45 protein-coding genes are annotated in these 48,907 nt (G+C 68.5%); 16 read left to right on the forward strand and 29 right to left on the reverse strand.

The annotated features are described in order from the left end of the window. Positions 1-228 precede the first annotated feature (228 nt). Positions 229-1,350: an FAD-dependent monooxygenase gene (locus tag ACSVDM_RS28155; protein WP_439268832.1), complete on the reverse strand. Its 1,122-nt coding sequence runs from the start codon at positions 1,348-1,350 to the stop codon at positions 229-231. A 160-nt stretch (positions 1,351-1,510) separates the two neighbouring features. Between ACSVDM_RS28155 and ACSVDM_RS28160 the strand changes: the two genes are divergently transcribed. Then, positions 1,511-2,077, forward strand: coding sequence for a TetR/AcrR family transcriptional regulator (locus tag ACSVDM_RS28160; RefSeq protein WP_439268803.1), 567 nt, complete (start codon positions 1,511-1,513; stop codon positions 2,075-2,077). A gap of 17 nt (positions 2,078-2,094) precedes the next feature. Here ACSVDM_RS28160 and ACSVDM_RS28165 read toward each other — a convergent pair whose 3' ends face one another. Then, a complete protein-coding gene (locus tag ACSVDM_RS28165) occupies positions 2,095-2,517 on the reverse strand; it encodes a MerR family transcriptional regulator (RefSeq protein WP_439268804.1) in 423 nt (140 codons plus the stop codon). Positions 2,518-2,563: 46 nt separating this feature from the next. Between ACSVDM_RS28165 and ACSVDM_RS28170 the strand changes: the two genes are divergently transcribed. Next, positions 2,564-3,616: an MBL fold metallo-hydrolase gene (locus ACSVDM_RS28170; RefSeq protein WP_439268805.1), complete on the forward strand. Its 1,053-nt coding sequence runs from the start codon at positions 2,564-2,566 to the stop codon at positions 3,614-3,616. Here ACSVDM_RS28170 and ACSVDM_RS28175 read toward each other — a convergent pair. The 4 genes from ACSVDM_RS28175 to ACSVDM_RS28190 are packed head-to-tail and all read right to left on the reverse strand — an operon-like array spanning position 3,569 to position 8,585. Next, positions 3,569-4,999, reverse strand: a complete 1,431-nt coding sequence (locus ACSVDM_RS28175) for a GntP family permease (protein ID WP_439268806.1) — start codon at positions 4,997-4,999, stop codon at positions 3,569-3,571. The genes ACSVDM_RS28170 and ACSVDM_RS28175 overlap by 48 nt on opposite strands. An 11-nt stretch (positions 5,000-5,010) precedes the next feature. Next, positions 5,011-5,652 (reverse strand): bifunctional 4-hydroxy-2-oxoglutarate aldolase/2-dehydro-3-deoxy-phosphogluconate aldolase, encoded by a 642-nt coding sequence (locus ACSVDM_RS28180; RefSeq protein ID WP_067644484.1) that lies wholly within the window; start codon positions 5,650-5,652, stop codon positions 5,011-5,013. Continuing rightward, the gene (locus ACSVDM_RS28185; protein WP_439268807.1) at positions 5,649-7,280 is read right to left on the reverse strand and encodes an N-acyl-D-amino-acid deacylase family protein; all 1,632 of its coding nucleotides are present in this window, start codon (positions 7,278-7,280) and stop codon (positions 5,649-5,651) included. Before ACSVDM_RS28185 ends, ACSVDM_RS28180 begins: the two co-directional genes overlap by 4 nt. Positions 7,281-7,289: 9 nt before the next feature. Next, positions 7,290-8,585, reverse strand: a complete 1,296-nt coding sequence (locus ACSVDM_RS28190; RefSeq protein ID WP_439268808.1) for an amino acid deaminase — start codon at positions 8,583-8,585, stop codon at positions 7,290-7,292. Positions 8,586-8,730: 145 nt separating this feature from the next. On the opposite strand from ACSVDM_RS28190, the gene ACSVDM_RS28195 reads away from it, so the two are divergent. The 4 genes from ACSVDM_RS28195 to ACSVDM_RS28210 all read left to right on the forward strand — a co-directional run bounded on the left by ACSVDM_RS28195 (position 8,731) and on the right by ACSVDM_RS28210 (position 11,215). Then, positions 8,731-9,762, forward strand: coding sequence for a sugar kinase (locus ACSVDM_RS28195; RefSeq protein WP_439268809.1), 1,032 nt, complete (start codon positions 8,731-8,733; stop codon positions 9,760-9,762). Continuing rightward, positions 9,759-10,529, forward strand: a complete 771-nt coding sequence (locus ACSVDM_RS28200; RefSeq protein ID WP_439268810.1) for an IclR family transcriptional regulator — start codon at positions 9,759-9,761, stop codon at positions 10,527-10,529. The genes ACSVDM_RS28195 and ACSVDM_RS28200 overlap by 4 nt, the downstream gene beginning before the upstream one ends. A 3-nt stretch (positions 10,530-10,532) precedes the next feature. Next, entirely contained in the window at positions 10,533-10,940 is a 408-nt protein-coding gene (locus ACSVDM_RS28205) for a RidA family protein (protein WP_439268811.1), read from the forward strand. A gap of 107 nt (positions 10,941-11,047) precedes the next feature. Then, positions 11,048-11,215, forward strand: coding sequence for a hypothetical protein (locus ACSVDM_RS28210; protein ID WP_166655834.1), 168 nt, complete (start codon positions 11,048-11,050; stop codon positions 11,213-11,215). 68 nt (positions 11,216-11,283) lie between these two features. Here the strand turns inward: ACSVDM_RS28210 and ACSVDM_RS28215 are convergent, their stop codons facing one another. Together ACSVDM_RS28215 and ACSVDM_RS28220 are read right to left on the reverse strand one after the other, a co-directional pair. Then, complete coding sequence (locus tag ACSVDM_RS28215) at positions 11,284-11,961, reverse strand: response regulator (protein WP_439268812.1); 678 nt, start codon at positions 11,959-11,961, stop codon at positions 11,284-11,286. Next, entirely contained in the window at positions 11,962-13,146 is a 1,185-nt protein-coding gene (locus tag ACSVDM_RS28220; RefSeq protein WP_439268813.1) for a sensor histidine kinase, read from the reverse strand. 226 nt (positions 13,147-13,372) lie between these two features. On the opposite strand from ACSVDM_RS28220, the gene ACSVDM_RS28225 reads away from it, so the two are divergent. Then, on the forward strand, positions 13,373-14,875 hold the full coding sequence (locus ACSVDM_RS28225; RefSeq protein ID WP_439268814.1) for an alpha/beta hydrolase: 1,503 nt from the start codon (positions 13,373-13,375) through the stop codon (positions 14,873-14,875). Between the two features lie 3 nt (positions 14,876-14,878). Here ACSVDM_RS28225 and ppc read toward each other — a convergent pair whose 3' ends face one another. Genes ppc through ACSVDM_RS28240 form a run of 3 tightly spaced genes read right to left on the reverse strand, consistent with a single transcriptional unit; the run spans position 14,879 to position 19,374 of the window. Beyond that, a complete protein-coding gene (ppc, locus tag ACSVDM_RS28230; RefSeq protein ID WP_439268815.1) occupies positions 14,879-17,650 on the reverse strand; it encodes a phosphoenolpyruvate carboxylase in 2,772 nt (923 codons plus the stop codon). Positions 17,651-17,708: 58 nt separating this feature from the next. Then, positions 17,709-18,266, reverse strand: a complete 558-nt coding sequence (locus ACSVDM_RS28235; RefSeq protein ID WP_439268816.1) for a sugar O-acetyltransferase — start codon at positions 18,264-18,266, stop codon at positions 17,709-17,711. A 40-nt stretch (positions 18,267-18,306) separates the two neighbouring features. Further along, entirely contained in the window at positions 18,307-19,374 is a 1,068-nt protein-coding gene (locus ACSVDM_RS28240) for an ABC transporter substrate-binding protein (protein WP_439268817.1), read from the reverse strand. Between the two features lie 83 nt (positions 19,375-19,457). Between ACSVDM_RS28240 and ACSVDM_RS28245 the strand changes: the two genes are divergently transcribed. From ACSVDM_RS28245 to ACSVDM_RS28265, 5 genes are all read left to right on the forward strand, one after another. After that, on the forward strand, positions 19,458-20,489 hold the full coding sequence (locus ACSVDM_RS28245; protein ID WP_439268818.1) for a FecCD family ABC transporter permease: 1,032 nt from the start codon (positions 19,458-19,460) through the stop codon (positions 20,487-20,489). Further along, a complete protein-coding gene (locus ACSVDM_RS28250) occupies positions 20,486-21,568 on the forward strand; it encodes a FecCD family ABC transporter permease (protein WP_439268819.1) in 1,083 nt (360 codons plus the stop codon). Before ACSVDM_RS28245 ends, ACSVDM_RS28250 begins: the two co-directional genes overlap by 4 nt. Next, positions 21,568-22,368 carry an ABC transporter ATP-binding protein gene (locus ACSVDM_RS28255; protein WP_067498488.1) on the forward strand — a complete coding sequence of 267 codons (801 nt, stop codon included), beginning with the start codon at positions 21,568-21,570 and terminating at the stop codon, positions 22,366-22,368. Before ACSVDM_RS28250 ends, ACSVDM_RS28255 begins: the two co-directional genes overlap by 1 nt. A gap of 9 nt (positions 22,369-22,377) precedes the next feature. Next, positions 22,378-23,007, forward strand: coding sequence for a TetR/AcrR family transcriptional regulator (locus tag ACSVDM_RS28260; RefSeq protein ID WP_439268820.1), 630 nt, complete (start codon positions 22,378-22,380; stop codon positions 23,005-23,007). A 90-nt stretch (positions 23,008-23,097) separates the two neighbouring features. Then, positions 23,098-24,483 (forward strand): lipase family protein, encoded by a 1,386-nt coding sequence (locus ACSVDM_RS28265; protein WP_439268821.1) that lies wholly within the window; start codon positions 23,098-23,100, stop codon positions 24,481-24,483. A 74-nt stretch (positions 24,484-24,557) separates the two neighbouring features. Here ACSVDM_RS28265 and ACSVDM_RS28270 read toward each other — a convergent pair whose 3' ends face one another. The 9 genes from ACSVDM_RS28270 to ACSVDM_RS28310 form a co-directional block, all read right to left on the reverse strand. Then, on the reverse strand, positions 24,558-25,163 hold the full coding sequence (locus ACSVDM_RS28270) for a GTP-binding protein (protein ID WP_439268833.1): 606 nt from the start codon (positions 25,161-25,163) through the stop codon (positions 24,558-24,560). Beyond that, positions 25,144-25,575 carry a DUF742 domain-containing protein gene (locus ACSVDM_RS28275; RefSeq protein ID WP_439268822.1) on the reverse strand — a complete coding sequence of 144 codons (432 nt, stop codon included), beginning with the start codon at positions 25,573-25,575 and terminating at the stop codon, positions 25,144-25,146. Before ACSVDM_RS28275 ends, ACSVDM_RS28270 begins: the two co-directional genes overlap by 20 nt. Next, a complete protein-coding gene (locus ACSVDM_RS28280) occupies positions 25,572-26,000 on the reverse strand; it encodes a roadblock/LC7 domain-containing protein (RefSeq protein ID WP_181697719.1) in 429 nt (142 codons plus the stop codon). Before ACSVDM_RS28280 ends, ACSVDM_RS28275 begins: the two co-directional genes overlap by 4 nt. 15 nt (positions 26,001-26,015) lie before the next feature. Continuing rightward, positions 26,016-28,598, reverse strand: a complete 2,583-nt coding sequence (locus ACSVDM_RS28285; RefSeq protein WP_439268823.1) for a sensor histidine kinase — start codon at positions 28,596-28,598, stop codon at positions 26,016-26,018. Between the two features lie 559 nt (positions 28,599-29,157). Continuing rightward, positions 29,158-30,183, reverse strand: a complete 1,026-nt coding sequence (locus tag ACSVDM_RS28290) for a hypothetical protein (RefSeq protein ID WP_067644546.1) — start codon at positions 30,181-30,183, stop codon at positions 29,158-29,160. Positions 30,184-30,230: 47 nt separating this feature from the next. Then, positions 30,231-30,728: a hypothetical protein gene (locus ACSVDM_RS28295; protein WP_439268824.1), complete on the reverse strand. Its 498-nt coding sequence runs from the start codon at positions 30,726-30,728 to the stop codon at positions 30,231-30,233. Between the two features lie 23 nt (positions 30,729-30,751). Beyond that, complete coding sequence (locus tag ACSVDM_RS28300) at positions 30,752-31,516, reverse strand: alpha/beta hydrolase (protein ID WP_067644549.1); 765 nt, start codon at positions 31,514-31,516, stop codon at positions 30,752-30,754. Next, a complete protein-coding gene (locus ACSVDM_RS28305) occupies positions 31,516-32,826 on the reverse strand; it encodes a TerD family protein (protein WP_439268834.1) in 1,311 nt (436 codons plus the stop codon). Before ACSVDM_RS28305 ends, ACSVDM_RS28300 begins: the two co-directional genes overlap by 1 nt. 51 nt (positions 32,827-32,877) lie before the next feature. Next, positions 32,878-33,744, reverse strand: coding sequence for an NAD(P)-dependent oxidoreductase (locus tag ACSVDM_RS28310; protein WP_439268825.1), 867 nt, complete (start codon positions 33,742-33,744; stop codon positions 32,878-32,880). Between the two features lie 64 nt (positions 33,745-33,808). On the opposite strand from ACSVDM_RS28310, the gene ACSVDM_RS28315 reads away from it, so the two are divergent. After that, a complete protein-coding gene (locus ACSVDM_RS28315) occupies positions 33,809-34,195 on the forward strand; it encodes a MerR family transcriptional regulator (protein ID WP_210740878.1) in 387 nt (128 codons plus the stop codon). Positions 34,196-34,366: 171 nt separating this feature from the next. Here ACSVDM_RS28315 and pheT read toward each other — a convergent pair whose 3' ends face one another. The 3 genes from pheT to ACSVDM_RS28330 form a co-directional block, all read right to left on the reverse strand. Then, positions 34,367-36,868, reverse strand: coding sequence for a phenylalanine--tRNA ligase subunit beta (gene pheT, locus ACSVDM_RS28320; RefSeq protein WP_439268826.1), 2,502 nt, complete (start codon positions 36,866-36,868; stop codon positions 34,367-34,369). Positions 36,869-36,883: 15 nt separating this feature from the next. Beyond that, a complete protein-coding gene (gene pheS / locus ACSVDM_RS28325) occupies positions 36,884-37,960 on the reverse strand; it encodes a phenylalanine--tRNA ligase subunit alpha (protein WP_067498526.1) in 1,077 nt (358 codons plus the stop codon). 551 nt (positions 37,961-38,511) lie between these two features. Continuing rightward, a complete protein-coding gene (locus tag ACSVDM_RS28330) occupies positions 38,512-39,039 on the reverse strand; it encodes a sugar O-acetyltransferase (RefSeq protein ID WP_439268827.1) in 528 nt (175 codons plus the stop codon). Positions 39,040-39,149: 110 nt separating this feature from the next. Between ACSVDM_RS28330 and ACSVDM_RS28335 the strand changes: the two genes are divergently transcribed. Continuing rightward, entirely contained in the window at positions 39,150-40,079 is a 930-nt protein-coding gene (locus ACSVDM_RS28335) for a LysR family transcriptional regulator (RefSeq protein WP_439268828.1), read from the forward strand. A 60-nt stretch (positions 40,080-40,139) separates the two neighbouring features. Here ACSVDM_RS28335 and ACSVDM_RS28340 read toward each other — a convergent pair whose 3' ends face one another. Beyond that, complete coding sequence (locus ACSVDM_RS28340; RefSeq protein WP_439268829.1) at positions 40,140-41,573, reverse strand: MFS transporter; 1,434 nt, start codon at positions 41,571-41,573, stop codon at positions 40,140-40,142. A 101-nt stretch (positions 41,574-41,674) separates the two neighbouring features. Here ACSVDM_RS28340 and ACSVDM_RS28345 point away from each other — a divergent pair, with 101 nt between their 5' ends. Continuing rightward, positions 41,675-42,250, forward strand: a complete 576-nt coding sequence (locus tag ACSVDM_RS28345) for a TetR/AcrR family transcriptional regulator (RefSeq protein ID WP_439268830.1) — start codon at positions 41,675-41,677, stop codon at positions 42,248-42,250. Positions 42,251-42,296: 46 nt separating this feature from the next. Here ACSVDM_RS28345 and ACSVDM_RS28350 read toward each other — a convergent pair whose 3' ends face one another. The 4 genes from ACSVDM_RS28350 to infC form a co-directional block, all read right to left on the reverse strand. Beyond that, positions 42,297-43,094 (reverse strand): TrmH family RNA methyltransferase, encoded by a 798-nt coding sequence (locus ACSVDM_RS28350; RefSeq protein ID WP_067644845.1) that lies wholly within the window; start codon positions 43,092-43,094, stop codon positions 42,297-42,299. 35 nt (positions 43,095-43,129) lie between these two features. After that, positions 43,130-43,516, reverse strand: coding sequence for a 50S ribosomal protein L20 (gene rplT, locus ACSVDM_RS28355; protein WP_067498536.1), 387 nt, complete (start codon positions 43,514-43,516; stop codon positions 43,130-43,132). A 108-nt stretch (positions 43,517-43,624) separates the two neighbouring features. Then, positions 43,625-43,822 carry a 50S ribosomal protein L35 gene (gene rpmI, locus ACSVDM_RS28360; protein ID WP_067498539.1) on the reverse strand — a complete coding sequence of 66 codons (198 nt, stop codon included), beginning with the start codon at positions 43,820-43,822 and terminating at the stop codon, positions 43,625-43,627. A gap of 31 nt (positions 43,823-43,853) precedes the next feature. Beyond that, positions 43,854-44,564, reverse strand: a complete 711-nt coding sequence (infC, locus tag ACSVDM_RS28365) for a translation initiation factor IF-3 (RefSeq protein ID WP_174550374.1) — start codon at positions 44,562-44,564, stop codon at positions 43,854-43,856. A gap of 331 nt (positions 44,565-44,895) precedes the next feature. On the opposite strand from infC, the gene ACSVDM_RS28370 reads away from it, so the two are divergent. Continuing rightward, positions 44,896-45,237, forward strand: coding sequence for a DUF1844 domain-containing protein (locus ACSVDM_RS28370; protein ID WP_067498543.1), 342 nt, complete (start codon positions 44,896-44,898; stop codon positions 45,235-45,237). A 513-nt stretch (positions 45,238-45,750) separates the two neighbouring features. Here the strand turns inward: ACSVDM_RS28370 and uvrA are convergent. Continuing rightward, positions 45,751-48,717, reverse strand: a complete 2,967-nt coding sequence (gene uvrA / locus ACSVDM_RS28375) for an excinuclease ABC subunit UvrA (protein WP_439268831.1) — start codon at positions 48,715-48,717, stop codon at positions 45,751-45,753. Positions 48,718-48,907: the final 190 nt, after the last annotated feature.

A 48,907-nucleotide genomic window follows, 5' to 3' on the forward strand; every position in this document is an offset into this window, starting at 1 on the left:
AGTCCGCCATGACCGCACTCCCAACCCCGCACGACCCGACCTCGAGGAGGGTCCGCCGCGAAGCGGCGCAGCGGCCCTCCAGGGGCCGCGCTCGAGCGCGCCAGCGCTCCAAAAACACAGCCCAATACCTTCGTGGTGCACAAAACACCGCAGTGGTCCCGTCCGGGCGAAAGTGCGGCAGGCACACCTACCAGCACCGCCCGAAACAACAACCACTCCCCCCCAACCTCACGGCTCCCAATCCAAAACCTTTCCCAGCGAACGAAACTGAGCACCGGCCGGAGTCATCCGCAAAGCCGCATCACGAACCGCGACCAACGGCCGCGCGGACAGTTGAGCGACAACCCCGATCGCCCCCGACCGCCGAGCGATCATCTGCGTACGAGGCCGCCGCTCGCAGTCATAGCGCCTCAACCCATCAGTCGTACCGGCCAACCGCGAAAGAACAACCGCATCCTCGAGCGCCTGACACCCACCCTGCCCGAGATTCGGCGTCATAGCGTGAGCGGCATCCCCGAGCAGCGCGAGACGACCTGCGGTGAACGTCGACAGCGCGGGAAGTTCATAGATGTCGTTGTGTAACACCCTATTCGGATCGGCAGCCGCGAGCAGCGCCGGAATGGGATGGTGCCACGCGGCGAAGCGGGCACGCACGTCGGCGAAACTACCGCCGGCACCTTCCTCCGCGTCGTAGACCGCGAAGCAGTAGATGCGCCCATCGGGCAGCGGCGCCATGCCGAAACGCGCTCCCCGACCCCATGTTTCGCCGAACTCGGTCAACGGCTCGGCGATACCGACCACCGCGCGCCACACCGTGTACCCGGCATATCGCGGCGCGACCTCCCCACAGACGGCCCGCCGGACAACGCTGCGGATACCGTCTGCGCCGACGACCAAGTCGGCAGTAGAGCTGACCTGGCCGACGTCTCGCCCCGAACCGGCCGAATGCACGACCGTCCCGTCCGGGTCGACCCGCTCCACCGAAACCCCGGTTTCGACAACCCCTTCCGACAGAGCACCCCGGAGGATATCCAGCAACGCAGCCCGATGGATCATCACCGGCGCCCCGAACCGACGCCGCATGGTCGCCACATCGGTCCGCGACAACCATCGCCCCCGCTCGTCCCGAATCCCCGCCGACACATCGTCCAACCCCTGCGCCCGCACCGCCTCGCCGACACCGAGCGCGTCCAGCGCCCGCAAAGCATTGGGCCACAGCGAGATTCCCGCCCCGACCTCGGTGTACCGCGCCGCTCGTTCGAGCACCCGCACCGACCATCCCCGTTCGATCAACCCGAGGGCGACCGCCGTCCCCCCGATTCCGCCGCCGACAACAATCGCTGTAGCCATTCCGAACCCTTCGTATCGAGTGACGATTCCTGTCCGGGTACCACTTGCGGACCGGAGAGGCTCGCGCACGAAGCCTTCCCGGTGCGATGCCACCGTACTACAGCTGTAGTGAACCACACTACGGATGTAGTAACCATCACTACGCCCGTAGTATCGATCTGTGGCAACCAAACGCGAACAGATCCTCGACGCGGCCATCGAGGTATTGGGCACGCGCGGCTCACGTGGCCTTACCCACCGCGCCGTGGACCAAGCCGCCGAACTACCCGCCGGCTCCACGTCCAACTACTTCCGTACCAGGGAAGCGCTGCTGTGCGGGGTGGCCGAGCGCCTCGAGCAGCGCGATCACGCCGACTGGACCGCCCTGCACCGCGTCCTCGGTCCGCCCACCGTCGACCACCTCGTCGACGCGCTCGCCCGATTCATCACCCGCGCGACGACCACCGACCGCGTCCGCACCCAGGCCCGCCTCGCGCTCTTCGGCGAATCCCAAGCGATGCCGACCGTCGCCGAATCGCTGCGACGCGGGCACGGCCGACTGAGGGAGCAGGCGGTCGAGCTCGCCGCTCAGGCGGGCATCGACCCGATCGATGCCGGAATCCTGGTCGACTACATGGACGGCGCGGTCATCCACCGCCTCACCGGCGCGGAGCACGGCAAAGACCCCCGCGACGCGCTCGAACGGCTGACTCGAACACTCTCGCCGCCTGCCCGAAAGGCACGCTGACCGCACCTCGCGATCGACTACCCGAACAACGCGCCGATGCGTTCTGCCGCATCCTCGCGACTGAACCCCACGCACTCCGGACATTCATCGACGATCGGGTGTACACAGCGCAGGACGTGGGCCAGGAAATCGATGGTGCGCGTGAGATCACGCACGCGCGCACCGAGTTCGGCCTGCTTGCCCGCGAAGAGTTCGACCCGCTCCGCACGGGACCGCGCCGCGAACAGGTCCTTGATCTCGGCCAGCGAGAGCCCAGCGCGCTGACAGAGCAGCACGAGACGCGCCCGCACCACCAGGTCGTCGCTGTAGACCCGATGACCGCCCGGCGCCCGGGGCGGGACGAGCACCCCGACGTCCTCCCAATGACGCAGAACATGGGCGGCGACACCCAGTTCGACGGCGACATCACCGATTCGGCGCGGTCCGGCGGTATTGGTCACGTTCGCCTCTTTACTTCAGGTCGACCTGAAGTTTTAGCGTAGCTCCATGACAACCGAACACAACCTCGCACAGGTGGGCGAGCGAGTAGCGACGCCGGATGTGTGGCAATGCTGCCGCGCCGTGTCCACGGCGATCACCGGTGCTGTGCTGCCGCGCCGACCCGATCGCCGATTCCTTTCCGCACTGCGCGACAACGGATTACCGCGTGGCTCGACAACGGTCGAGCTGGTCGCCTTGGCGCAGAACGCCCGCAGCGTGCCGACCGCCGCCGTCGTCGAAGGTGTGTTCACTCCGCGCCGGATCGAATCCGCGATGACGGCCTTCGTTGTGCGGCACCCCCGGGCGACCTTCCTCGTCGACCCGGGCATCTGCGTCGACGTGCGGCGCCGGGCGGTAGCCGAACTACCGCCGATACTGCGGCTCGCGGTGAACCCGCCGAGCGATGTGCTCGATATCCGAGAGTCCTTGCAGCGCAGCGGCATCGATGCCAGTGACGTCGACTTCGCGCTGCCGACTCACCTGCACTGGGATCATGTCGCCGGACTGCTCGATCTGCCGGACCTGCCGCTGCGGCTGCATCGACCCGAACACCGGTGGGCGATGACCGGCCCGGTCGCCCCCGTCGGCGGCGTGCGGCAAGCCGTCCGGGATCGCCCGCTCGACTGCTACGAACTCGACGGCCCGCCCGTCCTCACCTTCGCCGCGAGCCACGATGTGTTCGGCGACGGCGCGGTGGTGCTGGTCGATCTGTCCGGCCACACACCGGGCAGCATCGGAATTCTGCTCCGCACCGCACGCGGACCCGTCCTGCTGGCGGGCGACGCCGTCTGGCACAACCTCCAGACCACCGAGCTGCGCCAGAAGTCGGGCTACCCCGGTGCGCTGGCCGACGACGACCGCACCCGGGCCTGGCGAACGATCCATCGCCTGCACGCCGTTCGCGATGCGGTCCGCATCGTGCCCAGCCACGACCACCGGGCCGCGTGCGCGTGGACCGAAGACAGCGCGACCGGGCTGCCCACGCAGGACAGCCCGGTTTCCGCCGAACCGCTACACGATCGAGAACAGCAGCGCCGCGACCGCGAAACTCACCACTGACAACACGGTTTCGAGCACCGTCCACGTCTGCAGTGTCTGTTTCACCGTCATGTTGAAGTACTTCGCGATGATCCAGAAACCGCCGTCGTTCACGTGGCTGAGGATGATCGAGCCCGCGGCGATCGCCATGGCGATCAGAGCGATCGACATCTGCGAGTAGTTCTGCTCGGCCACCAGCGGGGCGACGATGCCGCCGGTGGTGACGATGGCGACCGTGGCCGAACCCTGGGCGATACGCAGGCCGCAGCTGATGAGGTAGGCGAGCACGATGACGGGCAGGCCGGCCGCCGACATCGTGTCGGCCAGGGCGGTGCCGATACCGGTGGCCGAGATGACCTTGCCGAAGAACGCGCCCGCACCGACCACCAGCAGCACCATGCCGACCGGCTTGAGCGATTCGGCCGTGATGACGCTGAGTTCCTGCACGGTGGAACCACGCCGGATACCGAGCAGGTAGAACGCGACGAGCACGGTGATGAGCAGCGCCACGGCGGGCGTACCGAAGAAGGTGAGCACCTGCAGCAGGGCCGAATCCTTGTCCAGCAGTTGGTATCCGAAGGTGGCGCCGAGGATCAGTACCAGCGGGATGGCGATGATGGCGCCGATCAACGCCACCGAGGGTGGGGCCTTGGTGACCACACCGGTGGCGACGATGCCGCCCTCCTCGTCGTCGGTGTCGGGTTCGAGCGGCACGAATTCCTCCGGCACCGAGACGATGACCCGCTTGCCGATGTAGGTGCCCCACAGGATGCCGGAGGCGATGAAACCCGGTATGCCGCAGACGAATCCCATCACGATCAGCCAGCCGAGACTCACCCCGAGCAGTCCGCCGAGCGCGACCGGTCCCGGATGCGGCGGCAGGAACGCGTGCGTCATGGACAGACCGGCCAGCATGGGCATGGCGTAGAGCACCAGCGAACGTCCACCGCGCTTGGCCGCGACGTAGATCAGGGGTGCCAGGACGAAGATGCCGATGTCGAAGAACACCGGGATGCCGAAGATGAGGCCGAGGATGCCCATCGCGACGGGCGCGCCCTTCTCACCGAACACCCGCAGCAGCTTGTCGGTGAGAACATCGGCGCCACCGGATCTTTCGAGGATCGCACCGAGCACGGTACCGAGCCCGATGATCACCGCGATGTGTCCGAGAATATTGCCGAAGCCGGTCTCGAGCAGCGATTCACCCGCCTTGAGCGGGGTGCCGACGATCTCGGAGACCGGAAGTCCGGCGGCCAGTGCCAGCAGCAGACCGGTGAGCAGCAGCGCGACGAACGGCTCCAGTTTGATCTTGATAATGGCGATGAGCAGTACGGCGATCGCGAGACCGCACAGCACCAGCAACCCGGGGGTGGTGGTGCGCAACCAGTCGACTGTGGCGCCCATGGACAAACCTCTCAATCCAGCGAATGAACGAAACGTGCGGCCCGCGAGCCGATCTCGGACCAGCGCGAGCTCGCGACGTCCAGGGGCGCGACCACCTCGGTGCCCGCGGTGACGGCGATGGCGCCCGCCTGCAGGTATTCCCGCGCGTTGTGCGCGTTGACGCCGCCGGACGGAATCAGGAACACATGCGGGAACGGACCGAGCAGGTCTTTGAGATAGGCGGGGCCGAGCGAGCGGGCGGGAAAGATCTTCACCGCTGCCGCACCCAGGTCGACCGCCGCCAGTACCTCGGTGGGCGTGAAGGCACCCATGATGACCGGGATCTGGTTCGCCACAGCGACTTCGGCGACCTCCGGGCGCACCGCGGGGGTGACGAGGAACTGCGCGCCGACGTCGACGGCCGCCGCCGCCTGGTCGCGGGTGGTGACGGTGCCGACGCCGATCACCGCGTCGGCGGCGCGGCGCGCCTTCGCGATCGCGTCGAGCACACCGAGGGTGGTGAAGGTGAATTCGACCGCACGCAACCCCGCACCGGCCAGTGCCTCGGCCAGTGCGACGGGATCGGGGACGGCGGGTGCGCGGACGACGGTGAGCGCCCGGTCGGCCCGGATCACCTCCATCGCCCGTGACGACGAGCTCAGCAGTGGATTCATCGGGTCTCCTCTCGCGTGGCGTCCATGCGCAGGGCACGACCGGCGCGGACTCCGGTCGCGGTGCCGTTCTCCACGGCGAATTCGCCGTTGACCAGCACGTGCTGGATACCACGCGCCTGCTGACGTGGCTGCTCGAACGTGGCCGTGTCGTGGACCGTCGCCGGATCGAACACCACCAGATCGGCGGCGAAACCGGGCCGGATCAGGCCGCGCTCGGCCAGCCGCAACCGGGCGGCGGGACGGCCGGTGAGGTGGTGCACGCAGTCCTCGAGACCGAGGACGCCGAGCTCACGGACATAGCGTGACAGGTAGCGCGGGAAGGTGCCCCACGCGCGCGGATGCGGGCGGGCGCCGACGAGCAAACCGTCGCTGCCGCCCATGTGCCCGGCGTCGACCATGATCGCGCGCACGTTCTCCTCGTGGCCGACGTGCTGCAGGATCGTGGTGGCCAGCTGGTCGCGTTCCAGCAGCTCGAAGAACACCTCGACGGGCGCGGTGCCGCGCTCGGCGGCGATCTCGGCGACGGTGCGGCCGACGTGCTCGGCGACGGTGCGGCCGACGTGCTCGGCGAGTTCGTCGTTGCCGACACCGCTGATCTGGATGGTCTCCCACTCGACGGTGACACCGTGACACCCGTCGGAACCGTGCACGTCCACATCGGCGGCGATGCGGCTGCGCGCGGCCGGGACACCGAGCCGGTCCAGCGCGGCGTCGGGACCGCCCGACATCGCCCAGCTGGGCAGCAATGCCGACAGCGTCGTCGAGCCCGGCAGGTACGGATAGGTGTCGAGGGTGATGTCGCAGCCGTCGGCACGCGCCTGGGCGATCATGGCGAGCAATTCCGGTGCGCGACCGCGATTCACACCGAAGTTCATGGTGGCGTGGGTCAGGTGCAGGGCGCAGCCGGTGGCCTTCGCCAGACCGATCATCTCGGCGTAGGCCTCCAGCGCGCCCGCACCGTAGGAGCGGGTGTGCGGAGCGTAGAAGCCACCGTAGGAGGCGACGACGGCGCACAGGGCGGCGAGTTCACCGGTGTCGGCATACATTCCGGGCGTATAGGTGAGCCCGCTCGACATGCCGACCGCGCCCTCGTCGAGCCCCTGTGCGAGCAGCGCGCACATCCGGTCGATCTCAGAGGTGGTCGCCGCACGCTGATCGGCGCCGACGACGAGCAGACGCAGCGTCCCCTGCGGCACCAGATAGGCGGCGTTGGGAGTGATGCCCTGGTCGAGCCGGTCCAGGTACTGACCGACGGTGCGCCAGGAGAAGTCGAAGTCGGCGGGGTTGCCGTTCCAGCCCGCGATCTGCTTGCGCACCAGCGCGAGTGCGGCGTCGTCGATCGGTGCGTAGGACAGCCCGTCCTGGCCGATCACCTCGGTGGTGACGCCCTGGGTGATCTTGGGGATGTGCTCGGGGTGGGTGAGCAGGTACAGATCGGAATGGGCGTGCATATCGATGAAGCCAGGCGCGAGTACGGAACCCGGCTGCACACCGACCACGCGGGCATCGGTGTGGATCGAGTCGGCGATCTCGGCGATGCGGCCGTCGCGGACGAGGACGTCGCCGTGGGTGCGTGGTCCGCCGGTGCCGTCGACGATATCGATGTCGCGAAAGAGCAAGGAGGTCATGGTCGTCCGTCAGAAGTAGGTGCGAATGAGGTCGACCACGCGCGGGTGCGCCGTCTCGGCGGAGTCGATCACGGGAATCAGCCGCCATTTGTCGAAGGCGGTACAGGGGTGGGAAAGGCCCAACCGCACAACACTTCCCACGGAAAGATCCGCGACCGTGGCGCCGGGCAGACGCAGGAAGGTGTGCTGGTCGTTGAGCGCGCTCACATGCGCGCCCGACGGGAGTGCCGACCCGCCGACCACGAGTTGCGGTGTCGGCAGGCCCTCGTCGAAGGGGAAGTCGCGTTTGCCGCCGTCGAGCAGGGCGAGTTCCGGCTCCGGACGGGAGACGACCCGAGCCCAGCCGTGCATCGCCGAACGCAGGCCGGGGTCGGCGGCGGGGGCGCTGAGCGGGGAGATGCCCGCGTAGAAGCCGTCGTCGTGCACGAGGTACGCGCCGCTGCGCAACACAACGGTGGTCGATCCCGGCGCGGTCGGCAGCTGATCCGAGGCGAGACCTGCCAGTTCTTCGACGACCAGTTCGGGATAGGCACTGCCGCCCGCCGAGACGATAGCGGGCCCGGAGTACAGCTCGCCGAGTTCGCGGTGCAGGGCGGCGAGTTCGCGCAGGTAGTCACGAACAGCGGTCAGCGCCGCGGGGGTGCGATCGTGGGCCAGCGCGCCTTCGTATCCCCCCACGCCTGCCAGCACGAGGCGTTCGCTGCCGACCAGGGCGTGCGCGACCGCGAGCGCCTCGGCACGGGTCCGTGCCCCGGTACGACCGTGCGCGCCACCCAGTTCGACGAGCACGCGGACCCGCGGACCGGGCGCGGTGTCGCGCAGGATCTTGTCCATCAGCTCGACGGTGGCGACGCTGTCGGCCCAGCAGTAGAACTCGAAATTCTCGTCGCGCGCCGACTCCTCGGCCACCCAGGCCAGCCCGATCGGGTCGACCAGTGCATTGGCCAGCAGGATCCGGCCGACCCCGAAGGAGCGGGCGAGCTGTGCCTGCCAGGCGGTGGCCAGGGTGATCCCCCAGGCACCTGCCCGCAGCTGTTCGCGCCACAGCTGCGGCGCCATGGTGGTCTTGCCGTGCGGGGCGAGCGCGACACCACCGGCACTGCTCCAGTCGGCCATCAGCGCCCGGTTGGCGTCGAGGGCCGCGCGGTCGAGGGTGAGCAGCGGCGTCTGCCAGTGCGTGAGTTGCGGTGTGCCCGTGAGGTATTCGCGGACCGTGTGTCCCCACGCGGCGGGTGGGGCGCTCTTGATGTGCGGACCGAGCAGCTCGGCGGCCAGCGCGTCGACGACATCGTTGTCGATGGTCACAGCATCCCTTTCCCGGCGGGTACACAGCCGGATCGGACATGTCCGGCGGCTATTGCACTATATGCAACGTGAGTTGCACTGAATGTTTCTGCTCGTTATTGTGCATGCAGACAGCAGTGACCGCAACCACGAAAGGTCCGACGAGGTGACCCACGCAACAAAGGCACAGCCCAGGGCGGTCACCGTCGGCGAGGGATTGGCGGTGCTCGTCGCCGAGCCCGGCCCGCTCGAACGCTCCGGGATGTTCGAACGTTGCGCCGGTGGCGCCGAGGCGAACGTGGCCTCGGTGCTGGCCCAGCTCGGGATATCGGCGGCGTGGCTGTCGCGGGTCGGTGACGACGGGTTCGGGCGCTACCTGACGGCCGAGCTGGCCAGTGCGGGAGTGGACGTGGCAGCGGTCGCGGTCGACCCGATGCGGCCGACCGGCATCTACATCAAGGAACGCGGCGGCGGCTCGGACGCGGCACACGACCTACCCCGGGGTGAGAGCCGCATGCACTACTACCGGTCCGGGTCGGCCGCCAGCGCCCTCTCGCCCGTCGACCTCGACGCACCGCCACTGGCGCGAGCCGACCTCGTGCACTTCACCGGCATCACCCCCGCGTTGTCCGAGTCGGCCTGCGCGCTCACCCGTGGCCTGCTCGACCGCCCGCGACACGGTTCGCTGGTCAGCTTCGACCTGAATTACCGTCCGGCCGTCTGGGGTTCGCGTATCGGTGCGGCCGCCGACGAACTCGCCGCGCACGTGCGTGGCGCCGATGTCGTGTTCCTCGGCGCCGACGAAGCCACCGAGATCTTCGGTACCGGTGATCCGGCGGCCCTGCGTGGCCTGTTCCCCGAGCCCGGGCAGCTCATCGTCAAGAACGACAAGCACACCGCGATCGGCTTCGACGGTGATCACGTGGTGGAAGTTCCCGCGCTGAACCTCACCGTCACCGAACGCATCGGCGCCGGTGACGCTTTCGCCGGCGGCTATCTCGCGGCGCTGCTGCACGGCGCCGACCTGCGCACCCGTCTGCGCTACGGGCACCTGTGCGGGGCCGCGACTCTCACCGCCTCGGGCGATTCGGCGAAACTTCCACCGTCCCAAGAACTCCGGCGACTGGCAGCGCTTCCCGACGATGCTTGGACGGGGCTCACCTATCCACCGCGAGCAGATGGGACGATCGGGCCATGAGTCAAAGCGTGTCGCGAGCCCTGTCCATTCTGATCGCGCTCGGCGAGGACTCCCAGTCCCTCGACGAACTGGCGGGCCGGCTCGGGGTGCACAAGTCGACGGTGCTGCGGCTGCTACAGACCATGCAGGCCGAACGATTCGTGGTCCGCGACGCCGCGCACCGCTATTCACTGGGCAGCCGCATGTTCGAATTGGCAAGCCACGCACTGGAAAACCGTGACGTGCGCACGGTCGCCCGGCCGCATCTGAGCGCCCTCGGCACGACCACCGGCCAGACGGTGCACCTGGCCGCCTACGAGTCCGGCGACGCGGTCTACATCGACAAGGTCGATGCCGAACAGTCGGTGCGGATGTACTCGCGCATCGGCAGGCCCGCTCCCCTGCACTGCACAGCCGTCGGCAAGGTTCTCGTCGCCGCGCTGTCTCGATCCGAATGGACCACGGTGGCAGCACGTTTGGACTACCACCCGTTCACCCCACGCACCCTGCGTACGCCGGAGCGATATCTCGCCGAGCTGGAAAGAGTTGCGGCCCAGGGCTTCGCCGAGGACCACGAGGAACACGAGAGCTTCGTCAACTGCATCGGAGTGCCCGTGCGCGACGGCATCGGCAATGTGGTTGCCGCCGTGTCGGTCTCGGTGCCCGATGTGCTGCTCGATCACGACCAGGTGCTCGCGCTGCTCCCCCAGGTGCGCGCGTGCGCCGATGCCATCTCCACCGAACTCGGCTGGGATCCCCGCCGAGCCGTCCCCGCGAGGAAAGGCTGAACCATGTCCGACAAGATCGCCGTCCGCACCTCCGACGCTCCCGCCCCCGCCCACACCTTCTCCCAGGGCGTGCGCAAGGGACCGTTTATCCAGGTCTCCGGGCAGGGGCCGGTCGATCCGGAAACCAACGAGTACCTGCACCAGGGTGACGTGGCCGCTCAGACCACCCGCACCCTGATGAACGTGAAGGCCATCATCGACGCGTCCGGCGCCACCTTCGACGACGTGGTGATGTTGCGCGTGTACCTCACCAAGCGCGAGGACTTCACGATCATGAACGAGGCGTACGGCGAGTTCGTCACTCAGCACATCACCGACGGGGTGCTGCCGTCGCGCACCACCGTGTTCACGGGGCTGCCGCGCGCCGAGATGCTCGTGGAGATCGATGCCGTGGCGATCGTGACCGATTGAGCGACTGCGTTTCCCGCGATGCGAAGGACACCGGAGTGAGGCTCGTGTTGAGATGGGTCGGGCCCCGCCTGGGGCCTGTTCGACCCGTCCTACCCGAGGATCAGCCTATGTTCGTCAAGACCGCCCGTCCGCTCGCCGTCGCCGCACTCGCCCTGTTCGTCACCGCCACCGGTGCGGGCACCGCCTCGGCCGCCACCGCGACGCCCGTCGTCGGTTCGGTGTCGATCTGCACCGGCATCCCGGTCGGGCCGCTCACCATCAGCGTCTGCCTGTGACCTAGGCCAGTCGAAGTAGCAGGTGGGGTGGTGCCGCACAGCGGCGCCACCCCACTGTGCGTTCCGGCTCAGTGTTCCGCGTCGCGAACCAACAGTGCGATCTGTACCCGATTGGCGAGGCCGAGCTTGGTGAACAGGTTGGTGGTGTGTGCCTTGACGGTGGCGACGGTGACCTGTAACCGCGCGGCGATCTCCGGGTTGCCGAGCCCGTCCGCGATGGCTCGCGCGGTATCGAGTTCGCGTTCCGACAGGGCGGCCAGCCGTTTCCGCGCGGCGTCGCGGGAGTCGCTGCGGGCTTCGGCGGAACCCGGCCCGGTCGCCGCGGCGATCACCCGCGCCGTGACCGTGGGAGACAGGACGGGGTTACCGGCCGCGACGGTGCGCACCGCCTCGGCGATCCGCGCGGGCGGAGTGTCCTTGAGCACGAAGCCGAGTGCGCCGGCGCGTAGGGCACGCAGTACCAGTTCGTCGGAGTCGAAGGTGGTCAGCATGAGCACCGCGGGCGCGGCCGGTTCGGCGCGCAGGCACCGGGTGGTGTCGACGCCGTCGCGGCCGGGCATCCGCACATCCATCAGCACGACGTCGGGTCGCTGTTCTCGCACAACCTCGATCGCGGTGTCCCCGTCGGCGGCCTCCGCGACGACGGTCAGATCCGGTTCGCCGTCGATGACGAGTCGTAGCGCCATCCGCACCAGCTGGTCGTCGTCGACGATGACGACGCGCACCGTCTCCTGATCACTGTGCACTCATGCTCTTTTCTCGTGATCGTGCTCCGGCCAGGGAAGTTGGGCGGTGAGAACGTACCCGTTGTCGGATGTGTGGTGGTGGTCGAGTGTTCCGCCTGCGAGGGTGATGCGTTCGGCGAGGCCGAGGAGACCGAAGCCCGAGGCCGGTGGCCGGGCAACGGCGGTGGTGCCCGCCGAATTACGGACGCTGACGTGTAATTCGCCACCGGGCGCCCCGTCCACGGTGACGCGGACCTCCGCCGCCGGCGCATGCTTCGCGGCATTGGTCAGTCCTTCTTGGATCACCCGATAGCCGGTCCGTCCCACGGTCTCGGGTGGGGTGCCGGTCACCGTGCCCGCGAGCGTGACGTCCAGGCCCGACGACCGGGCGTCGGCGACCAGTTCCGGGATCCGGTCCAGGGTGGGTTGCGGTGGTTCGGGGCGGTCTGGATCGGCGCGAAGGACGCCGAGGACGTCGCGGAGTTCTTCCAGCGCTTGGCGGGAACCGTCGGCGATACCTCGGATCAGCATGCGCTTCTCCTCGGCCGAGAGGTCTTCACGGTGATCGAGTACGCCGGCTTGCATGGCGACCAGCGAGATCCGGTGGGCGAGCACATCGTGCATTTCGCGGGCGATCCGGTTGCGTTCGGTAGCCCGGGCCTGGGCCGCCCGGGCACCCTGTTCGCGTTCCGCGCTGTCGGCGCGTTCGCGCAGCGATCGCACTTCGGCGCGGCGGGCGTCGATGGCCACGCCGGTGGCCACGGCGATCCCCGCGGTCGAGACCGTCAGTGCGAGTTGCAGCCAGACCGGGGCGGGCGGGGTGTCGACCGGGTAGAGACCCTGAGCGAACTGCGCCGCCGACACATAGGCCGCAACGACCACGGCGATCTCGACCGGACGGCGACGGGTGGACAGCGAACACAGTGCCAGCAGCGCGGCACCGGTCGCGAGCGCCGACGCAGCCGAGGCGATCACGACCACCAGCGCGACGGTGAACGGGAACCGGCGCCGCAACGGCAGCACCGACAGGCAGCCGAGTGCGATCAGCGGATCACCGGTCACCAGCCAGGAACATGTGTCGGCCGTACAGCCTGCGGGCAGTACGGCGGCGACGGAGAACCAGAGGGCGGCGCCGATGGCCGCGGCCGCCGTCAGCCGCCAGGTCTGCTGCCATGCCCCGAGTCGTGCCGGGCCGTCGGTGTCCACCCGGCCATTATGGCGACGACGACCGGCCTCGAGCACCCACCCAGCGGCTGAGATGTGCTCGACCCGGGGCGAATGGCCGACTCGACTTTCGTCGAACACGGTCGCCGCCGCCGGGGCGATGTGCCTGCGGCGCGGACTCGACAGACTCGATCATGTACCAGCCGGACACGAGCCCCGCTGACGGTCTGCTCGTGGTAGGCGCCATGTCGTCGGGGAGTAGCAGCGAATGAATCGACAACGGACCTGGAGCCTGCTTGCCGTGCTCGGTCTCACCGGAGCGCTGGTCGGGTCGCCCATGGTGGTCGCGCAGCCGACCGAAGATCCCACAGCGCAGGTGCGGTGGGGCGCATGCCCGGAGGGGGTCGAAGATCCCGCGGCCGGGCCTGCCCAGTTGCAGTGCGCCACCGTGGCGGTGCCCTTGAACTACAACGAGCCCGAGGGCGTGCGGATCGAGATCATGATCTCGCGGCTGGCGAGCAAGAACGCGGACAAGCGTCGCGGCGTGTTGTTACTCAACCCCGGTGGTCCAGGTGGTTCGGGCTTGGACCAGCCCAAGTTCCTGGCCGCTCACGGATTGTCCGCAGAGGTGCTGGACAGCTATGACGTGATCGGTATGGACACCCGCGGGGTAGGGCATTCGGCACCGGTGAGCTGCGGATTCACCGATGACCAGGCGTACTTCGGCAATATCCCGCCGTACGCGGTGAACGACGCGGCGGTCACCGAACGGGCCGGCGTCGCCGAGGGGGTTGCCGAGCAGTGCGCGGCCAACGACCACGAGGGCCGGTTGCGCCACATCTCGACGGCGAACATGGCTCGCGACCTGGACCGGATCCGGGCGGCGCTGGGTGAGGACAAGGCAAGCTTCCTCGGTTACTCCTACGGCACCGCATTGGGTGCCGCGTACGCCTCGATGTTCTCGCAGCAGGCCGACCGCATCGTGCTCGACAGCAATATCGGCGACACCCACCTCGACCACGACGGGATGCGCCTGTACGGCCTCGGCATGGAACAGACGTTTCCCGACTTCGCGCAATGGGCCGCCGACCGCCACGACACATACGGCCTGGGCCGCACATCGGAAGAAGTGCGGCACACGTACTTCACCCTCGCCGAGCGACTCGACGCGAACCCGGTGGACGGAATGGACGGCAGTCTCTTCCGTTTCGGTACCTTCTTCACGCTCTATCGTCCGGCGCTGTACGCGTCGGCCGCCGAGAGCTGGAAGTCGCTGCTCGAAACCGGACATCCCGGGCCCGCGGGCGGCCGCCCGCCGGGTACGGGCGCGCCTTCGCCGAACGACAACGGCTGGTCGGTGTTTCTGGCCGTGACCTGCAACGACGTCGAATGGCCCGAAGACATAGGGACCTACCGGCGTGCCGTCGCCGAGGACCGGGAACGGCACCCGCTCTACGGTGCGGCCGCCGCGAACGTGATGCCCTGCGCCTACTGGAAGCTCGGGCCCTCCGAGCCGCCGGTGCGGATCGACAACACCGGCCCGGCCGATGTGCTGATCGTGCAGAACCAGCGCGACCCGGTCACCCCGCTACGCGGCGGCCGGCTGCTCGACGAGAAGTTCGGTCAGCGGTCCCGCTTGGTCACCGTCGACGGGAGTGGGCACGGGGTCTATGTTCTCGGCGACGACAACCCCTGCGCGACCGATGTCGTCACCGGCTACCTGGTGGACGGCACCATGCCCGGCCACGACATCACCTGTCACGCGGACTAGGACCTAGCCCGAGTTGCGCAGGGCGGTGGCGAGACCGTTCATGGTGAGCAGGATCCCCCGCTTCACCAGTTCGGAATCGTCACCCCCGCGCAGCCTGCGCAGCAGGTCCACCTGGAGCTGGTTGAGCGGTTCCAGGTAGGGGAAACGATTGTGGATCGACTCCGCCAGCGACGGGTTGTCGCTGAGGAGTTCGTCATGGCCGGTGACCGCCTTGTACATGCGGATGGTTCGCGCGTGTTCCTCGCGGATCATCCCGAAGATCGTGTCGCGCAGGTGTTCGTCGTCGACGAGGTCGGCGTAGCGGGCGGCGATGTCGAGGTCGCTCTTGGCCATCACCTGCGCCAGGTTCGACAGCACGGTGCGCAGGAAGGGCCAGCGCTGGTAGAGATCGGTGAGCCGGGCCAGGCGCGCCGGATCGTCGCCGACCCAGTCCTCCAGTGCGGTGCCGGTGCCGTACCAACCCGGCAGCATGACGCGGGCCTGGCTCCACGCCATCACCCACGGGATCGCCCGCAGGTCCGACACCGAATTGGTCGGTTTGCGCGAGGCCGGGCGGCTGCCGATATTGAGGTCGCCGACCTCGGCGACCGGGGTGGACTGCCGGAAGTACTCGACGAAGCCGGGGGTGTCGTGCACCAGGTGCGCGTAGGCGGCGCGGGCCCGGGTCGCCAGGTCGTCGAGCAGTTCGTAGGCGGGTTCGGCGTCGTCGCCGAGACCCTCCACGTCGAGCAGGGTGGATTCGAGGGTGCCCGCGATGAGCGATTCCAGGTTGCGGTGTGCCGCACCGGATTCGGAGTATTTCGCGGCGATCACCTCGCCCTGTTCGGTGAGCCGCAAGGACCCCCGCACGGCGCCGGCGGGCTGGGCGAGGATCGCGTCGTAGCTGCGACCACCACCACGTCCGACGGTTCCGCCGCGACCGTGGAAGAGCCGCAACCGGATTCCCGATTTGCGCGCCACCTCGACCAGGTCCAGTTCGGCGCGGTAGAGCGCCCAGTTCGCCGCCAGGTACCCGCCGTCCTTGTTGGAATCGGAGTACCCGAGCATCACTTCCTGCCGCATCCCAGCGGCGGCGACGAGGTCGCGGTACACCGGAACCTCCAGTGCGGCAGCGAGAGTCGCCGCGCCCGCACCGAGGTCCTCGATGGTCTCGAACAGCGGGACGATCCCGACCGGGCTGTACGGCGAGCCGTCGGGCGTGCCGGGATCGAGAATCCCCGCCTCCTTCAGCAGCAGGGCCGCCTCGAGCATGTCGCTCACCGAGGTGCACATGCTGATGATGTAGTTCGGGACGGCGGCGGCGCCGAAGGTGTCGATCACGTCCTTGGCCGCGCGCAGCACACCGAGTTCCTTGGCCGCCAGCTCGCTCAGCCGCGCGTTCGGGCCGAGAAGTGGCCTGCGCGTGAGCAATTCGGACGCCAGCAGGTCGACCCGTTCGGCTTCACCCAGGCTTGCGTAGTCCTGGTGCACACCGGACCAGGCGAGTAGTTCGGCGACGACCTGTTCGTGCACCTCGGAGTTCTGGCGCATGTCGAGACCCTGCAGGTGGAACCCGAAGGTCTCCACGGCGTGACGCAGGGCGGCGAGGCGGTCCTCGGCGAGCAGGGCGTCACCGCTGTCACGCAGGGAGGCATCGATCGCGTCCAGGTCGTCGAGCACGGCCTGCGGTGTGGGGTACGGCTCGGCGTCGGTGTTGAGACCGTTGTCCGGGAGGCGGTCGAGCGCGCGTCGCGCGGTGGCACTGAGTCGTGCCCGGATCGCGTGCAGCGCACGGCGATACGGTTCGTCGGCGAACACGGCCGGGTCGTCGTAACCGGCCTCCGCGAGCGCGGTGACCGCCGGGCTCACCCGTACCAGCCGCGCCGACTGCGACAGCGACTTCTCCAGTTCCACCAGCTCGCCCAGGTAGCGGCCGAAGGCGTAGGCGGCGGCCTGCTCGGCGGCGGTGTGCACGACTTCGGCTGTCACATAAGGGTTTCCGTCGCGGTCGCCGCCGATCCAGGACCCCGGGCGCAGGATCGGGCGCTCGAGCAGGTCGACATCGGGCCAGCGGGAACGCAGGGCCGCACGGACCTCGGCGTTGATCGCGGGGATCACGTCGTAGAGGGTCAGGTCGTAGTAGCGCAGACCCACCGAGATCTCGTCCTGAATCCGCAAGCGCGCCAGGCGGATCAGCGCTGTGCGCCACAGGGTGAGCACTTCACGGCGAATGCACAGTTCGGTGTCGTCGTAACCGGGCTCGCCGGGCTCGAGCCTGCGCCGCAACCGCATCAGGGCGGTGATCTTGGCCTGCACGTCGAAGACCGTGCGCCTGCGCGTCTCGGTGGGGTGCGCGGTGATCACCGGGGACACCAGGGCGTCGGTGAGCTGTTCGGCCACGCTCGTGCCGTCGAGATCGGCGGCGTCGAGTTTGGCGTAGGTCGCGGCCAGCGAGGAGTCCTGCGGTGGTTCGCCCGCCGCCACGTGTGCGGCACGGCGGCGGTCGCGCTGGATGTCCTCGGCCAGATTGGCCAGCAGCACGAAGTAGCTGAACGCCCGGATCAGCGGCAGCGCCACCTCGGTGGGGGTGCCGTCGAGCATGTCGGCGACGGCGCTGCGCTCCACTTCCTCGCGACGCACCCGGAACGCCTCGATGCGGACCCGCTCGATGAGGTCGAACACCTCGGGTCCTTCGTGGTCACGGATGGTGTCACCGAGGATGCCGCCGAGGAACCGGATGTCCTCGCGCAACGGCCGGGTGGCTTCCTGCTCCTGCACGACTCGCGATTGGCCCATGAACAGACAGTATTGCCGCCGACCCACCGAACGCGACCCGGCGACGCGCGGATCACACCTACAGCGCCCGGATCACCCTGGCCGGATTGCCCGCCGCGAACACGCGGTCGGGCAGGTCGCGGGTGACCACACTGCCCGCACCGACCACCACGTCGTCGCCGATGGTGACTCCGGGACACACGATGACTCCGCCACCGAACCACACGTTGTTCCCGATCCGGATGGGAGCCGCCGATTCCCAGCGCTGCCTGCGCTTTTCGTGATCCTGCATCGGATGAAGGGCGGTGAGCAGCTGACAGCGCGGCCCGATCGAACAGTCGTCGCCGATGGTGATCGGCGCGCAGTCGAGCAGGATCGCGTCGTAGTTGAGGAAACTGTTGGCGCCGATCTCGATCAGATAGCCGTAATCGCACTGGAATCGCGGCATGATCCACGACCCCTCACCCAGTTTTCCGAGGAGATCGCCAAGCAGCTCGGTCCGCCGGTCGGTTTGGTCGGGCCCAGTGCGGTTGAATTCGTCGCACAACCGTTGCGCCCGTTGCCGTTCGGCCACGAGTTCCGGATCGCTGTCCTTGTACAGGTCCCCCGCCAGCATGCGCTGCTTCTGTTCGCCCACCCCGCCGAGTGTAGGGGTGGGCGAACAGGAAGCTCCGCGCCTACTTCGCCGGGTCGACGCCGAAGGTCGCGGCGATGTCGTCGAGCACCGCGTGCGCGCCGGTGAGACCGACCGAGGTCAGCCAGACCAGGTCGTCGACCGGGGTGATCTTGCCGCGCAGCTGGTTCCACAGCGGATTGGCCTCGGCGGCCGCCTTGCGCTGGGTGGCGGCGTCCTCGCCGCTGCTGGTGAGGAAGACGTAGTCGGCGTCGGCGTCGAGCAGACGCTCCGGGCTCAGCGTGATCGCGAAGTCGTTCTTCGGATCGGCCGACTTGTCGGGCTGGTTCAGGCCGGTGTCGGCGAAGATGTCACCGATGAAGCTGACCCGCTGCATGAGCCGGTCCTCCTTGCCCATGAAACGCAGCAGCGAGACGGTGGGCGCGGTGCCGCCGTTCTTCGCCTTGATCGCCGCGCCGATCGCGGCGGCACGGTCCTGGTAGGCGGTGAGTTTGGCCTTGGCGAGGTTCTCCTTGTCGACCGCCTTCGCGAGCAACAGCAGGTTCTCCTTCCAGGTGGCGCCGGTGGTCTGGCTGAACACCACCGGCACCGTGCCCGAACCGAGCTTGATGCCACGGAACTGCTCGTACTGCTTCTCGTGACGCACCTTGGCCGACACGATCAGGTCCGGGCGGGCGCCTGCCAGTTTCTCGATGTCGGGCGTCTGGACGCTGCCGACGTTGACCGCGCGGCCACCGCAGGTCTGTGCCGACGCACCGAGGAACGCGGGCAGCTTGTCCCCCATGGACTGGTAGGTCGTGTACGCGACGAGTTCGGTATTGAGCACCAGGGCGGCGTCGACGAACGTCTGGTCGAGCGCGGCTACGCGGACCGGGCGGGTGGCGATGGTCGCCGGGTCGACGACGGTGCCGACATCCGCACCCGCCGCGTCCTTCACCGCCCCCTTCTCGATGGTGCGCGGGTAGGCGCCACCGTCGAGATTGCTCGCGGTGTCGCAGTCGCTGCCCGCGGCGCCGGGGTTCGCGCGTTCCTGGCCGCACGCGGAAAGACTCAGTACGGCGGCGGCGACTGCCGCGGCGGCGGCGAGCCGACGGCTCAGTGGGGTATTCATCGACGTCTCCCGGGTGGTTCGGTTGTCCTCAGGGTTGCTAACGTAGCGAAGCCTTACCTAATTACCAACTACGAAGAGGGAAAGTGACCGCATCGCCGCCCGGAGCCGTGTTCGCCGACACGCGGTCTCGCCGGTTGCTACTCATCGCGGGTCTGCTGGTCGCGGTGCTCGCGGCCGTGCTGCTCAGCATGGCCGTCGGCTCGAAATTCATCGCTCCCCTGGAGGTTCTGCAAGCGCTCGGCGGCACCACCGACACCGAGACCGGTGCCATCGTCAACGGCCTTCGGCTGCCCCGCACCCTGCTGGGGATCCTCGCCGGGCTCGCACTCGGCGTCGCGGGCGCGGTGATCCAGGGCCACACCAGGAACCCGCTCGCGGATCCGGCGCTGCTCGGCATCACCCAGGGTGCGGCGCTCGGCATCGTCGCGGCGGTGATGGTCGGTGGCATCTCGAGCCTGTTCGGCTATGTGTGGTTCGGTTTCGCGGGTGCGTTGATCGCCACCGTCACGGTTTTCGTCATCGGGACGACGGGACGGGGCGGGCCGACCCCGGTGACTCTCGCGCTGGCCGGGGCCGCCGTCAGCTACCTGCTGCAGGGGCTGATCTCGGCGGTGGTGCTGTTCGACACCGACGTCACCGATATCTACCGCTTCTGGAAGGCCGGCTCGCTGGCCGGAACCAGCCTCGACTTGCTCGGTAAGGCAACACCTTTCGTCGTCGCCGGGATCGTGCTCGCCCTGGCCAACACCTCCGCGCTCAACGCGCTCGGCCTGGGTGAGGACACCGCCCGCGCGCTCGGACATCGCGTCACACTGGCCCGCACCGTCGGCATCGGCTCGATCGTGCTGCTCACCGGCGCGGTGGTGGCGATCGCCGGGCCGCTCGGGTTCGTCGGACTCGTCGTTCCGCACCTCGCGCGCGGCATCACCGGACCCGACTACCGCTGGCTGGTTCCGGTCGCCGGGCTGCTCGGTGTGATCCTGGTGCTGGTCGCCGACATCGCGGGACGAGTGGTGCTGGACAAGGGCGAACTGCCCGCGGGCATCATGCTCGCCTTCGTCGGCGTGCCGTTCTTCATCGTGCTCGTCCGTCGCCGGAAGCTGGTGACCGTATGAGTACCGTGCGGGCGGTCCGGCTGGGACCGGTGTCCTGGCAGTTGCGGTTACGCACCACGGCGGTCCTGTTGCTCGGCGTGTCGGTGCTCGGTGTCACCAGTTGTGTCGCGCTCGCACTCGGCACGTACACGATGCCCGACGGTGGCCCTGTCACGCCGCTGGATGTGCTCGCGGTACTCACCGGTGGTGGCGACGACGGGCTGGCATACGTGGTGTGGGATCTGCGGCTGCCGCGGATTCTCACCGGTGCGCTGGTCGGCGCGGCGCTCGCGTTGTCCGGTGCGATCACCCAGGGCATCGCGCGAAACCCGTTGTCCAGTCCCGATATTCTCGGTGTCACCGCGGGCGCGAGTGTCGCCGCGGTCGCGGTGATCGCGCTATCGGGCAGCCGGGGGCAGGTCAGCGGCGCGGTGGCCGAGATCGGGGTGCCGGTGGCATCCATGCTCGGCGGATTACTCGCCGCGCTGGGAGTTTTCGTGCTCGCCTGGCGCGGTGGGATCGAAGGGTATCGACTCGTACTGGTCGGCCTCGGCGCCGGTTCGCTGCTGTCCAGCGTGACGTTCTGGCTGCTCAGTGTCGGGGAAGTCGATGTCGCGACGCGGGCGGTGACCTGGCTGACCGGCAGCCTCAACGGCAGCGGCTGGATCCAGGTGACACCGGTCGCCATCGCCCTGGCCGTCCTGGTGCCGGTGGTCCTCGCGGGCACCCACCTGCTCGGCGCCCTGCACTTCGGCGACGACACCGCCCGCTCGCTCGGCATCCGCCTCAACACCGCCAGACTGACCCTGCTGGTGCTTGCGGTACTGCTCGCCGGGGTCGCGACCGCCTCGGCGGGGGCCGTCATCTTCATCGCCCTCGCGGTGCCGCAGGTGGCGCTACGGCTCACCGGTTCGGCCCAACCACCGCTGCTCACCTCGGCGATCCTCGGCGCGGCCTTCACCGTCGCCGCCGATCTCGTCGCCCGCACGCTGCTGCCCTCGGGCGAGCTGCCCGTCGGAGTGGTCACCGCCGTGCTCGGCGCCCCCTATCTGATCTATCTGTTGATGCGGCGCAATCGCGCCGGGAAAGCGGGCGTGTGATGACCGTTCGGCTCCAGGCCGACGCCTTGACCCTCGGTTACGGGACGACCACCGTCGTCGACGGGCTGGATCTCGAGGTCACCGGCGGCACGATCACCGCGGTGATCGGACCCAACGGGTGCGGAAAATCCACGCTCCTGCGCGCGATGGCCCGGCTCCTGCGGCCCACCGGGGGTCATGTGCACCTCGACGGCAAACGTATCGACCGGATGTCGACCAGGGACGTGGCGCGCGTACTCGGCATCCTGCCCCAATCCCCGCTCGCCCCGGACGGTCTCACCGTCGCCGACCTCGTCGCGCGGGGCAGGCACCCGCACCAGCGGTGGTACCGCCAGTGGTCCCAGGACGACGAGTCCGCCGTCACCGAGGCGCTGACCTGGACCGATATGGTCGAGTTCGCCGACCGCTCGCTCGACGAACTGTCCGGCGGGCAACGCCAGCGCGCCTGGATCTCGATGGCGCTGGCCCAGAACACCGACCTGCTGCTGCTCGACGAACCGACCACCTTCCTCGACCTCGCCCACCAGATCGAGGTGCTCGACCTGGTCCGGCGGCTGCACGCCGAGGCGAACCGCACGGTGGTGATGGTGCTGCACGACCTCAATCTCGCCGCACGCTATGCCCATCGACTGGTCGCGATGCGGGCCGGGCGCGTGGTCGCGGCGGGCACGCCCGCCGAAGTCCTCACCGAGGACGTGGTGGCGCAGGTGTTCGGGCTGCGCGCGAAGGTGATCGAGGATCCGGTCACCGGCACCCCGCTGGTGGTCCCGATCGGCCCCGTCGAGGCGGCCACCTCGTAGGGTCGTGGGGTGACATCTGGGCGCACTCGGCACAATTACACCGGCACTTCGGTCGCCGAGCGGCAGGTCGAGCGTCGCGCGCTGTTCATCGAGGCCGGGCTGACCGTCTTCGCGGAGAAGTCGTACGCCAACAGTTCGCTCACCGATGTGTGCGCGACGGCGGGTCTGTCGCGGCGGCAGTTCTACGAGCAGTTCGCCGGACGCGAGGAACTGCTGGTCGCGGTGTACGACACGGTGCAGGGTAGGGCGCGGGACGCCGTGCTCGCCGCGCTGGCGGCGGTGGGCACCGACGATCTGCGCACCCTCATCGAAGCCGCGCTGCGGGCTTACACGACAACCATCACCGACGACATCCGGGCGGCCAAGGTGGCGTTCGTCGAGATCGTCGGGGTGAGCCCCTCGGTCGAGGAACACCGGGCTCGGGTCCGGGATCAGTGGGGCGAGGTGGTCGCCACCGTCGCGGCCGCGCGCGACGGTGTGCGCACGCCGCCGGGCGGTTGGCGGATGGCGATGGCGGCCTTCATCGGCGCCGTCAACGGGGCCGTGCACCAGTGGAGTCTCGACGACCCCCGGCCGCCCGTCGACGATCTCGTCGATGTCTTCACCACCCTGCTCAATGCCCTGACCTCGCCTGCGTAATCCGCAGCTGATTGCGATCCACACCACACTCGTGCCATAGTAGCCGCCATTGAGACGAAGGCGTCTCAATTCCTGTGAGGACTGTGCACGATGAGATCTCCCCTGATTCCGCGTTGGCTAGCCCTGGCCACGAGCGTGCTCGCGGCGGCAACGGTGGTGGCGGCCGGTCCGGTCGCGGCCGAGCCGACGGCGATCCCGCCCGCCCCGGTGATTCCGCTGCCGCCCGAGCTCGACCCGGGTTTCTACCTCCCGCCCGCCGATGTGGTGGCGGCGACCGAACCCGGCGCGATCATCGCGGCCAGGCAGGTCACCATCGCCGACTTCGGCGTGCTGCCGGTCGATGTCGACGCGTGGCAGGTGTCCTACCGCTCCAACAACAGCCGCGACGAGGCGATCCCGGCCGTGGCCACGCTGATCAAGCCACGCGGACAAGCGGTCTCACCGCGCAAGCTGCTCTCGGTCCAGCTGGCCGAGGACTCGACCGCGGGCTATTGCGCGCCGTCCTATGCGCTGCAACATCTTTCGATCGCGCCGGTCGCCGGACAGATCGTGGTGCCCGCCGAATTCCTGTTCGCGCAGGCGGCGCTGGCGCAGGGCTGGGCGGTCGTCGTGCCCGACCATCAGGGTCCGTACTCGGCCTATGCCGCCGGGCCGCTGGCTGGCCGGATCACTCTCGACGGCATTCGTGCCGCGACCGGATTCGCGCCGCTCGAGGTGGGGCCCGACGCACCGGTCGGCCTCTACGGGTACTCCGGCGGGTCGATCGCGACCGGGCACGCCGCCGAGCTGCACGCGAGTTACGCACCCGAACTGAACATCGTCGGCGCGGCCGAGGGTGGGGTCGGCGCGGATCTGGGTGCCGCCCTCACCATGGCGAACAACCAGCTCACCTCCGGCCTGGTCTTCGCCGCCGTCCTGGGCCTCACTCGCGAATACCCTGATTTCGCAACCTATCTCGATCAACGGCTGAACCCGCTCGGCAGGGGGCTGATGGCGGTCAAGTCGCCGCTGTGCGTGCAGTACCAGTCGGCGCTGCTGCCGTTCCTCGACCTCACCGGCATGATCGGTTCCGACGGAAACCCGCTCGACGATCCGCCGGTGGCGGCCATGCTCGACGACACACGCATGGGCAAGTCCGTCCCCGATATGCCGCTGTTCCTGTGGCATTCCGCGTGGGACGAGATCCTCCCCCTCGCCGCGACCGACACCCTGGTCGACACCTACTGCCGGGACCCGAACACCTCCCTGACCTACACCCGCGACCACGCCAGCGAACACATCGTCGCCGAGGTCGTCGGCGGCCCCGCCGCCCTGCTCTGGCTGCGCGACCGGCTCGACGGGGTCCCCGCACCGCAGGGCTGCACCACCTCCGACGCAGGGACCATGGCCGCCACTCCCGGCGCCCTGTCCTTCCTCGGCGACACCCTGTCCGCCAAGTTCGCCACCTTCTTCGGAGCCCCGCTGGGCAGCCGCTGAGGCATCGGATGTCGTGGCGGCGCGTGCCATACCGCGCCGTGCGACACCCGTGCCCACCGCTCCGCCGACCCTGCTCAGCTGACTTCCCGGTGGCGGGGCAGGGCGCGGTGCAGCAGGACCTGCTCGAGGAGTGCCACGAGGATGTCGCGCACGGAGTCGCGGTCGCGGGCGTCGCAGTCCAGGACGGGGATCCAGTCGTCGAGGCCGAGGGCTTCGCGGACTTCGGACAGGTCGAAGTGGGGTGTATCCGGGAAGCGGTTGACCACGACGACGAACGGAGTGTTGTGGTCTTCGAAGTAGTCGAGAACGGGATAGCAGTCTTCGACGCGGGCGGTGTCGACCACGATCACCGCGCCGAGGGCGCCGTCGACGAGGTCGTCCCACAGGAAGACGAAGCGGTCCTGGCCGGGGGTGCCGAACAGGTACAAGATCAGGGAGTGGTCGAGGGTGATGCGGCCGAAGTCCAGTGCGACCGTGGTCGCGGTCTTCTCGGCGTGGCGGCCGGGGTTGTCGATACCGATCGATACCTCGGTCATCGCGGCCTCGGTGACCAGTGGCTCGATCTCGGAGATGGCGCCGATGAAAGTCGTCTTGCCGACGCCGAAACCGCCGCTGACCACGATCTTCACCGATGCCGGCATCGACGCCGCGATGCGTGTTTCAGAGTGCGCGGACAAGATCGGTGATCCTTTCGATGGCGGCGGTCGTCAGCTCGGGCGCGTCGCGCACGGTCACCTGACCGGCTGCGGCCAGATCGCTGACGATCACCTTGGCGATACCGGCCGGAACCCGCAGAGCGGCACCGATTTCGGCGATGGAATGGGGGTGCTGGCACAACCGCACGACAGTGTGCTCCTCGAAACGCAATGGTGCCGACAAGGCCGAGGGTGCTGCCACGACCAGGGTTTCGAGGCGCAGGCCGTCGAGGACCGGGACCGTGCGGCCCGCGGTGACGACGAAGGGGCGGACGAACCGATCGTCGTCGGTGTCGTCGGCCGGCCGGGCGACGGGTGGCCCGGCGCTCCAGCTCGTCGGCTGGTTCAGCGGGACCATACGTGGGTCGGGCAGGCGGGGCCGGTCGGAATCCCTCATCGGCGCAACGTCTCTCGCAGCTCACCGATCAACATCGGGTCGAGCAGGGCGCCCGCTCGTTCGGCGAGCACGGCCATCTCGTAGCCCACCAGACCCACATCACAGCCACCGTCGGCGATCACGCCGAGGCAGCTGCCGTCGCCCAGCGCCGAGACGAGCAGGAAGCCGCGCTTCATCTCGATCAGGATCAGCTTCAGGCCGTCGAAGTCGTAACTGCGCGAGGCACTTCGGGCCAGGCTGGACAGTCCCGACACCATGGCGGCGAGCCGGTCGGCGCCCGTACGGTCGAGACCTTCCGACATGGCGATGAGCAGGCCGTCCGACGAGACGGCGACCGTGTCGCGCACCCCATCGGTGTTGCGCACGAAATTGCCCAGCAGCCAGTTGAAGGTGTGCGGGTCGGCGGTCGGGAGGTGGGTGGTCACCGTGGCTCCTTGCTGTCAGCGGATCGGGTCGTCTTCGGCTGTCCCGCTGCCGCTTTCGTGGCCGGTACGGAACGCGGCGAGCATGCTGCGGGTCTGGTCCGGAGTACGTTCGGCGACCGGCGGGCGGTCGTGAAGCGGGGCTTCGCGGCGGGGACGGTCCGAAGGTGTAGTGCGTTTGGCGCGCTTCACCAGGCCGTTGCGGGTACGTTCGACCGACGCCTGACCAGGAACGTCGAGGTCACCGCCCACCCCGTCGCCCCGAGTGCCACGCGGTTCCGGCGACAGGTTCAAACCGCTCCGGGCGGTCGCGTCTGTGCCGGTGAGGAATTGAATGTAGGGCGAGGGGACGACAGGGGAACCCTGGTCGGCGCCGGGCGGATCGGCGGGAAGAACGACGGGCTGCTGAGCCGGGTGGTGGCCGTTCAGCGGCTCGACTCGTAGTTGTCGGCCATCTTGCTGATCGAAGTTCGGCAGCGGCGTGCCATTCCGCGTCGGCGTCGGCGTCGGTCGGTTGGAGGCGTTGTGGCCGGCACCGCGTCGAGGGGGTTCTGGGACGCGGTCGACTCCGCTCGCCGCCATCTGTCCCCGGCTGTGCCGCGCATCGGCGGGCGCGCCGTTGACGTCGCCGTCGTGGCTCCCCGTGGACTGTCGGCCCACTCGAGCACCACCGGATTCCGGTCGCCCGGAGGAACTTTCGTCGGCGATCAGGCTCGATGGCAGCAACAGCCGGGCGACGATGCCGCTCACCGGTGAGGTGTTGAGTTCCACTTCTATACCGAGACGGCCGGCGAGGCGGCCGACGACGTAGTGGCCGAGGTAGCGGGTGGAGGCGACGATGAAGTCCTGCTCGCCGCGTAGGCGGGCATTGGCTTCGGCGAGCTGTTCGGCGGACATGCCGACGCCGTGGTCGACGACTGCGAGCAGATATCCACCGGCCACCTTGCGCCCGTAGATCTCCACTTCGAGGTCGGGTGGGGAGAACGCCAAGCCGTTCTCGATGAGCTCGGCCAGAGCGTGCGCGAGCTCGCTGACCACCGCACCGGTGATCGCGACCTCGTCGACGCGACGCAGCACCACCCGCCGGTAGTCGTCGACCTCTGAGAGCCCCGCCCGGATGACGTCGGTGAGCGCGATCGGTTCGGCCCACCGGCGCGGGCTCGCCTCACCGACCAGGACGAGCAGGCTTTCGGCATTGCGTCGCATGCGGGTGGCGAGGTGGTCGAGTTCGAACAGGTTGGACAGGGTTTTCGGGTCGAGTTCCTCGCGTTCGAACTCGCTGATGAGGCCGAGTTGTCTGCGCACCAGATTCTGGTTGCGCCGGGCCAGGTTCGCCATCGACTCGGTGGTGTTGCGCCGCACCAGCGCCTGTTCGGACGCGAGGTCGAAGGCGGTGCTCTGCACCCGGTCCAAAGCGCCTGCGACAGCATCGATCTCGGCACTCGCACCCGGTGGGGTGCGGACGGGCGCGGGTGGGTCGGGGCGGGTGTCGGCGGATCCGCGCCATGCGGCGATCACCTCGGGCAATCGGGTGGAAGCCACGTCGTCGGCCTCGGCGGCGAGCGCGGCCAGGGGTCGCACGATGGCCCGGACACTCGCGAACACCAGCGCGACCTCGGCGGCGATCGCCAGCAGTGCGGCAAGGGCGAAGGCGGCCAGCACGATGGCCGCGGTGCGGCGCAGGTCGGCGGCGCGGGCCCGCACATCGTCGCCGACGGCCTGCTGCACGGTGCGCTGTGCGTCGATCACCTCGGTCATCTGCGACCACCACACCGCCGGGTCGACCGGAGCGGTCAACGGTCCGGCGGTGGACGCGATCGCGATGTTCTCCGATTCCGCTGCCCGCATGGCACTTTCACCGCCCATGACGGCGGCGAGCCGGTCGCGCTGTGCCGGAGTCGCCTCGCGGTCGAACTGGGTGAGCGCGGCGGTGCGGGCCGCGCGCATGTCGAGGAATTGCACGTACTCCCCCGCCACGAACTCCCCCGCCGCGAAAACGCCGTTGAGGAAACCACGTTCGCGGGCGGTGAACTCCTTGGCGTCGCCCAGGGCGTAGAGCGCTTGCAGGCCGTGGCGCACGGCGGGGTCGCGGGCTTGATCCAGGCCGAGGGCGAGCCGGTTGAGCGCGTCGATGCTGTCGGAATAGAACTGGAACGCGGCCTGTCGGGAAACGGTCCTGGTGTCGATCTGCGACCGGACGCCGGGCAGACCGCCGAGATGACCGAGCGCCGAGCGCACCTCCCCCGCACCGGGTGGGTCGGCGGTCAGCGCGGCGCTCAGGGTGCGCAGCGCCGCGTCGGTGGCGGGACGCTGGTCCCCGACCGCCTGCACCAGCCGCGCGTCACCGCCGAGCAGACCGTTGCTGAGCCCGCGTTCGCGCTGCACCTGGTGCACCAGATCCTGTGCGGCCAGGGCAACCGCGACCGCGTCCACGGTTTCCCCGCTGCGCCGGAACGCGGTGATCTGGGTCGACATCGTCACCCCGAGCAGCACGAGCACCAGCACCAGCGACACCGCGAGAATCCGGGCGAGCTGCCCGGAAATGGTGCGCGGCCGGATCAGCCCGCCACCCGCGGCCCGCCGACGGGAATGTGAACGCACCACCTGCTCCTCTGAAACACCACACGCGGTATTTCGCGGCGGCCCACCGAAAGTCAGGTGTCAACTTGCACTGCGCCGGGGGCGCGGTCAATCCGGGACGGCGTAAGAACGGGATTCGTGCATTGATCTCAACATGCCGGAAATCAACGGGGCTCTCTGTGTCGGAAAGCTCACCGCTCCCACCGTAATTCGGTGACGGATTCGTTCGATGTCCGACTTGTTCCGCACAGTTTCCGCTGTGACGCCACCCACACTTCCCGAGCCATAAAGCCGAGAAGACTTGCGGTGAACCGGATACGAACGATAACGGTCCACTGCGATAATTCGGGCAATTCGCCGAAATTTCCGCAACGCCGCCGCGGCCACATCCTTCTGCGTGAGCTTCGGACGCGCCCGGTGCCGGTAGTGGTCGACCACGATCAGGACGGCACCCCGCTGAACCGAGATCGAGGTGGCAGCGGTGTCCTCACCCGAGTCGACCCTCGCCAGGACACGGAAACCCGCATGTGGTTGGAAGGAATCTTCGCCCTCCGGCCCGCTTCGAGCGGCGGATCGGCACTCATTCCCCGGCGAGAATACCGAGGACCTGATCGGAGTAGTAGAAGGGTTCGAGGCGTTCGCGCAGGAGTTGGGCGAGGACGCCATTGCGCTTGGCCGCTTCGATGACGGCAGGCCCGTAGCGCAGGATTTCGGTGCTGATGTCGTCGGCGTTCAGCCCGAGTTCGGGAAGCATCGAGGACAGGGTGTGGTCGGCATAGCGGGTGTAGAACACCTCCACGCATTCGCGGACCAGCAGGCCGAAGTATTCCTTCTCCCTGGTGGTGACCGCGATTTCGTAGCAGATCTGGACCAGTTCGTTGAGGTCCTTCTGGGTGAGGTATTCGCGCAGGCCCGCCACCGGTTCGTCGGCGTGCAGGTCCCAGAATTCCATCGCCGCCGAGTGCACGGGGGCGTCGCGCAGCATGTCGCGGATGGCGTTGTTGGTGCGCTTGAGCGCGAACAGCGCGCCCTTGCCGGCGAGGTCACCGACGAAGGTGCTGTCGGCGGCGACCTTCTTGGCGCGGTTGGCCGCGGACTGGCCGAGCGACATCAGCGAGGACACGCCCGGGATCTTCTCGGCGCGTTCCCGATTGGCCTGCATGAAGTCGCCGATCAGCTTGTCGACGAAACGCGACGCGACGGTCGCCACGAGCGGGCTCTCGGTGAGCCGGTCCAGAATGCGTTCCTGGGCCTGGTGCATACCGAAGATCTTCTCCAGCAGCGCTTCCACCGGTTCACGGTCGACGACATCGCCGAGGGTGTAGTCGGTGTTGGTGGCGATGTGGTCGTAGATGGCGTCGGAGAACACCCCGACCGTGTCGGCGATGACCGGCGAACCGCCGATGCGGTCGAAGACCCGTGCCACCGTCTCCTCGCCGTCGGCCAGGGAGACCACATCACCGAAGCGGATGGTGTCGCCGACGGCGAGTACGGCCGCCACGTCGCGGGCGATCACCTCGGCGAACCGTTCACCGGTCACCTCGCCGAGCAGGTAGTCGACCTGCGCGTCGAGCAGTCGTTCGGCGATCTGGCGCGCCTGCGTCATGTATGTCCACCCAATCACGGTTGTCGCTCGGTTGGGAGGACGCGAGGCTAGGCGCCGGAATCGTTGTCCCGCATCGCCTTCCGGATCTGATCCAGACGCTCGCGCGCGGCCTTGCCCCGCGCCTCCCATTGTTCGTCGGCGCTGCGGCCCGCCGGGGTCTGCCGGTCGAGTTCACCCATGCCCTGGGCGGTGCCGAAACGCTGCTCGACCTTATCGCGAACCGCGTCGAATGTCGGCACTCCAGAAGTGGAATATCCGCCGGTCACAGCGTTCGCGGCGGGCCCGGAACCCCCCAACGGTACCGGCGGTACCGCATGACCATCTCCGACCTGCTCGGATGCCACCGGCTCCGCGTCGACGATCTCGGCCTCGGTGTCGAGCATCACAGGCGGGCCGACCTCGGCATGACCGGCCTCCACCTGAGCCAGCGCGGCGGCGACGGCGCCGAGCCCCGGCCTGCCCGCCACCGCCGCGCGCAGCAGCGATACCAGCTCGGCGTCGGGCAGCGCGGCCAGCCGGCCGAGGATCTCGCTCGTTTCGCTCATACCGCCAGGCTACGCAGCCGCGCTCACCTGTCGAGGAACTCACTCCACTGCGCGATGAGCTGTGGCCAGCGCGGTCCGAGCGTGTCGATGACATCGTTGTGGCCCGCACCGGGAACCACGATCAACTGCTTGGGCTCGTTCGCGGCCGCATACAGGCGTTCGGCATGGCGCAGCGGCAGCAGTTCGTCGTGTTCGCCGTGCATCATCAACACCGGCACCCGCAGCGCGGAAATGCGGCGCAGGTTCGGGTAGGCGTCGGGAACCAGCGGTGCGGGCAGGAACGGATAGACCGAGCGGGCGGCGTCACGCATACCGCTGAAGGTCGACATCAGGACCATGCCCGCGGGCGGGTGCTCGCCCGCCAGCTCGAGCAACACCCCACCACCGAGCGATTTGCCCAGGTAGACGACCCGTGCGGGGTCGACCTCCGGCTGCTCGAGCAGGGCGGTGCGCGCCGCACGCGCGTCCAGGTAGGTGCCGTGCTCACCGGGGGCGCCGCTGCTGTGCCCGAAACCTCGGTAATCGAAGGCGAGCACGTCGAAACCGGCGGCGACCAGCAGCGCGATGATCGACACCCGGTCACCGATGGTCCCGGCGTTGCCGTGGGCGTAGAGGATGTGGGCGCGCGGGCGTTCGGCCCGCACGAACCAGCCGTGCAGATCGATACCGTCCGCGGTGCGCATGTGCAGATCGCGGTAGTCCAGGCCGAGCGCGGCCGGTGTCTGCGCGAGGTGCCGCTCGGGGTGGTAGACCAGTGCGTTGAGCACCCTGGTCGCCGGATGCCGCATCACTTACCGCGTCCCGCTTGAAAACCGAAGTCCCAGTTGTAGAGTCGCGCGATCTCCATCACGCCGCCACCCGGCTGCCCGGCCGGTGGCCGGACGAAGACACCCTCGCGGCGCACCACGAGTTCACCGTTGACGTTCTCCAGCACCGCGAGCACGGCGTCGCGGGAGTTGTCGGTGCACCCGTCGAGTGTCATCTCGATCGGCGCCGAATTCACCGGGTGCAGGGTGACGGTGGCGTGGACGTTGCGGAAATCGCTTGCCCCGTCGTAGATCGAGGCGAACACGAGGATGCGGCGGAAGAACCGGGTGTAGTCGAGATTGATCGACAGGTTCTCACCGGTGATGCTCGCGCCGGTGCGGTCGTCCTGGTCGAGGTGGATGAACGGCGGTTCGTAGAGCGCGCCGAAACGCCGATCCAGCGCCCGGACGGACCCGATCGCGCCGTTGACCAATTCGAAGAAACAGCACAGGTCGAGATCGATGTTCTTGCCGCGCAGTTTGCCGAAGATGCGGCCGGTGGCGGCCATCGACGTCCAATTGAGATTCACCCGCATCACACCGCCGGTGGCGCCGTGCTTGGTGAGCGAGACGCTCGGGGATTCCTTGGTGAGGGAGACTTTCGCGAGGTTCACCGGAGCTTGCCCGGATGGCGTTGCAGGCGAGGGGAATCGAGCGCCCGGATGCGGTTGACCCTGCGGCGGCGCGTAGGGCTGGGTCGGTGGCGGTGCCGGCTGCTGCGGTTGAGCAGCGGGAGTCGGCCGGCTCGGGGGCGGAGTGAAGGGCTGGTCTACCGGGGCATCGTCGACGGTGATGCCGAAATCTGTTGCGAGCCCGGCCAGTCCGGTGTCGTACCCCTGGCCCACCGCGCGGAACTTCCACGCACCCTGACGGCGGTACAACTCGCCGAGGACGAACGCGGTCTCGGTGGTGGCGCCGGTGCTGTCGAATCGGGCGACCTCCCCACCGGTCGCCGCGTCGAGCACCCGGATGCAGAGGTCGCGGAACTGGCCGAAGGTGCCGCCGTCGGCGGAGGCGGCCAGCACGATCTTCTCGATCTGTGGTTCCACCTGCGCCAACCGCACCGACAGGGTGTCGACAACCGTCGGGCCCTGGTGTTTCCCGGCGTGGCGCACCGCCCCGGAGGGGTGCACCGCCTGGTTGTAGAACACGAAGTCGTCGTCGGAGCGCACCTTCGCCCCGGCGAGCAGCAGGGCGGACGCGTCCGCGTCGGGCACCCCCGGCCCCGCCTGCCAACTCACTTCGACCCGGACCTCGGCGGCGGGCACCACGACATTGGCGCCTTTCATCATCGACACGCTGCCAACCTATCCCGCCCCGCCATCGGCCCACCACCGATCCGGCTACGGCTTGGCGAACTCGGTGATGAGCACCGGGTACTGCTCGGCCCCGTGACCGGCGGCGATCGCCCTTTCGGCCATCGCCTTCAACAGTTTCGGCAGCTCCGCGTTCACCCCGAGCGCTTCACACTCCTCGACGAGGTGTGTCATCGACGCGGCATCGGTCGACAGGGCCGCGACCTCGGCGGGATAGGCGCCGTTGTCGACCTGTTCGGCGTATCCGGGCAGCCAGGTGGCCACGCCGGTGGCGATCTGCGCGGCGAACGGCGCGTAGGTGCGTGCGTCGACACCGGCGGTCCGCAGCATCGCGGTGCCCTGCAACCAGGCGTTGAGCACGCTCCACATCATGGCCAGCCCGGCGCCGTCGTAGAGGGCGGCCAGACCGTGATCGGCGCCGAGATGGGTGACGGTGCCCAGTGCCGCGAGTACCGGCGCGGCCGCATCGAAGTCGGCCTGCGCGCCGCTGTGCAGGAGGACTGCGTCGGCGGTCCCGATCACCGGCGGAACGGCCATGATCGCGCCGTCGAGATACCGGGCGCCACGCTGCTCGGCCCAGCGGGCCGCCGCCCTGGCCTGGGCGGAGTCGCCGGAGGTGAGGTTGACGACGATGGTTCCGGCCAGGTCGGCCTGCTCGAGCACCGCGTAGACGGCCGGGTAGTCGGTCAGGCAGACCACGATCACCCGGCCGGCGTGCACGGCGTCGGCGACGGTGTCGGCGTGCCGGGCGCCGCCGGCGATCAGCTCGTCGGCGGCGGAAGGGGTGCGGTTCCAGACGATGGTCGGGTGCCCGGCGGAGAGGAAGGCACGGGCGAGTGCCCGGCCCATCAGGCCCAGGCCGAGAACGGTGACGGGAGTGGTTGTTTCGGTCATGGCACCATCGTCAACGTTGATACCGGTGTGAAGGTCAAGTGAGGATGTCGTGCGGATCGGCGAATTGAGCAGACGAACCGGCGTGCACACGCACCAGCTGCGCTACTACGAGGCCCAGGGGCTGCTCGAGGCGAACCGCCGCTCGAACAGTTATCGCGATTACGACGAGAGCGCAGTCCTGCGGGTGACCCAGATCAGGCACCTGCTCGCCGCGGGCCTCTCCTCGGCCGACATCGCCTACCTCCTGCCGTGCGCCCATGGCGAGGTACCGGACCTGCCGGGCTGCCCGGAATTGATCGGGGCGATGCGGTCACGACTCACGCGCATCGAGGAACAGATGGCCGCACTCGCCCGCTCCCGCGACGCCCTCACCACCTATATCGGCGCAGCGGAAGAGATGGGCGGTGAACACTACCCGCCCTTGACGGGAACCGAGGCGCTGCGATCCTGAACCACCCGGGTCCGGCTGCTGCGACGGCCAGCAGTCGCGCCGTGCGACCGTCGCCGCGCGCACAGCCCCGCCCAGGGCCGGGCCAACGCGACGATCTGTCAGAGGGTTGACGCTGCCCGAAGCCGACTGAGGCCGCCCGGATACCGGACGGCCTCAGCTTCAGCTGGAATCTCAGGCGCGCAGTTCGGCGCCGACCGCTGCAGTGGCCGAGGCGACGGCGGCATCGCGCGCCGCGCTCGCCTCGTCCTCGGTGAGGGTGCGGTCGGGAGCGCGGAAGCGCAGGGCGTAGGTGAGGGACTTGCGGCCCTCACCTGCCTGCGTGCCCTCGTAGACGTCGAACAGGGCGATGTCTTCGAGCAGGTCACCACCGCCGGTGCGCAGGGCAGTCTCCACCTGGGCGGCGGGGACGGCCTTCTCGACGCTGATCGACACGTCCTGCAGCACGGCGGGGAATGCCGAAACCGTTGGGGCAGGGCGAGATTCGACCAGGGGAAGCGCGTCGAGGTCGAGTTCCAGCGCGCAGGTGCGCGGGGGAAGACCGGCGCGTTCCAGCACGGCGGGGTGCAGTTCGCCCGCGTGGCCGACGACCACGCCGTCCACCAGCAGTTCGGCGCAGCGGCCGGGATGCCACGGCAGGTAGGCGGCGGCGCGGCGCTCGATCACCACACCTGCGGCGTCGGCCACCTCGTCGACCAGGGCGAACGCGTCGGCGGCCTCGGCCGGACGACCCGGCCCCCACGGTCCGCGCGGATCACGCTTACCGCTGAGCACCGCCGCGACGTGCACCGGCTGGGCGGGCAGTGAGGCGTTCAGCTCGGCGATCTGCTCGTCGGTCGGCCGGCGATCCACCGGCAGCGCCTCGACCGCACGGGTCTGCTCGCCGGGCAGGACCACCTGGGCGATGCCGTAGATCGTGAGGTCGCGTGCGCCGCGAGAGATATTGCGGGCGGCCACTTCCAGCAGACCGGGCAGCAGCGTTGTCGCCAGTTCCGGACGCTCGGCGTCGAGCGGGTTCAGCACGCGCGTGGTGTTGCGGCGCGGATCGTCGGCATCCAGCCCCCACACGTCGAACACGCCACCCGGCAGGAATACCGGCGCGGGTACTTCGACGGCACCGGCGAACGCCAGCGCCCGGCTCACCGCACGTCGACGCTTCTGCTGCGCGGTCAGACCGCGACCGGCGGGCGCCGACGGCAGCACCGACGGGATCTGCTCCAGCCCCTCCAGCCGCAGCACCTCTTCGACCAGGTCGGCGGGCTGGGACAGATCGGGACGCCAGCTCGGCGGAGTCACCAGCAGCTGGGTCTTGCCCGCGTCGTTGACCTCGATATCGACGTGCGCACCGATCTGGGCCAGCCTGCGCACGGCGGTGCCCGCCGGGTAGGTGACGCCCGCGACGCGGTCGGGCAGGTCGATGTCCATCGCGATCGGCGCCGCCGCTTCCAGCGGCACCCGGATGTCGGTGAGCGTGGATTCGATGGTGCCACCGGTGATTTCGGCGAGCAGGGTGGCGGCGCGATCGAGGGCGACGATATTGATCTCGGGATCGACGACCCGCTCGTAGCGCTTGGCCGCCTCCGACGACAGCTTGTGCCTGCGCGCGGTCCGGTAGACGCGCAACGGGTTCCAGGTGGCGGCCTCGAGGATCACGTCGGTGGTGTCGGCGCCGACCTCGGTGCTCGCCCCACCCATCACACCGGCCAGCGAGATGACACCGGAATCGTCGGCGATCACCACGTCCTCGGCATCGAGGGTGCGCTCGGTGTCGTCGAGGGTGCGCAGGGTCTCGCCCTTGTGCGCGGAGCGAACGACCAAGCCGCCGTTCAGTTTCGCGGCATCGAAGGCGTGCAGCGGCTGCCCCAGTTCGAGCATCACGTAGTTGGTGACGTCGACGGCCGGGGAGATCGGGCGCATGCCTGCCAGCATCAGCCTGCGCTGCAACCACAGCGGGCTCACCGCGTTCGGGTTCACCCCGGTGACGCGCCGGACCCCGAAGCGGGTGCATTCGGAATCGGCTTCCAGCCGCACCGGCCAGGCCTCGGACTCGCCGTCGGGCAGCGTGCGCACGGCGGGGTCGGCGTATTCGAGATCGAAACCGCACGCCAGCTCGCGGGCCAGACCGCGGACCGAGAAGCAGTAGCCCCGGTCCGGGGTGATGTTGAGTTCGATGATCGTGTCGTCGGTGCCGAGCAGTACGTTGGCGTCGTCACCGGGCTGCGCCGAACCCGGCTCGAGCACCAGGATGCCGTCGTGATCCTTGCCGATGCCGAGCTCGGCGACCGAACAGATCATGCCGTTGGAGGTGTGGCCGTAGGTCTTGCGGGAGGAGATCTTGAACCCACCGGGCAGCTCACCACCGGGCAGCACGACGACGACGAGGTCGCCGACCGCGAAATTGCGGGCGCCACAGACGATTTCCTGCAACTCCGGGTTGCCGACATCGACCTTGCAGAAGCGGATCGGCTTCTTGAACTCGGTGAGTTCGGTGATCTCGGCGACGCGTCCGACGACCAGCGGCTTGTCGATGTCACCGCCGATCGGGGTGAGCTTGTCGACCTCTTCGACCTCGAGGCCGACCCGGACGAAGCCCGCGTCGAGTTCCTCGGCCGACACCGACCACTCGGGGGTGGTGCGCTGCAGGATCTCGGTCAGCCAGGACTGTGCTACTCGCACGTTTTCGCTCTCTCTCTACGACCGGATACCGAAGGGCAGGGTGAACCGCACGTCACCCTCGACGATGTCGCGCATGTCGGGAATCCCGTTGCGGAACTGCAGGGTTCGCTCCATGCCCATGCCGAACGCGAATCCGGAATACACCTCGGGATCGATGCCGCTGGCGATGAGGACCTTCGGGTTGACCATGCCGCAGCCGCCCCACTCGACCCAGCCCGCGCCGCCCTTCTTGTCCGGGAACCACACGTCGACCTCGGCCGAGGGCTCGGTGAAGGGGAAGTAGTTGGGGCGCATGCGGGTTCGGGTGTCGGGGCCGAACAGGGCGCGCGCGAAGGCGTCGAGCGTGCCACGCAGGTGGGCCATGGTCAGGCCCTTGTCGATGGCCAGACCCTCCACCTGGGAGAACACCGGGGTGTGGGTGGCGTCGAGTTCGTCGGTGCGGAAGGTGCGACCCGGGCACACGACGTAGATCGGCAGCTCACGTTCCAGCATCGAACGCACCTGCACCGGGGAGGTGTGGGTGCGCAGCACCTGGCGCGACCCCTCGGGGGCGATGTGGAAGGTGTCCTGCATGGTGCGCGCCGGGTGGTCGGGCAGGAAGTTCAGCGCGTCGAAGTTGAAGTGCTCGGTCTCGACCTCGGGGCCCTCGGCGACCTCCCAGCCCATGCCGACGAACACGTCGGCGATCTGCTCGGAGATGACCGTGATGGGATGCCGGGCACCGGCCGGACGGCGACGAGCGGGCAGGGTGACGTCGATCTTCTCGGCCACCAGCACGGCCTGATCGCGCTCTTCCAGCAGCGCCGCGCGGCGCGCCTCGAAGGCGTCGGAGACCCGCTTGCGCGCGATATTGACCCGCTTGCCCGCGTCGGCCTTCTCTTCCTTGGGCAGACGACCCAGCTCACGCTGCGCCAGCGCGATCGGCGACTTGCCGCCGATGTAGTCGGTCTTGGCGACCGCGAGCGCGTCCAGATCGGCCGCCGCGGCGAACGCCTTCTCGGCCTCCGCCGCCGCTGCCGCGAGTGCCTCCTCGGTCAGTTCGGCGCCCAACGGGCCTGCGCCCTGCTCGACTCCACTGTTGTCGTCGGCCACGATTGTTCGACTCTCCCCTGGGGATCGGTTCACGGGTGCGTCATTGCCTACCCGTATCGGTGCTGCATAAATCCTATGGGATGGGGTTCGCTCGGTTCATCCGGATTACCGGGGGACACCGCGGGGGCCTGCGTGGAGTCGCAATCAGGACTGACAAGTCCAGGTCAGACCGGTTTTCGGAGGGTTCTCACCAAGATCACCACGGAACCGAAATTCGAGGGAACCGAATCGCCCCGAGTTCCGTCCAACCGTTCAAACACATCCGCCGTGTTCGACGCGAGACAGGACGACTCGATGGCTGAACAGACCTGCGACTCCACCCCACCCCGGGGCAGGCGCATGCGACGCACCGCCCCGGGCAGCGGACTGGCACTGTGCGGCCTCGGCATCCGCCCTTCCCGCCCCCGCCCATTCCCCCGCGCGACCGGTCCCTGCCCCGAGGGAAACACACAATCCCACCAGCCCGAAACCCCACCCGACCAGGACTAGGGCGGATGGGGCCTCGGACCCTGATCGCGGACTCGAACCGGAGGCGCCGGGGCGAGGACGCATCACTCGATGCTCTTGATCACCCGTGCGGGCACGCCCGCGACCAGTGTGCGGGCAGGCACGTCTCGGGTGACGACCGCACCGGCGGCCACGACGGAGCCCGCACCGATGGTCACGCCCTGAGTGATCACGGCGGACGCGCCGATCCAGACGTCGTCCTCGATCACGATGGGAGCGCTGGTGACGTACTCACGTCGCTCGGCCGGCGGGAGTGGATGTCCACCGGTGATGAGGCATACCTTCGGAGCGATCATGACGTTGTCGCCGATGCTGATGCCGCCGTTGTCCATGAAGGTGCAGCCTTGGTTGACGAAGACGTTCGTTCCGAACCTCGTGCCGAGCCCGTACTCGGTGAAAAAGGGCGGATAAATCGTCACCGATTCCGGCAGGGGGCGGCCGAAAACAACCGCGAGTAGTTGCGCCCGACCGGCGGTGTCTCCGAACGGAAGGACGTTCAGTCGAGAGGTCGCATCGGTTACCTGTGCGATCCTTTCCGTATAACGCGTGAACTCGGGCGTTTGGACGTACATGATCTGCGCTGTGCGGGTAGACATGACCCTGATACCAGCACCTGCCGAAGGCCGGATCAAACAACCAATCCGATCCCGACACAACTGTTGGTTGTTCCTAGGGTGGTGACATGGACATCGAAGCGCTGCGCACCTTTGTGGCCGTCGCCGAGGCCGGACAGTTCCAGGCAGCGGCCGACGAGCTCAGGATCAGCCAGCAAGGAGTCTCCAAGCGGATTGCGGGTTTGGAGAAAAGCCTCGGGGTCGCACTGCTGGTGCGCAGCTCCCGTGGTTCGCGGTTGAGCCTGGACGGGCAGGCCCTCCTCCCCTACGCCAAGAAGGTGATGGTGGCACTCGAGCAGGCAGAGCAGGCTGTGCGCCCCGGCAGCCGACCCCTGCGGGTGGATGTCCTCAACCGGCGCATCGCTCCGGCCCAGGCCGTCTACCGCTACTACCGATCCCGCCCCGGTATCGTCTTGGACACGGTCACGCTCAGCGACGCGAACGCCGCCCACGCGGCCCGGGCCGTGCTCGACGGCAGTCTCGACGCTTCCTTCCGCGCTCTGCCGGGCGACCAGGTACCCGTCGGCATCAGAGCCGAACGGCTTCTGGACGTGCCATTGCAACTGCTGGTCGGACCCGCCCACCCGTTCGCGGGCGAGAACCACGTCAGGCTCACCGACCTTGCCGGTCATCGCATCTGGATCCCCGGCATCAGACCGGGGACGGAGTGGGAGCGGTACTACCGGTCGCTGTCGCAGACCTTCGGGCCGAGCATCGACGCACTCGGTCCGCACTTCGGCGACGAGGCAATCATGGACGCCCTGGCGGACTCGGCCTCGCTCGCTACCCTGGTCGGCAGCGGCGACCGGTACTTGTGGCCCGCGAACTACGACCTGCGACGCATCCCGCTGCGCGAGCCGACGCCGATATACCCACACATACTGCTCACGCGCTCTGATCACGAGCATCCGGTGCTGACCGGCCTGCGCGACTACCTGCGAGCCTCCGAACCGGAGGACACCGACGACGTGTGGGTCCCGGACTGGGCGGCCTGCTGATCGCCCAGTCCGAATCGCCGGACTTTTCGTGCGCGCCGCCAGCCCGGGTACCCGCGTGAGTCAGGCGATAGCTCTGGTGTGCCGGGGCAGGAAGGCGGCGATGATCGCGGCGGCGGCGACCAGGGCGGCGCCTACCCAGACCGCGGGGATCAGGCCGTCGACGTAGGACTGGGGGTCGGTGTAGGAGCCGGCGGTGGCGAAGACCGAGGCGAGGACCGCGATGCCCATGGCGACGCCGACCTCGCGGACGGTGCTGTTGATGCCCGAGGCCATGCCCTGGTCGGCGGGTGAGGCGCTGGCCATGACGATGGTGGACGACGGGGCGAAGGTGAGGCCCATGCCGATGCCGCCGAGGACGAAGGGCGCGACGAAGGAGATGTAGGGGACGTCCGTGCTCGTGATCAGCGCCATCCAGGCCAGGGACACGGCAAGGCAGACCTGGCCGGTGGCGATGAGGACGCGCGGGCCGACCCGGTCGACGACGAGTCCGGCCAGCGGGGCGACGACCATCGGAACCATCGTCCACGGCATCGTGCGGATTCCGGACTCCAGCGGCGAGTACCCCTGCACCACCTGGAAGAACTGCGCGAGCAGGAAGATGGCACCGAACACACCGGCGGAGAACCCGAACGACACGAGGTAGCTCAGGCTCAGACCGCGGTTGGCGAACATGCGCAGCGGCAGCATCGGTTCGGCGGTGCGGTGCTCCCAGGCGACGAACGCGACCAACAGCGCGAGACCACCGACCAGGGCGGTGAGCACCTGCGCAGCGGTCCAGCCGTCCTCGGCGCCGTGGATCACGCCCCACACCAGTGCGAGCACGCCAGCGGCGGAAAGGACGAGGCCGGCCAGGTCGAGTTTGCGTGCGGCACCGCGTGATTCGCTCAGCATCCGGGCGGCGAAGGGCAGCGCGAGCAGGCCGACGGGCACGTTGAGCCAGAAGATCCACTGCCAGTTCAGGCCCTCGACCACGGCACCGCCGACCACCGGGCCGACCGCGACACCGAGCCCGGCCAGACCGCCCCAGATCCCGATCGCGGCGCTGCGCATCCGCTCGGGCACGGCCGCGGCGAGCAGTGTCAGCGACAACGGCATCACCGCGGCGCCACCTGCGCCCTGAATCGCACGGGCGAAAATCAGCATCCACGGCTCGGTGGCCAGCGCGCAGGCCGCCGACGCGACGACGAACACCGCGATTCCCGCCAGGAACATCCGGCGGCGGCCGAGGCGATCGCCGAGCGCCGAGGCGGTGAGCAGCAGCGCCGCGAACGACAGCGTGTAGGCGTTGACGAACCATTGCAGGTCCGAAAGCGATGCTCCCAGTTCGGTTTTGATCACCGGCAGGGCATTGGTCACCACGAGGTTGTCCAACGTGACCATGAACATCGGAATGCCGACGGCGGCGATTACCGCACCGAGGGGCTTGGCTTTCGCGCCGCCGGGTGACGGCGCGTCGGCGAGGACGGCGTCACCGGGATCGAGCGTCTGTGTCATGGTCCACCCTTGTTGTAATCCACTGATAACTTGAGTCCAATGGTTATGCATCGACTGATAACATGTCAAGAGGAATCCGCGCACCGACCAGAGGGGAAGGCATGAGCGAGACGACGAGAACCCGGATGACCGCGGCCGAGCGCAGCGCCCAGGTCCTCGCCGCCGCCGTCGACGCCTTCGCCGAAGCCGGATACAACGCGACGAAGACCGACGAGATCGCCCGCCGTGCGGGGGTCTCCCAGCCGTATGTGATCCGGCTGTTCGGCACCAAACAGCAGTTGTTCGTGGCGGTGTTGCAGCAGGTGTGCGCTCGCATCGAGGCGGTGTTCCGCAGCGCCGAGATCGCGCCGGATGCCGACACCGCCGAAGCGCTGCGCAGCCTCGGCACGAACTACGACGTGTTCCTCGCCGAACGCCAGCTACCGCTGGTCCTGCTGCACGGCATCGCCGCCAGCGCCGACCCCGAGATCGGTGACCATGTGCGCGAGCACTTCGGCCGCATCTATCAGCTGATCGTCGACCGCACCGGCGCCGACACGCTGCACGCCCGCCGCTTCCTCGGCACCGGCATGCTGCTCACCATCATGACCGCGATGCAGGTGGCGGGCCCCGACGCCATCGAACTGCCCTGGTCGACCGCCGTTCTCGACGACCTCCAGTGCGGCTTGGAACTCTGAGTCCCCGACGAGCGGTTCGTCAGCGGCGTCGATCCCGGGGCCGCGGCTACTTCGCGTGCTGGACGCGGGCGTTGGCGTAGAGGCAGATCGCCGCTGCCGCAGCCAGATTCAGGCTTTCGGCGCGGCCGTGGATGGGGATGCGGATGCGGTGGTCGGCGCGGGCGGCGACGGCGGGGTCGAGGCCGTGGGCCTCGTTGCCGAAGAGCCAGGCGACCGGCCCGGTGAGGATGTCGTCGGCGTCGTCGAGGTCGACCTCACCGTGAGCGGTGGTCGCCAGCAGCGTGATTCCGGCCGAGGACAGCGCGTCGAGGGTGGCGTCGATACTGCGGCTGCGCGCGATCGGGACGTGGAACAGGCTGCCCGCGCTGGCGCGGACGCATTTGCCGTTGTGCGGATCGACCGCGTCACCGGCGAGCACGACACCATCGGCACCGACGGCGTCGGCAACCCGGATGAGGGTGCCCGCGTTGCCGGGTTCGGCGATCTCCACGGGCACCGCGAGCATGCGTGGCGCACCGTCGAGGATCTGGCCGAGCGGCACGTCGAGCTGCTCGCAGACGGCGACCAGGCCCGGCGCGGTGACGGTTTCGCCAAGGTGCTCGGCGGCGCGATCGCTCACCAGCGTGGTGCGCACACCGTCGGCGTCGGCACCGGCGATCAGCGCGACATCGCGCTTGGCCGCGGCGAGCGAGTAGAACAGCTCACGCACCCGGCCGGTCTCCAGCGCGGCGGTGACGGCATTGGCGCCTTCGGCCAGGAACAGGCCGGTCTTGCGGCGGTGCGCGGCGCGCTGGAGCTTGACAGCCGAAACGACCCGCGGGTTGCGCTCGGAGAGCGCGTCCACGGGTCGTTCCGACAGATCGTTGTGCGTCGTCAAGCTCAGGCAGCCGAGGCCGGGGCGTTGACGTCGGCGGGCAGCGCGGCCTTGGCGACAGCGACGAGACCGGCGAAGGCCTCGGCGTCGGAGACGGCGAGCTCGGCGAGGATCTTGCGGTCCACCTCGACACCAGCGGCCTTGAGGCCCTGGATGAAGCGGTTGTAGGTGATGTCGTTCAGACGCGCGGCGGCGTTGATACGAGCGATCCACAGCTTGCGGAAGTCACCCTTGCGCGCCTTGCGGTCGCGGTAGGCGTAGGTCAGCGAGTGGAGCTGCTGTTCCTTGGCCTTGCGGTACAGGCGCGAACGCTGGCCCCGGTAGCCCTTGGAGGCCTCGAGGATGGAACGGCGCTTCTTCTGAGCGTTGACAGCCCTTTTGACGCGTGCCACTTTTCAGTCCTTGATCATCTGGGGGGCGCGGCGGCGCCCGAATTCGGTAGTTGTCGGCGTCCGGTCATCCCGGCCGCGCAGTCGTCGGGGTGCGACGGTCTGCCTGGATCAGGCGAGACCGAGCAGCCGCTTCACGCGGGGGGCGTCGACGTCGGCAACGGACTCCGTGCCTTCCAGACGACGAGTCCGGCGGGAGGACTTGTGCTCCAGGAGGTGGCGACGGTTCGCCTGCTCGCGAAGCAGCTTGCCCCGGCCGGTCACCTTGAATCGCTTCTTGGCGCCGCTGTGGGTCTTGTTCTTCGGCATGGATTCCTCTATCTAGTCGGTGAAATCGGTGTTACTGCGGGTCGGCCTGCGCCTGCTCCGCGGGCGCGGCCTGCTCGGCGGCGGCCGGAGCGGTCGGCTGAGCCGGTGCCGGGGCGGTCGGCTCGGCCGGACGCGGGGCCGGTGCCGAGTCCTGCTGCGCCTTCACCCGCGTCTTCGCGCCCTTGTGGGGGGCGAGGACCATGGTCATGTTGCGGCCGTCCTGCTTGGCCGAGGTCTCGACGAAGCCGAGTTCGGCGACGTCGGAGGCCAGCCGCTGCAGCAGCCGGAAGCCGAGTTCGGGGCGCGACTGCTCACGACCGCGGAACATGATCGTGACCTTGACCTTCGACCCGGCTTCGAGGAAGCGAACGACGTTGCGCTTCTTGGTCTCGTAGTCGTGGTCGTCGATCTTCGGGCGGAGCTTCTGCTCCTTGATCACGGTCTGGACCTGGTTCTTGCGGGACTCGCGCGCTTTCTGCGCGGTCTCGTACTTGAACTTGCCGTAGTCCATGATCTTGCAGACCGGCGGACGGGCATCGGGTGCCACCTCGACCAGGTCGAGATCGGCTTCGAGCGCGACGCGAAGTGCATCTTCAACACGCACGATCCCAACCTGTTCGCCGCCGGGTCCGATGAGTCGAACCTCGGGAACTCGGATGCGATCGTTGATGCGGGTCTCAGTGCTGATGGGGCCTCCTAGGTCAAGCGGTGTCGTCTTAACGACCGCACGCAATAACTGCAACCCCTGATTCAACGCGAAAGCCCCGTTGCGGTATTTCTCCGCGACGGGGCCCGAGTCGACCGATCATCGGACACCACGCCCGAGGGCACAGTGTCGACCCTCGCGCGAACAACACGCGAGGAACCCGCCACAACGAGCGGGTGACCGGGACCGTTTGTCCAGTACGATTGCTCGCCGGCAACGGTGGGAGTCGGGCTCCACTTATCTGCCCCAGGAAGTGCATGACACGACCAGGGGCGGTCGTCAGCGGAAAGTCTAGCATCGCATTCCGCTATCGCCGAATCGGCCCGGCGGCGGTGGCCCGCACGGGGCTGGCGATAGCCTGATCCCCATGACTGACGAGCTCGATCCTCCCGTGCGCGACCTGGCCGACATTCCCGCGGTCGAGGTGATCAGCCGGGCCGCCGTGATGTTGATGAGTTCGGCGGCGGAGAAGCTCGGCCTTGCCGAGGAGAACCCGAACACCGGCGCCAATGTCGACCTCGACGAGGCGCGCCGGGTCATCACCGCGCTGGCCGGCCTGGTCACCTCGTCGGTGGAGTACCTCGGGCCGCACGCCGGGCCGATCCGCGAGGGCCTGCAGGCGTTGCAGCGCGCCTTCCGTGAGGCGTCGTCGGTGCCGGACGCCCCGGGCGCGGGCCCGGGCGAGAAGTACACCGGCCCGGTGCACTGAGCCCCGAAACGCGAAGATCCGCCGGCACCTGCGTGCCGGCGGATCCTTTTACGTCGTGAGCGCCGCTCAGACCGTAGGGGTCGGAGTCGGCGGCTGACCGGGGGTGACCGAGACGGCCGAGCCGGAGGAGATCATGTTGGCGAGGGCGGTGAAGATGGCCGCGCTTCCGGTATCCATTGCTGGTGATCCTTTCGGGGCTGCCGGGTCAGGCAGTCGGCGTCGGCGTCGTGGGCTCGTAGGCCAGCGAGGACCCGCCACTGAGGAAATTCAGAATCTGGCCGATGAGCGCCATCGTGGCTTCATCCATGGGGACGTTCCTTTCGTACTGCACGACATCCGCGACCGCGCTGCCCACGCCGCGCGTGACACCACTGGATGTCGATCGACAAACCGCTACTGACCGGTCTTCCGGCGACGGCGAGGCGAATGTTACCTATGGCCGTTTCACTTCGTAGCGTTTTCGGGAAGTCCCGGGCGGAACGGTAACCCGTTCCGCCCCGACGCACCTGCCGGTCAGCGCAATGCGGCCGCTTTCCTGGCCAACCGCTTGGCCGTCGCCGTCTCGGCGGGTGCCTTCTTCGCCGCCGGTGCGGCCTTCTTCTTCGCCGCGGGCTTCTTCGGAGCCGGTGCCGCGAGGACTTCCTTCAGGAACTGGCCGGTGTAGCTGTCGGCGACCTGGGCCACTTCCTCGGGAGTGCCCGTGGCGACCACCGTGCCGCCGCCGGAACCGCCTTCCGGGCCCATGTCGATGACCCAGTCGGAGGTCTTGATGACATCGAGGTTGTGCTCGATGACGATCACCGTGTTGCCCTTGTCGACCAGGCCGTTGATGACCTTGAGCAGCTTGCGGATGTCCTCGAAGTGCAGACCGGTGGTCGGCTCGTCGAGGATGTACACCGTGCGACCGGTCGAGCGTTTCTGCAGCTCGGCGGCCAGTTTCACGCGCTGGGCCTCACCGCCGGACAGAGTCGGGGCACTCTGGCCGAGGCGCACGTACCCGAGACCGACCTCGACGAGGGTCTTGAGGTACCGGTGGATCGAGGTGACCGGTTCGAAGAACTCGGCGGCCTCGTCGATCGGCATGTCGAGGACCTCGGCGATGGTCTTGCCCTTGTAGTGCACCTCGAGGGTCTCGCGGTTGTAGCGGGCGCCGTGGCACACCTCGCACGGGACGTACACGTCCGGCAGGAAGTTCATCTCGATCTTGAGCGTGCCGTCACCCGAGCACGCCTCGCACCGGCCGCCCTTGACGTTGAAGGAGAACCGGCCCGGCTGATAACCGCGCACCTTGGCCTCGGTGGTCGAGGCGAACAGGGTGCGGATCTTGTCGAAGACACCGGTGTAGGTGGCCGGGTTCGAGCGCGGGGTGCGCCCGATCGGCGACTGGTCGACCTGCACCAGCTTGTCGAGCTGGTCGACACCGTTGATCCTGGTGTGCCTGCCGGGCACCTGCCGCGCGCCGTTGAGCTTGTTCGCCAGCGTGGTGGCCAGGATGTCGTTGACCAGCGTCGACTTGCCGGAACCGGAGACGCCGGTGACGGAGGTGAGCACACCGAGCGGGAACGCCACATCGATGCCCTGCAGATTGTGCTCGGTGGCACCGACGACGGTGAGCTTGCGCTTCTTGTCCACCGCGCGGCGCACCAGCGGCAGCTCGATCTGCTCGCGGCCGGAAAGATAAGCGCCGGTGAGGGATTCGGGCTCGGTGAGCAGTTCCTGGTAGGGACCCGAATGCACCACGCGTCCGCCGTGCTCACCCGCGAGCGGACCGATGTCGACCACCCAGTCCGAGGCGCGGATGGTGTCCTCGTCGTGTTCGACGACGATCAGGGTGTTGCCCAGCTTCTTGAGCCGCAGCAGGGTTTCGATGAGCCTGCGGTTGTCACGCTGATGCAGGCCGATCGACGGTTCGTCGAGCACGTAGAGCACGCCGACCAGGCCGGAACCGATCTGGGTGGCCAGCCGGATGCGCTGCGCCTCGCCGCCCGACAGCGTCGCCGCCGCGCGCGAGAGCGTGAGGTACTCCAAGCCCACGTCGAGCAGGAAGCCCAGGCGGGCCTGGATCTCCTTGAGCACCTGGCCGGCGATCGCGGTCTCGCGCTCCCCCAGCGTCAGCGAGTTGAGGAAGTGCGCGCACTCCCCGATCGACAGATCGCTGACCTCGGCGATCGACCTGTTCTTGCCGTCGGCGGCCAGCGTGACGGCCAGGATCTCCGGGCGCAGGCGGGCACCGTTGCACACCGGGCACGGCACATCGCGCATGTACCCGTCGTAGTGCTCCTTCATCTGCTCGGACTCGGTGTTGTCCATGCGCCGCTGCAGGAACGGCATCACGCCTTCGAAATCGGCGTAATAGGAGCGTTTGCGTCCGTAGCGGTTGGTGTAGGAGACGTGCACCTGGTCGGAGCTGCCCTCGAGGACCGCCTTGCGTGCCTTCGCCGGGAGTTCACGCCAGGGGGTGCCCATGGAGAAGCCGATGGCCTCGGCCAGACCCGACAGCAGACGGTTGAAGTATTCGGCCGTCTGACCACGCGACCACGGCGCGATCGCGCCCTCGGCCAGGCTCAGATCCGGATCGGGGACGACCAGTTCGGGGTCGACCTCCTTGCGGATACCGAGACCGGTGCAATCGGGGCAGGCGCCGTAGGGCGAGTTGAAGGAGAACGAGCGCGGTTCGAGATCCTCGATATCGAGTGGGTGGCCGTTCGGGCAGGCCAGACGCTCGGAGAAACGGCGTTCGCGATCGTGCGCGTGTTCGTCGCGGTCGACGAAATCGAGCACGACGATGCCGTCGGCCAGCCGCAACGCGGTCTCGATCGAGTCGGTGAGGCGCTGCTTGGACGCGGCCTTCACCGACAGGCGGTCGACGACCACCTCGACGTCGTGCTTCTCCTGCTTCTTGAGCTTGGGCGGATCGGTGAGCGGATACACCACACCGTCCACCCGCACACGCGAGTAACCCTGGGTCTTGAGCTGGTCGAACAGATCGACGAACTCGCCCTTGCGGGTACGCACCACCGGCGCGAGCACCTGGAACTTCAGGCCCTCGTCCATGACCAGCACCTGGTCGACGATCTGCTGCGGGCTCTGCTTGGCGATCAGCTCGCCACAGACCGGGCAGTGCGGCGTGCCTGCGCGGGCATACAGCAGGCGCAGGTAGTCGTAGACCTCGGTGATCGTGCCGACCGTCGAACGCGGGTTGCGGTTGGTCGACTTCTGGTCGATCGACACCGCGGGCGAGAGGCCCTCGATGAAGTCCACATCCGGCTTGTCCATCTGCCCGAGGAACTGGCGCGCGTACGCCGACAGCGACTCGACATACCGGCGCTGTCCCTCGGCGAAGATCGTGTCGAACGCCAGACTCGACTTACCCGAACCGGACAGACCGGTGAACACGATCAGGCTGTCACGCGGCAGATCGAGGTCCACACCCTTCAGGTTGTGTTCCCGAGCTCCGCGCACAGTGAGGCGTTCCGCCACCTGGTGAATCCCTTCTCCATCGTCATCCGCTCGCCGGACATGAACCCCCAGGAATCAATGCTAGGTGGACCCACCGACAAGAACGCTCGAGCGCTTGCGCCCCGGGAAGTGCTGGCTGTGTTTTTGGAGCGCTGGCGCGCTCGAGCGCGGCCCCTGGAGGGCCGCGCGAACAGCGCTCGAGACTTGCGCT

This window comes from Nocardia sp. JW2, from assembly GCF_051843015.1.
Taxonomy (GTDB): Bacteria; Actinomycetota; Actinomycetes; order Mycobacteriales; family Mycobacteriaceae; genus Nocardia; species Nocardia coubleae.

Excerpts from the sequence above, each read along its gene's own strand:
- ACSVDM_RS28340 (WP_439268829.1), bottom strand. The coding sequence starts at position 41,573 with ATGACACAGACGCTCGATCCCGGTGACGCCGTCCTCGCCGACGCGCCG.
- ACSVDM_RS28310 (WP_439268825.1), bottom strand. The coding sequence starts at position 33,744 with ATGACCGAAACAACCACTCCCGTCACCGTTCTCGGCCTGGGCCTGATG.
- ACSVDM_RS28170 (WP_439268805.1), top strand. The coding sequence starts at position 2,564 with ATGACAACCGAACACAACCTCGCACAGGTGGGCGAGCGAGTAGCGACG.
- ACSVDM_RS28200 (WP_439268810.1), top strand. The coding sequence starts at position 9,759 with ATGAGTCAAAGCGTGTCGCGAGCCCTGTCCATTCTGATCGCGCTCGGC.
- ACSVDM_RS28290 (WP_067644546.1), bottom strand. The coding sequence starts at position 30,183 with ATGACGCAGGCGCGCCAGATCGCCGAACGACTGCTCGACGCGCAGGTC.
- ACSVDM_RS28275 (WP_439268822.1), bottom strand. The coding sequence starts at position 25,575 with ATGAGGGATTCCGACCGGCCCCGCCTGCCCGACCCACGTATGGTCCCG.
- ACSVDM_RS28240 (WP_439268817.1), bottom strand. The coding sequence starts at position 19,374 with ATGAATACCCCACTGAGCCGTCGGCTCGCCGCCGCCGCGGCAGTCGCC.
- ACSVDM_RS28295 (WP_439268824.1), bottom strand. The coding sequence starts at position 30,728 with ATGAGCGAAACGAGCGAGATCCTCGGCCGGCTGGCCGCGCTGCCCGAC.
- ACSVDM_RS28300 (WP_067644549.1), bottom strand. The coding sequence starts at position 31,516 with ATGCGGCATCCGGCGACCAGGGTGCTCAACGCACTGGTCTACCACCCC.
- ACSVDM_RS28265 (WP_439268821.1), top strand. The coding sequence starts at position 23,098 with ATGAGATCTCCCCTGATTCCGCGTTGGCTAGCCCTGGCCACGAGCGTG.
- ppc (WP_439268815.1), bottom strand. The coding sequence starts at position 17,650 with ATGGGCCAATCGCGAGTCGTGCAGGAGCAGGAAGCCACCCGGCCGTTG.
- ACSVDM_RS28255 (WP_067498488.1), top strand. The coding sequence starts at position 21,568 with ATGACCGTTCGGCTCCAGGCCGACGCCTTGACCCTCGGTTACGGGACG.
- ACSVDM_RS28335 (WP_439268828.1), top strand. The coding sequence starts at position 39,150 with ATGGACATCGAAGCGCTGCGCACCTTTGTGGCCGTCGCCGAGGCCGGA.
- ACSVDM_RS28185 (WP_439268807.1), bottom strand. The coding sequence starts at position 7,280 with ATGACCTCCTTGCTCTTTCGCGACATCGATATCGTCGACGGCACCGGC.
- ACSVDM_RS28180 (WP_067644484.1), bottom strand. The coding sequence starts at position 5,652 with ATGAATCCACTGCTGAGCTCGTCGTCACGGGCGATGGAGGTGATCCGG.
- ACSVDM_RS28345 (WP_439268830.1), top strand. The coding sequence starts at position 41,675 with ATGAGCGAGACGACGAGAACCCGGATGACCGCGGCCGAGCGCAGCGCC.
- ACSVDM_RS28210 (WP_166655834.1), top strand. The coding sequence starts at position 11,048 with ATGTTCGTCAAGACCGCCCGTCCGCTCGCCGTCGCCGCACTCGCCCTG.
- ACSVDM_RS28370 (WP_067498543.1), top strand. The coding sequence starts at position 44,896 with ATGACTGACGAGCTCGATCCTCCCGTGCGCGACCTGGCCGACATTCCC.
- ACSVDM_RS28205 (WP_439268811.1), top strand. The coding sequence starts at position 10,533 with ATGTCCGACAAGATCGCCGTCCGCACCTCCGACGCTCCCGCCCCCGCC.
- ACSVDM_RS28175 (WP_439268806.1), bottom strand. The coding sequence starts at position 4,999 with ATGGGCGCCACAGTCGACTGGTTGCGCACCACCACCCCCGGGTTGCTG.
- ACSVDM_RS28305 (WP_439268834.1), bottom strand. The coding sequence starts at position 32,826 with ATGATGAAAGGCGCCAATGTCGTGGTGCCCGCCGCCGAGGTCCGGGTC.
- rpmI (WP_067498539.1), bottom strand. The coding sequence starts at position 43,822 with ATGCCGAAGAACAAGACCCACAGCGGCGCCAAGAAGCGATTCAAGGTG.
- ACSVDM_RS28330 (WP_439268827.1), bottom strand. The coding sequence starts at position 39,039 with ATGTACGTCCAAACGCCCGAGTTCACGCGTTATACGGAAAGGATCGCA.
- ACSVDM_RS28225 (WP_439268814.1), top strand. The coding sequence starts at position 13,373 with ATGAATCGACAACGGACCTGGAGCCTGCTTGCCGTGCTCGGTCTCACC.
- ACSVDM_RS28250 (WP_439268819.1), top strand. The coding sequence starts at position 20,486 with ATGAGTACCGTGCGGGCGGTCCGGCTGGGACCGGTGTCCTGGCAGTTG.
- ACSVDM_RS28155 (WP_439268832.1), bottom strand. The coding sequence starts at position 1,350 with ATGGCTACAGCGATTGTTGTCGGCGGCGGAATCGGGGGGACGGCGGTC.